Origin of the sequence: Brevundimonas vesicularis NBRC 12165 (assembly GCF_001592205.1) — a bacterium.
GTDB classification, from domain to species: domain Bacteria; phylum Pseudomonadota; class Alphaproteobacteria; order Caulobacterales; family Caulobacteraceae; genus Brevundimonas; species Brevundimonas vesicularis.
Window position 1 is genome coordinate 52,994 of record NZ_BCWM01000010.1, and the last position, 55,355, is coordinate 108,348.

54 protein-coding genes, 2 tRNA genes, 1 pseudogene and 1 riboswitch (2 of these 58 running past the window's edge) are annotated in these 55,355 nt (G+C 67.6%); of the genes and pseudogenes, 30 read left to right on the forward strand and 27 right to left on the reverse strand.

All coding sequences use genetic code 11. The features are described from left to right. The 3 genes from BVE01S_RS16560 to BVE01S_RS09535 form a co-directional block, all read right to left on the reverse strand. Positions 1–213, reverse strand: the beginning of a protein-coding gene (locus tag BVE01S_RS16560; protein WP_084375367.1) for a polysaccharide biosynthesis/export family protein. 330 nt of this gene lie to the left of the window's left edge; 213 of the gene's 543 nt are visible here — the first part of the coding sequence; it begins with the start codon at positions 211–213; its stop codon lies off the left edge, out of view. 50 nt (positions 214–263) lie between these two features. After that, entirely contained in the window at positions 264–1,595 is a 1,332-nt protein-coding gene (locus BVE01S_RS09530; protein WP_146112033.1) for an FAD/NAD(P)-binding protein, read from the reverse strand. A gap of 99 nt (positions 1,596–1,694) precedes the next feature. Next, positions 1,695–2,555 carry a WecB/TagA/CpsF family glycosyltransferase gene (locus BVE01S_RS09535; RefSeq protein ID WP_066626826.1) on the reverse strand — a complete coding sequence of 287 codons (861 nt, stop codon included), beginning with the start codon at positions 2,553–2,555 and terminating at the stop codon, positions 1,695–1,697. 224 nt (positions 2,556–2,779) lie between these two features. On the opposite strand from BVE01S_RS09535, the gene BVE01S_RS09540 reads away from it, so the two are divergent. The 8 genes from BVE01S_RS09540 (at position 2,780) to ptsN (ending at position 8,584) form a co-directional block, all read left to right on the forward strand. Continuing rightward, positions 2,780–2,866: transfer RNA gene (locus tag BVE01S_RS09540), tRNA-Leu, on the forward strand. Positions 2,867–3,011: 145 nt separating this feature from the next. After that, positions 3,012–3,626 carry a ribonuclease D gene (locus tag BVE01S_RS09545; RefSeq protein WP_045809722.1) on the forward strand — a complete coding sequence of 205 codons (615 nt, stop codon included), beginning with the start codon at positions 3,012–3,014 and terminating at the stop codon, positions 3,624–3,626. A gap of 7 nt (positions 3,627–3,633) precedes the next feature. Beyond that, positions 3,634–4,293, forward strand: coding sequence for an LPS export ABC transporter periplasmic protein LptC (gene lptC / locus BVE01S_RS09550; RefSeq protein ID WP_045809723.1), 660 nt, complete (start codon positions 3,634–3,636; stop codon positions 4,291–4,293). Further along, positions 4,290–4,784, forward strand: a complete 495-nt coding sequence (locus BVE01S_RS09555) for an LptA/OstA family protein (protein ID WP_066626827.1) — start codon at positions 4,290–4,292, stop codon at positions 4,782–4,784. Before lptC ends, BVE01S_RS09555 begins: the two co-directional genes overlap by 4 nt. Before the next feature lie 29 nt (positions 4,785–4,813). After that, positions 4,814–5,605: an LPS export ABC transporter ATP-binding protein gene (lptB, locus tag BVE01S_RS09560; RefSeq protein ID WP_174087076.1), complete on the forward strand. Its 792-nt coding sequence runs from the start codon at positions 4,814–4,816 to the stop codon at positions 5,603–5,605. Positions 5,606–5,819: 214 nt separating this feature from the next. Next, positions 5,820–7,319, forward strand: coding sequence for an RNA polymerase factor sigma-54 (gene rpoN / locus BVE01S_RS09565; protein ID WP_066626828.1), 1,500 nt, complete (start codon positions 5,820–5,822; stop codon positions 7,317–7,319). A gap of 74 nt (positions 7,320–7,393) precedes the next feature. Beyond that, the gene (hpf, locus tag BVE01S_RS09570; RefSeq protein ID WP_066626829.1) at positions 7,394–8,038 is read left to right on the forward strand and encodes a ribosome hibernation-promoting factor, HPF/YfiA family; all 645 of its coding nucleotides are present in this window, start codon (positions 7,394–7,396) and stop codon (positions 8,036–8,038) included. A gap of 78 nt (positions 8,039–8,116) precedes the next feature. Next, a complete protein-coding gene (ptsN, locus tag BVE01S_RS09575; RefSeq protein WP_066554489.1) occupies positions 8,117–8,584 on the forward strand; it encodes a PTS IIA-like nitrogen regulatory protein PtsN in 468 nt (155 codons plus the stop codon). Between the two features lie 32 nt (positions 8,585–8,616). On the opposite strand, the gene BVE01S_RS09580 is transcribed toward ptsN, so the two are convergent. From BVE01S_RS09580 to BVE01S_RS09600, 5 genes are all read right to left on the reverse strand, one after another. Beyond that, entirely contained in the window at positions 8,617–8,868 is a 252-nt protein-coding gene (locus BVE01S_RS09580; RefSeq protein WP_017506777.1) for a DUF1150 family protein, read from the reverse strand. 64 nt (positions 8,869–8,932) lie between these two features. Beyond that, the gene (locus tag BVE01S_RS09585; protein ID WP_066626831.1) at positions 8,933–9,355 is read right to left on the reverse strand and encodes an Hsp20 family protein; all 423 of its coding nucleotides are present in this window, start codon (positions 9,353–9,355) and stop codon (positions 8,933–8,935) included. A gap of 115 nt (positions 9,356–9,470) precedes the next feature. Continuing rightward, on the reverse strand, positions 9,471–10,784 hold the full coding sequence (locus BVE01S_RS09590) for an ammonium transporter (protein WP_066626832.1): 1,314 nt from the start codon (positions 10,782–10,784) through the stop codon (positions 9,471–9,473). A 29-nt stretch (positions 10,785–10,813) separates the two neighbouring features. Next, a complete protein-coding gene (gene gltB / locus BVE01S_RS09595) occupies positions 10,814–15,325 on the reverse strand; it encodes a glutamate synthase large subunit (RefSeq protein WP_066626833.1) in 4,512 nt (1,503 codons plus the stop codon). Then, the gene (locus tag BVE01S_RS09600; protein WP_066626834.1) at positions 15,322–16,749 is read right to left on the reverse strand and encodes an NAD(P)-dependent oxidoreductase; all 1,428 of its coding nucleotides are present in this window, start codon (positions 16,747–16,749) and stop codon (positions 15,322–15,324) included. The genes gltB and BVE01S_RS09600 overlap by 4 nt, the downstream gene beginning before the upstream one ends. A gap of 232 nt (positions 16,750–16,981) precedes the next feature. Between BVE01S_RS09600 and BVE01S_RS09605 the strand changes: the two genes are divergently transcribed. After that, complete coding sequence (locus tag BVE01S_RS09605) at positions 16,982–19,393, forward strand: membrane-bound PQQ-dependent dehydrogenase, glucose/quinate/shikimate family (RefSeq protein ID WP_066626840.1); 2,412 nt, start codon at positions 16,982–16,984, stop codon at positions 19,391–19,393. 177 nt (positions 19,394–19,570) lie between these two features. Here the strand turns inward: BVE01S_RS09605 and BVE01S_RS09610 are convergent, their stop codons facing one another. Next, positions 19,571–20,833: a glutamate-5-semialdehyde dehydrogenase gene (locus tag BVE01S_RS09610; RefSeq protein WP_066626842.1), complete on the reverse strand. Its 1,263-nt coding sequence runs from the start codon at positions 20,831–20,833 to the stop codon at positions 19,571–19,573. Beyond that, positions 20,830–21,987, reverse strand: coding sequence for a glutamate 5-kinase (gene proB / locus BVE01S_RS09615; protein WP_066626844.1), 1,158 nt, complete (start codon positions 21,985–21,987; stop codon positions 20,830–20,832). The genes BVE01S_RS09610 and proB overlap by 4 nt, the downstream gene beginning before the upstream one ends. A 67-nt stretch (positions 21,988–22,054) precedes the next feature. Between proB and BVE01S_RS09620 the strand changes: the two genes are divergently transcribed. The 4 genes from BVE01S_RS09620 (at position 22,055) to BVE01S_RS17170 (ending at position 27,513) form a co-directional block, all read left to right on the forward strand. After that, positions 22,055–22,834 (forward strand): ZIP family metal transporter, encoded by a 780-nt coding sequence (locus BVE01S_RS09620; protein ID WP_045809883.1) that lies wholly within the window; start codon positions 22,055–22,057, stop codon positions 22,832–22,834. A gap of 234 nt (positions 22,835–23,068) precedes the next feature. After that, entirely contained in the window at positions 23,069–25,306 is a 2,238-nt protein-coding gene (locus BVE01S_RS09625) for a glycoside hydrolase family 3 N-terminal domain-containing protein (protein ID WP_066626846.1), read from the forward strand. Positions 25,307–25,403: 97 nt separating this feature from the next. After that, positions 25,404–26,564, forward strand: coding sequence for a glutamine-hydrolyzing carbamoyl-phosphate synthase small subunit (gene carA, locus BVE01S_RS09630; protein ID WP_066626847.1), 1,161 nt, complete (start codon positions 25,404–25,406; stop codon positions 26,562–26,564). A gap of 4 nt (positions 26,565–26,568) precedes the next feature. Next, complete coding sequence (locus BVE01S_RS17170; protein WP_205678468.1) at positions 26,569–27,513, forward strand: hypothetical protein; 945 nt, start codon at positions 26,569–26,571, stop codon at positions 27,511–27,513. Between the two features lie 10 nt (positions 27,514–27,523). Here BVE01S_RS17170 and galE read toward each other — a convergent pair. The 5 genes and pseudogenes from galE to metX form a co-directional block, all read right to left on the reverse strand. Next, positions 27,524–28,513, reverse strand: a pseudogene (gene galE, locus BVE01S_RS09635) (UDP-glucose 4-epimerase GalE); the annotation flags it as partial. Positions 28,514–28,591: 78 nt separating this feature from the next. Continuing rightward, entirely contained in the window at positions 28,592–28,858 is a 267-nt protein-coding gene (locus tag BVE01S_RS09640) for a hypothetical protein (RefSeq protein WP_066554510.1), read from the reverse strand. A gap of 216 nt (positions 28,859–29,074) precedes the next feature. Continuing rightward, positions 29,075–29,149: transfer RNA gene (locus BVE01S_RS09645), tRNA-Glu, on the reverse strand. 52 nt (positions 29,150–29,201) lie between these two features. Then, positions 29,202–30,383 (reverse strand): cystathionine gamma-synthase, encoded by a 1,182-nt coding sequence (gene metB / locus BVE01S_RS09650; RefSeq protein ID WP_066626851.1) that lies wholly within the window; start codon positions 30,381–30,383, stop codon positions 29,202–29,204. Then, positions 30,380–31,432: a homoserine O-succinyltransferase MetX gene (metX, locus tag BVE01S_RS09655; RefSeq protein ID WP_066626855.1), complete on the reverse strand. Its 1,053-nt coding sequence runs from the start codon at positions 31,430–31,432 to the stop codon at positions 30,380–30,382. The genes metB and metX overlap by 4 nt, the downstream gene beginning before the upstream one ends. Before the next feature lie 75 nt (positions 31,433–31,507). Beyond that, a riboswitch (SAM riboswitch) is annotated at positions 31,508–31,624 on the reverse strand. 187 nt (positions 31,625–31,811) lie between these two features. Here metX and BVE01S_RS17030 point away from each other — a divergent pair. The 4 genes from BVE01S_RS17030 to BVE01S_RS09670 all read left to right on the forward strand — a co-directional run bounded on the left by BVE01S_RS17030 (position 31,812) and on the right by BVE01S_RS09670 (position 35,148). Beyond that, positions 31,812–31,952: a hypothetical protein gene (locus BVE01S_RS17030; protein ID WP_017505697.1), complete on the forward strand. Its 141-nt coding sequence runs from the start codon at positions 31,812–31,814 to the stop codon at positions 31,950–31,952. Positions 31,953–32,054: 102 nt separating this feature from the next. Further along, positions 32,055–33,791: an amino acid kinase family protein gene (locus tag BVE01S_RS09660; RefSeq protein WP_066626857.1), complete on the forward strand. Its 1,737-nt coding sequence runs from the start codon at positions 32,055–32,057 to the stop codon at positions 33,789–33,791. A gap of 4 nt (positions 33,792–33,795) precedes the next feature. Next, positions 33,796–34,740: a homoserine kinase gene (thrB, locus tag BVE01S_RS09665; RefSeq protein WP_066626859.1), complete on the forward strand. Its 945-nt coding sequence runs from the start codon at positions 33,796–33,798 to the stop codon at positions 34,738–34,740. A 93-nt stretch (positions 34,741–34,833) separates the two neighbouring features. Next, positions 34,834–35,148 (forward strand): CsbD family protein, encoded by a 315-nt coding sequence (locus BVE01S_RS09670; RefSeq protein ID WP_055806344.1) that lies wholly within the window; start codon positions 34,834–34,836, stop codon positions 35,146–35,148. 6 nt (positions 35,149–35,154) lie between these two features. Here the strand turns inward: BVE01S_RS09670 and thrC are convergent, their stop codons facing one another. Further along, the gene (gene thrC / locus BVE01S_RS09675) at positions 35,155–36,588 is read right to left on the reverse strand and encodes a threonine synthase (protein ID WP_244878374.1); all 1,434 of its coding nucleotides are present in this window, start codon (positions 36,586–36,588) and stop codon (positions 35,155–35,157) included. A 183-nt stretch (positions 36,589–36,771) separates the two neighbouring features. Here thrC and BVE01S_RS09680 point away from each other — a divergent pair, with 183 nt between their 5' ends. Further along, on the forward strand, positions 36,772–37,719 hold the full coding sequence (locus BVE01S_RS09680) for a retropepsin-like aspartic protease (protein WP_066626861.1): 948 nt from the start codon (positions 36,772–36,774) through the stop codon (positions 37,717–37,719). On the opposite strand, the gene BVE01S_RS09685 is transcribed toward BVE01S_RS09680, so the two are convergent. The 4 genes from BVE01S_RS09685 to BVE01S_RS09700 form a co-directional block, all read right to left on the reverse strand. Further along, entirely contained in the window at positions 37,703–38,161 is a 459-nt protein-coding gene (locus tag BVE01S_RS09685) for a hypothetical protein (protein ID WP_066626863.1), read from the reverse strand. The genes BVE01S_RS09680 and BVE01S_RS09685 overlap by 17 nt on opposite strands. 5 nt (positions 38,162–38,166) lie before the next feature. After that, positions 38,167–39,804 (reverse strand): phosphoglucomutase (alpha-D-glucose-1,6-bisphosphate-dependent), encoded by a 1,638-nt coding sequence (gene pgm, locus BVE01S_RS09690; protein WP_066626865.1) that lies wholly within the window; start codon positions 39,802–39,804, stop codon positions 38,167–38,169. A gap of 36 nt (positions 39,805–39,840) precedes the next feature. Further along, positions 39,841–40,692: a KPN_02809 family neutral zinc metallopeptidase gene (gene ypfJ / locus BVE01S_RS09695; protein WP_066626871.1), complete on the reverse strand. Its 852-nt coding sequence runs from the start codon at positions 40,690–40,692 to the stop codon at positions 39,841–39,843. Positions 40,693–40,770: 78 nt separating this feature from the next. Then, positions 40,771–41,160: a hypothetical protein gene (locus tag BVE01S_RS09700; RefSeq protein WP_066626872.1), complete on the reverse strand. Its 390-nt coding sequence runs from the start codon at positions 41,158–41,160 to the stop codon at positions 40,771–40,773. Positions 41,161–41,266: 106 nt separating this feature from the next. On the opposite strand from BVE01S_RS09700, the gene BVE01S_RS09705 reads away from it, so the two are divergent. Next, positions 41,267–41,833 (forward strand): type 1 glutamine amidotransferase domain-containing protein, encoded by a 567-nt coding sequence (locus BVE01S_RS09705; protein ID WP_066626874.1) that lies wholly within the window; start codon positions 41,267–41,269, stop codon positions 41,831–41,833. Positions 41,834–41,846: 13 nt separating this feature from the next. Here BVE01S_RS09705 and BVE01S_RS09710 read toward each other — a convergent pair whose 3' ends face one another. Beyond that, complete coding sequence (locus BVE01S_RS09710) at positions 41,847–42,497, reverse strand: class I SAM-dependent methyltransferase (protein WP_066626876.1); 651 nt, start codon at positions 42,495–42,497, stop codon at positions 41,847–41,849. Next, positions 42,494–43,468: a fatty acid desaturase family protein gene (locus BVE01S_RS09715; RefSeq protein ID WP_066626877.1), complete on the reverse strand. Its 975-nt coding sequence runs from the start codon at positions 43,466–43,468 to the stop codon at positions 42,494–42,496. Before BVE01S_RS09715 ends, BVE01S_RS09710 begins: the two co-directional genes overlap by 4 nt. A 127-nt stretch (positions 43,469–43,595) precedes the next feature. Between BVE01S_RS09715 and BVE01S_RS09720 the strand changes: the two genes are divergently transcribed. Genes BVE01S_RS09720 through BVE01S_RS09730 form a run of 3 tightly spaced genes read left to right on the forward strand, consistent with a single transcriptional unit; the run spans position 43,596 to position 45,185 of the window. Then, positions 43,596–44,003 carry a hypothetical protein gene (locus tag BVE01S_RS09720; RefSeq protein ID WP_066626878.1) on the forward strand — a complete coding sequence of 136 codons (408 nt, stop codon included), beginning with the start codon at positions 43,596–43,598 and terminating at the stop codon, positions 44,001–44,003. Next, complete coding sequence (locus BVE01S_RS09725) at positions 44,000–44,200, forward strand: helix-turn-helix transcriptional regulator (protein ID WP_066626879.1); 201 nt, start codon at positions 44,000–44,002, stop codon at positions 44,198–44,200. The genes BVE01S_RS09720 and BVE01S_RS09725 overlap by 4 nt, the downstream gene beginning before the upstream one ends. 37 nt (positions 44,201–44,237) lie before the next feature. Beyond that, complete coding sequence (locus tag BVE01S_RS09730; RefSeq protein WP_066626881.1) at positions 44,238–45,185, forward strand: alpha/beta fold hydrolase; 948 nt, start codon at positions 44,238–44,240, stop codon at positions 45,183–45,185. Between the two features lie 39 nt (positions 45,186–45,224). Here the strand turns inward: BVE01S_RS09730 and BVE01S_RS09735 are convergent, their stop codons facing one another. The 5 genes from BVE01S_RS09735 to BVE01S_RS09755 all read right to left on the reverse strand — a co-directional run bounded on the left by BVE01S_RS09735 (position 45,225) and on the right by BVE01S_RS09755 (position 48,944). Beyond that, positions 45,225–46,049 (reverse strand): DUF3298 and DUF4163 domain-containing protein, encoded by an 825-nt coding sequence (locus BVE01S_RS09735; RefSeq protein ID WP_066627005.1) that lies wholly within the window; start codon positions 46,047–46,049, stop codon positions 45,225–45,227. A gap of 22 nt (positions 46,050–46,071) precedes the next feature. Next, positions 46,072–47,103: a UbiA family prenyltransferase gene (locus tag BVE01S_RS09740; protein ID WP_066626882.1), complete on the reverse strand. Its 1,032-nt coding sequence runs from the start codon at positions 47,101–47,103 to the stop codon at positions 46,072–46,074. Positions 47,104–47,224: 121 nt separating this feature from the next. Further along, complete coding sequence (locus BVE01S_RS09745) at positions 47,225–48,007, reverse strand: GIN domain-containing protein (protein ID WP_066626883.1); 783 nt, start codon at positions 48,005–48,007, stop codon at positions 47,225–47,227. Beyond that, on the reverse strand, positions 48,004–48,603 hold the full coding sequence (locus BVE01S_RS09750; RefSeq protein ID WP_066626885.1) for a DUF1700 domain-containing protein: 600 nt from the start codon (positions 48,601–48,603) through the stop codon (positions 48,004–48,006). The genes BVE01S_RS09745 and BVE01S_RS09750 overlap by 4 nt, the downstream gene beginning before the upstream one ends. Next, complete coding sequence (locus BVE01S_RS09755; protein WP_039244893.1) at positions 48,600–48,944, reverse strand: PadR family transcriptional regulator; 345 nt, start codon at positions 48,942–48,944, stop codon at positions 48,600–48,602. Before BVE01S_RS09755 ends, BVE01S_RS09750 begins: the two co-directional genes overlap by 4 nt. 260 nt (positions 48,945–49,204) lie before the next feature. On the opposite strand from BVE01S_RS09755, the gene coxB reads away from it, so the two are divergent. From coxB to BVE01S_RS09790, 8 genes are all read left to right on the forward strand, one after another. Next, positions 49,205–50,179: a cytochrome c oxidase subunit II gene (gene coxB / locus BVE01S_RS09760; RefSeq protein WP_066626886.1), complete on the forward strand. Its 975-nt coding sequence runs from the start codon at positions 49,205–49,207 to the stop codon at positions 50,177–50,179. Positions 50,180–50,196: 17 nt separating this feature from the next. Beyond that, the gene (ctaD, locus tag BVE01S_RS09765) at positions 50,197–51,879 is read left to right on the forward strand and encodes a cytochrome c oxidase subunit I (RefSeq protein ID WP_066626887.1); all 1,683 of its coding nucleotides are present in this window, start codon (positions 50,197–50,199) and stop codon (positions 51,877–51,879) included. Between the two features lie 88 nt (positions 51,880–51,967). Further along, a complete protein-coding gene (cyoE, locus tag BVE01S_RS09770; RefSeq protein ID WP_055806296.1) occupies positions 51,968–52,933 on the forward strand; it encodes a heme o synthase in 966 nt (321 codons plus the stop codon). Positions 52,934–52,937: 4 nt separating this feature from the next. Next, on the forward strand, positions 52,938–53,108 hold the full coding sequence (locus BVE01S_RS17035) for a cytochrome c oxidase system small membrane protein (protein ID WP_017505721.1): 171 nt from the start codon (positions 52,938–52,940) through the stop codon (positions 53,106–53,108). Continuing rightward, positions 53,105–53,641 carry a cytochrome c oxidase assembly protein gene (locus tag BVE01S_RS09775; RefSeq protein ID WP_017505722.1) on the forward strand — a complete coding sequence of 179 codons (537 nt, stop codon included), beginning with the start codon at positions 53,105–53,107 and terminating at the stop codon, positions 53,639–53,641. Before BVE01S_RS17035 ends, BVE01S_RS09775 begins: the two co-directional genes overlap by 4 nt. Positions 53,642–53,655: 14 nt before the next feature. Then, positions 53,656–54,060, forward strand: a complete 405-nt coding sequence (locus tag BVE01S_RS09780) for an NUDIX domain-containing protein (protein WP_088582684.1) — start codon at positions 53,656–53,658, stop codon at positions 54,058–54,060. Between the two features lie 81 nt (positions 54,061–54,141). Beyond that, complete coding sequence (locus BVE01S_RS09785) at positions 54,142–55,050, forward strand: cytochrome c oxidase subunit 3 (protein WP_055806286.1); 909 nt, start codon at positions 54,142–54,144, stop codon at positions 55,048–55,050. Then, positions 55,047–55,355 carry the 5' portion of a DUF983 domain-containing protein gene (locus BVE01S_RS09790; RefSeq protein ID WP_066626894.1) on the forward strand. It continues 93 nt past the right edge of the window, so the window shows 309 of its 402 coding nt (coding positions 1–309); it begins with the start codon at positions 55,047–55,049; its stop codon lies beyond the right edge, outside the window. The genes BVE01S_RS09785 and BVE01S_RS09790 overlap by 4 nt, the downstream gene beginning before the upstream one ends.

A 55,355-nucleotide genomic window follows, 5' to 3' on the forward strand; every position in this document is an offset into this window, starting at 1 on the left:
AGCCTGAACCTCGCCGATCAGCGGCAGGGCGATCCGGCCGTTGGCGTCGATCACGAACTCGCCGCCCAGCGCCGCCTCGCCGAAGACGTCGATGCGCACCTTGTCGGCAGAGGCAAGCCGATAGTCCGACACGCTCTGAGGCGCAAAGGCCGTCAGGCCCAGCGACAGGATCGCGACCAGCAGGCCGATGCCTTTTCTTGCCCCCACTGTCATCGCCCCTGATCGTTTCAAGTGTGAAGGCTAAACGCTTCGGTTGTTCCGGTCTAGGGGCGGTCCGACAGGATACGGGCGGCCAGATCGCGGGCCTGGCCGCGCAGGTCGGGCACGGCCGTCATCTCCCAGAAGGCGCCGCGGGTCAGGGGGCCGATGGCGTGAAGGCCGCGCGCGGGTGCGCCCGCGCCGTCCAGCAGACCGCCCTCGTCATCGACCTGCAGGCCCAGGCCCAAGGGGTCGGGGCGACCGTAACCCTTGTCCAGGATGTCGCGGATCATCGGCTCGGTGCTCTTGGAGATCACGCCCAGGGGCCCGGTGCAGTTCACGACCAGGTCGAACCGCTCCTTGATGGCGCGCTTTTTTCCGCGTGGACGCCACGAGACCTCGATGACGTCGGTGGCCTTCAGCTCGGTCAGCTTGCCGGCCAGGATCGTCAGTTCGCCGCCGGCCAGCATGGAATGGATGTCGCGGGCCGGGCCGGGCGACAGGCGGTGACGATGCACGTCCCACAGGGGGCGCAGATGGCGCAGGAAGCGGCTGCGCTCGACCCGCGACCAGCCGCGCCAAATGTCGCGCGCGGAATGGCGCAGGCGGTCGAACACGGCGCGCCAATTGGCCTCGGCTGTCGCGGCGCGGATCTGGCGCAGGATTTCGGCCGGGCTGCCCGAAAAGGCGCCGACATAGGGCGTGGGCGGAACGGTCGCGTGGGCGCGGGGCAAAAGGCCGTGACGCGACAGGGCGGTCAGGCGGCGTCCGGGCCGGCGCAGGGTGATGGCCGCATCCACCATTGTCAGGCCCGAACCGATCAGCAGGACGTTGCGGGCGTCTCGCGCCGTCTGAGGATCGAACCTCCAGGGGTTTTCGACATAGGCAGGGGAGGCGCGCACCGCGTCCTCGACGCCGGGGGGCGAGGCGGGCTCCAGATTGCCCAGCGCCAGCACGACCTGATCGGCCGCGATCTGTCCGTCGCTGGTCAGGATACGCCAGCCGTCGTCCTGGCGATCTATGGACTGAGCCTCGGCGCCGATCAGGTTCAGTCGGTCGGGGGCGTCGTCCAGCGCCTCGTCCAGCAAGGCCTGAAGATAGTCGCCGTAGACGCCGCGAGTGATGAAGCCGTCCTGGGCGCGCCACGACGGCTGTTCGGCCAACCAGTCGGCGAGGTGACTGGGCTGGTCGGGAAAGGCGCTCATATTGTCCAGGCGGACGTTCAGCAGATGGCCGGGATTTCCGGTGTCATAGGCGGTGCCGGGACCGAAAACGCCGCGCCGTTCGATCAGGGTGACGCGCACATCGCGCGAGGCCTTCAGCAGATTGACGGCGGTCAGCAGGCCGCTGAAACCCGCGCCGACGATGGCGACATGCGGTCCATTCTGCTGCGGCACGCGCACCCCCGTTTTCTGTTTCCGTCGCTGTCGATAACACGCGGCGATCCAGAGGGATCATGGCGATAAATATCTATCTGACCAGTAGGAATAGCGTGATCAGCGGCTGCGACCCCTGGCCTGGCGGATATCGCGCACCGCCAGCGGGAGCAGCGTCCAGGGCTCGACGCAGTAGCGGACGAACAGCCGTTTCGGATCGTGCAGCAGGCGATAGGCCCATTCGATTCCGGCACGTCCCATCCAGCGCGGGGCCGCGCTTTGAACCCCCGCCTCATAGTCGAAGGCGGCGCCGACCGACAGGATGACGCAATCGGGCAGGCGCTCGAAGTTTTCGGCGATCCATAGCTCCTGGCGCGGCATTCCCATGCCGACGAACAGGATATTGGGCTGGAAGGCCGTGATCCGATCCAGGACGGCGGCGTTCTCGGACGAACCGGGGCGGGCGTTGAAGAAGCCGTGGTGGATGGCGATGTCGGCGTCCGGATAGCGGAGCTTCAGCCGGCGGGCCGCCTCGTCGCCGACGCCAGGCGCGCCGCCGACGGACAGGACGCGCCAGCCCTGACGGTTCGCCACGCTCCAGAAATGGTCGCGCCAGTCCAGATAGGTGCAGCGGTGAAAGCCCCGGCTGTGCAGGCCCAGGGCGCGCGAGAAGGCCAGAAGCGGCGTCGAATCGACCTCGATCAAATCGGCCCTGTCGTAGAAGGCGCCGAGTTCCGGTCGCTTCCGCATCAGATAAAGGCTGTGCAGATTGTGATTGGCGATCAGGCTCTTTGCCCCCTGTCGCACCGCCTGCTGAATGTGGTGCAGCACCTCCTCCGGCTTCACCAGATCCATCGATTGCCCCAGGATCGTGACCCGCTCGTGGGCGCGGCGGTTCTGGCGGAACGGCGCGCGCGGCCGGGCGCGGCGCTCCGGGACGAAGCGCTCTGGCGCAGAGGGGCTGAGAGACGGGTCCGCCATGAGGCGCTTCTAGGCGACCTTGCCTCAAGACGGGGTTAGAAAACAGGCTTAGCGCCCATTAAGGCGCCGCCGAACGCGGATCGAAAACGACGTGCGGCCAGGCTTGCCGCGCTGCGTGCGCAAGAAATCTCGCAAAGGCGAAAAATCCTTGTTGACCCCGCCCGGAGCCTCCCTTAGAGGTCCGCGCCTTCCCGATGGAAACGCCGCAAGGCGCTGCCGACGGGGCCCAGATGGCGGAATTGGTAGACGCGCTGGCTTCAGGTGCCAGTGGCTTAACGGCCGTGGAGGTTCGAGTCCTCTTCTGGGCACCATCTTTCAGAAAGCGTCGCACCGAACGGTGCGGCGCTTTCTTTGTTTTGGCCTATCGCCTCGCGCGCGCCGCCCCGCTGCTTGAGGCCCGTTCGTGGTTGAGCTTGCCCGTTTCGCGCGCCGCGTTCGCCGTGTAAGAGCCTGAGCATGACCGTTTACCTGCATGAGGGCGACCTGCCCGACGATCTGGACCTGGGGTCCGAGGTCGCCATCGATTCCGAGACCATGGGCCTGCGTTTTCGCCGCGATCCGCTGTGCGTGGTGCAGCTGTCGTCGGGCGACGGAAACGCCCATGTCGTGCGGCTGAACCGGCCCGCCTATGACTGTCCGAACCTGAAGCGGGTGCTGACCGATCCGGCGGTGACCAAGATCTTCCACTTCGGCCGGTTCGACATCGGCATGTTCCTGCTGCACCTCGGCGTCGAGACGCGACCGGTCTATTGCACCAAGATCGCCTCCAAGCTGGCGCGCACCTATACTGACCGGCACGGGCTGAAGGACGTGGTGCGCGAGACGGTGGGCGTGGACCTGTCCAAGGCGCAGCAGTCCTCGGACTGGGGCGCCGAGACGCTGAGCCAGGCGCAGCTGGACTATGCGGCGTCGGACGTCCTGTATCTGCATGCGGCCAAGGCCAAGCTGGATATGATGCTGGCGCGCGAAGGGCGAACCGATTTGGCCGCTGAATGTTTCGACTTCCTGCCGACGCGGTCGGCGCTCGACCTGGCCGGCTGGGACGAGACCGACATCTTCGCCCACAGCTGAGGCGCGCTTGACCGAACACGGCGAACAGTCCCGCATCGAGGCCGACGAGGCCAGGGTCGCCCTGGCCGGCGCCCGCTGGCGTGCGCGCTCGCGGCGGGTGAAGCTTTATCGCCGCGTCCTGCCGATCGTCATCCTGGTGCTGGCGGGCGGCGCCCTGACCTGGACCGTGTTCCGCACTGTCATGTCGGGGGTGGAGCGCAAGGCCAGCCAGAGCCAGGAAGTTCGCCTGGACGCCCCCCTGTTCCACGGTCAGGACGCGCAAGGGAGAGCCTTCACCGTCGGCGCGCAAGGCGCCGTGCGCGATCCCAATACCGGCAAGTTCAAACTGATCGGCCCGGCGCTGAAGCTGAATCTGGGCGGGCGCAAGGTCACGGAACTGACCGCCGACGGCGGCATCTACGACGAGCAGGCCAAGACGGTGACGATCGGTCCGAACGTGCGCATTTCGGACGGGGGAACGGGCTTCGTCCTGACCACGCCCGAGGCGGTGGTCGACACCTCGACCGGAAACGTCACCGGTTCAAAGGGCGTTCAGGGTTCCGGCCCTATTGGAACCATCAACGCATCGTCCTATGCGATCTACGATCAGGGACAGCGCGTCGTGTTCGACGGCGCAGGCGACAACAAGGTGAAGGGCGTTCTGACGCCCAAGGGGTCAGGCGGATGATCGTGACGAAGATTTCGAAGACGCTGGCCGTTGTCGCGGCGGCCGCCGTCGTGGGCATGCCGGCCCTGGTCGATGCCCAGGCTCAGGCGACCAATCAGCCCGTCGCCTATGGCGCGGACTCGGTCGAATACGCGCCCAACCGCATCATCCTGCGCGGCCGGGCCGAGGCGACGCAGGGCGGCAACCGCTTCCGCGCCGACAGCCTGACCCTGGTCAGCGGCGAGGGCGGCGATCTGCAACGCGCCGAGGCCAGCGGCACCGTCTATTTCGTGACGCCCGACCAGTCGATGCGCGGCGACCGCGCCGTCTACAACCTGGGCAACGGCGAGATCGTGGTGACGGGCAACGTCATCCTGACGCAGGGCAAGAACGTCCTGACCGGCTCGCGCCTGGTCTACAACATCAACACCGAGACCGCCCGCATGGACGGCGCGCCGCGCGGCGCCGCCGGAAGCCGCGTGCAGGGCGTCTTCTATCCCAACTCCAACTGAGGCCGTCTGGCCTTCACGGACCTGAGCATTTGGCGCGCAAGGAACTGTCAGCCCTGAACCTGGATGAGCGGCCGCAACCGGCCGCCGTGGCGCCCGCGCCTGCGGAAAAGGGCCTGCGGGTGATGAACCTGGCGCGGTCGTTCGGCCAGCGTCAGGTCGTGCGCGACGTGTCCCTGACGGTCCAGCGCGGCGAGGTCGCGGGCCTGCTGGGTCCCAACGGGGCCGGCAAGACGACCTGCTTTTACATGATCACCGGCCTGATCCCACCGGATTCGGGCGCGATCTGGCTGGACGGCGAGAACATCACCGGCCAGCCGATGTATCAGCGCAGCCGCATGGGCCTGGGCTATCTGGCGCAGGAAGCCTCGATCTTTCGCGGCATGACGGTCGAGCAGAACGTCAAGGCGGTGGTCGAGCTGAACTATCCGCGCGACCAGATCCGCGCCGAGACCGACCGGCTGCTGAACGAACTGCACATCGACCATCTACGCCACGCGCGGGCCACGGCGCTCTCGGGCGGCGAGCGTCGGCGGGTGGAGATCGCGCGGGCGCTGGCCGGACGGCCGTCCTTCATGCTGCTGGACGAACCCTTCGCCGGCATCGACCCCCTGGCCATCGCCGACATCCGCACCGTGATTCGCTATCTGGCCAGCCAGGGCATCGGCGTGCTGATCACCGACCACAATGTGCGCGAGACCCTGGACATCACCGACCGGGTGTCGATCATCTCGAACGGCGCGGTGCTGTTCGAAGGCACGTCCGACGAGGCGATCCACGACGCCGAAGTGCGCCGGGTGTATCTGGGCGAAAACTACATCTGACGATTAGCGGTGGAGGGGCTCAGTGAGTCCCACCGGCGCTTTCAAGACGGTGAAGAGCCGCTCCGTCACGGCGCGAAAAGCGCCGCGCCACCTCCCCATCGCTGCGCGCACAGGAGGAGACAAAAAGCGCGTTCGTCTCGCGTTAACCGGTTCGACGACATTCTGTCCCAGCAAGTTCCGGGCCACTTGGCGGCCGGGCGGGAAGATTTCGAACGTGATCGGGCAAAGGTTAGAGGTCAGGCAAGGGCAGGGGCTGGTCATCACGCCCCAGCTGCAGCAGGCGATAAAGCTGCTGCAACTGTCGAACCTCGAGCTTGAGGACTTCGTCGAGGCCGAGCTGGAACGCAATCCGCTGCTGCAACGCGAGGAGCCGGAGGGCGACACGCCCGAGCCGGTCGAGCGCGTCGAGGCGACGGCGGACGGTGAAATGTCGTTCGGCGACGGGGTCGGCCATGAGGCCGTGTCCGGCATGGATGCGGGTTCGGACGATGTCTATGGCGACGCCGCGCCGGGCGAGCGCACCAGCGACCGGATGACTGACGAAGCCCAGCCGGGGCTGTCGGACTGGTCCAGCGCCGGCAAGGGCGGCCAGATGTTCGAGGGTGAGGGCGAGCGGCCCGACGCGCACGAGCTGACCCTGTGGGAGCATCTTCAGGCCCAGGCGTCGAGCGCGGGCCTGACGCCGGCCGACCACGGCATCGCCCTGACCCTGATCGATGCGACCGACGAGGGCGGCTATCTGCGTGGGGAACTCACCGAATTCGCCGACCGGCTGGGCGTGCCGCTGGAGCGGATCGAGGCGGTGCTGAGCGTTTGTCACGGCTTTGAGCCGACCGGGATCATGGCGCGGTCGGTGCCGGAATGCCTGAAGCTGCAACTGATCGAGCGCAACCGGTTCGATCCGGCGATGGCGGCGCTGCTGGACAATCTGGACCTGCTGGCCAAGCGCGATCTGGCGGGCCTGCGCCGCGTCTGCGAGGTCGATGGCGAGGATTTGACCGACATGATCGCCGAATTGCGGGCGCTGACGCCGCGTCCGGGCGCAGGCTTCGGCGGCGAGCCGGCGCAGACGGTCGTGCCCGACGTGCATGTGAGGCCGGACCCCGCCGGCGGCTGGCGGGTCGAGCTGAACGCCGACACCCTGCCGCGCCTGTTGGTCGATAAACGCTATCACGGTCTGGTTCAGGCCGGCGCGCGATCGGATACCGAAAAGACCTTCGTCGCCGACTGCGCCGCCCAGGCCAACTGGCTGGTCAAGTCGCTGGATCAGCGGGCCAAGACCATTCTGAAGGTCTCATCCGAGATCGTGCGCCAGCAGGACGCCTTCCTGGCCTTCGGCGTCGAGTTCCTGAGACCGCTCAATCTGAAGACGGTCGCCGACGCCATCGGCATGCACGAATCCACCGTCAGCCGCGTCACCTCGAACAAATATATCGCCACGCCGCGGGGCGTGTTCGAGCTGAAATTCTTCTTCACCGCCGCCATCCAGTCGGTGGACGGGGCATCGACCCATTCGGCCGAAGCCGTCCGTCACAAGATCAAATCCATGATCGATGGCGAGGGGGTTGAAGGTGACGTTTTGTCCGACGACCGGATCGTCGAAATCCTGAAGGAAACGGGCATCGACATCGCCCGCCGCACCGTGGCCAAATATCGGGAAGCCTTGAGGATTCCGTCCTCGGTCGAGCGCCGCCGGATGATGAAGACCGGCTGACATCCACAGCCAAGCGTGACCACAAATCGGTGATCTGGATTGACACCAAATCGGGTCGGGCGCGTTCTATCAGCATGCAAGTCCAAGTCAGCGGCAAGCAAGTGGATGTCGGCGAAGCGTTAGGCTCGCGCATCTCCCAGGAACTCGAAGACGGGGTCGGAAAATACTTCGCCCGAGGCGGTGAAGACGCCGAGGTCGTGGTGTCCAAGGACGGCCACAACTTCAAGGTGGACTGTTGGGTCCGCCTCGCGTCGGGCCAGACCCTGGTGACGACCGGAATGGGCAGCGACGCCCACTCGGCCTTCACCGAGGCGCTGGATCGGCTCGAAAAGCGGGTTCGCCGCTACAAGCGCCGGCTCAAGGACCACCACATCGGACCCAAGGGTCTGTCGCCCGAGAAGACCGAAAACGCCGCCCGCGAAGTCGCACGCAGCATCGTGCTGCGTGATCCCGACAGCGTGGAAGACGATGTCTTCGGCGACACCGGCGAGAACGACGGTCCGCCGCCGGTGGGGATGGTCATCGCCGAGACCGAGCACGAAATCCGCACCATTACGGTCGGACGGGCTGTGCTGGAGCTGGACATGACGGGCTATCCGGTCGTGCTGTTCCGCAACGCGGCCCACGGCGGTCTGGCGGTCGTCTATCGTCGTCCGGACGGCAATGTGGGATGGATCGATCCCGAACGGACGGCCAAGTCCAACGGTTCGGTGAACTAAGCCTCAGTTTGACTTCGGCGCGGTTGTCTCTAAACGGGCGGCCGCGCCGTTGTCTGCTGCGTGTATCGAGGTTGTGTAATGGACATCGGTGATCTGCTCGCGCCCAAGGGCGTGGTGCTGCGCAGCGGCGCGTCGTCCAAGCGACAGGCGCTTCACGCGTTGGCCGAGGCGGCCTCGCATGCGCTGGGCATCGACGAAGCCCGTATTTTCGACGCCTTGATGGAACGCGAGACGCTGGGATCGACCGGGCTGGGGTCCGGCGTCGCGGTGCCGCACGCGCGTCTTACCGAGGTCGAGAAGGTGACGGCGGTGTTCGTGCGGCTGGATACGCCTGTGGCCTATGACGCGGTGGACGACCGGCCCGTCGATCTAATTGTCGGTCTGTTTGCCCCGCCCAAGGCGGGCGCCGAGCATCTGCGCGCATTGGCGGCGGTGTCGCGCGCGCTGCGGTCGCCCGAACTGCGAGAGCAGCTGAGACAGGCGCGCACGACCGATGCGATCCGCGCCCTGTTCGTCAAGGACGCCACGGCCGCGACGGCGGCCTGAACGGCGGCGCCTGCGCGCCGCCATCCATCAGATCAGTGAACGGAAACCGGCTCCAGCTCGTGCGCCACGGCGGCGGCGAAGGCGGTGTCGCGGTCGATCATGACCGCCAGACGCTCGCCGTCGGCGCTGTGTACGGCATAGAGCATCTGGCCGGGGTTCAGATCCACGTCCTTGATCTCGACCGCTTCTTCAAGCAGGTCCGAGGCCTTGATCTCGCGCACATAGACGAGGTCGGGGGCGCCCAGTCCGGCAAAGTCTTCCTTGGTCATCGTCATCGGCGTCATTAGGACCGCCTCCTTCATATTTGACAACGCCCGGATCGCCGGGCGGTTCGAATGGCTGTGGTTTTCAGCCGGTCGTGATCGGAATGCGTCGCACCTGGCGCTCGGCCTCGGGCCGGATCAGGTCGACGTGGAGCAGGCCGTGCTCCAGTCGGGCGCCCTCAACCTCCAGCCCGTCGGCCAGGACGAAGTTGCGAACGAAGCCGCGCGCCGCGATGCCGCGGTGCAGAAAGGCCTGTTCACCCCTGCCGGCGTCGTCGCGCTTGCCGGCGATGGTCAGCTGCCGGCCGTCCAGGGTTATGGACAGTTCGTCCGGCGCAAACCCGGCGACGGCCAGGCTGATGCGGACGCCCGCATCGCCGATCTGTTCGACATTGTAGGGCGGATAGCTTTCGGCCGCAGCCTTGGCGGCGCGGTCGATCAGGGCGCGGGTGTGGTCAAAGCCCAGCAGAAAGGGGCTGTCGAACAGGAGGGTGCGCGTCGTCGTCATCTGGGGTCCTTGCGTCAGCGACCGAGCGGTCGGTCTCCCGCAATCGGCAAGACCGTCCGTCACAGATGAAGATGGGGGCTGGCGAGGGCGGGATCAACCGGCAGCGCCTGTGGGGTCAGTGGATGGCCTCGCCGTGCTGGGTATAGTCCAGCCCCTCGACCTCTTCGTCCTTGGTGACGCGCAGGTCCGTGGTGAACTTGCAGATCATCAGGACGACGAAGGTGCCCACCGCGCTCCATGCGATGACGCCAACCAGGCCGACGGCCTGTTTCCACACGGTCGCCCCCTCCGACAGGGCGTTGACGGTTGTCGTGGCGAAGACGCCGGTCAGCAGGGCGCCGACGATGCCGCCCACACCGTGAACCCCGAAGGCGTCCAGGCTGTCATCGTATTTCAGCGCGTGCTTCAGCCAGACCGCGCCCGCATAGCAGGCCGGGCCGCCGATCAGGCCGATGAAGAAGGCGCCCTTGGGATCGACGAAACCGGCGGCGGGGGTGATGGCGACCAGACCGCCGACGACGCCCGACAACAGGCCCAGCAGGGTCGGACGCTTGCGGTCGAACCATTCGATGGTCATCCAGCCCAGGGCGGCGCTGCCGGCGGCCAGGATCGTATTGAACGCGGCGGTGGCGGCCAGCGCATCGGCTGCGCCCGCCGATCCAGCGTTGAAGCCCAGCCAGCCGACCAGCAGCAGGCCTGTGCCGATGGCGCTATAGACCAGGTTGGCGGGGGCCATGTTGTCGCGCCCGAAGCCGTGACGCGGCCCCAGCACCAGGGCGCAGACCAGGCCGGCGATACCGGCGTTGACGTGGACGACCGCGCCGCCCGCAAAGTCGAGCACGCCCAGCCCGCCCAGATAGCCCCCGCCCCAGACCTGATGACAGATCGGCGCATAGACGATCAGGTGCCACAGGCCAAAGAACAGCAGGCTGGCCGAGAACTTCATCCGCTCGGCGAAGGCGCCGGCGATCAGGGCCGGGGTGATGATGGCGAAGGTCATCTGGAAGCTGACGAACAGCAGTTCGGGCAGGCCGGGCAGCAGGCTGTGGGCCGTCCGGGCGGTGACGCCGTTGAGGAAGGCCGCCTGAACCCCGCCGATGACGCCGTTGATCGCGTCCGGCCCCTTGCCGAACGACAGGCTGTAGCCGACCAGGAACCACAGGACCGAGACGATGGCGAAGGCGGCCGCCGACTGGGCGACGACGCTGATGATGTTCTTCTTCCTGACCATGCCGCCGTAGAACAGGGCCAGACCCGGCAGGGTCATCAGCAGGACCAGGGCCGTCGACGTCAGGATCCAGGCCGTCGCCGCCGTATCGATGACCAGCGGCGCCTGATGCGCCAGCAGGGATGGGGCCGCCAGGGCCGGTGAGGCGAAAGCCGCCGCCCCGGCGACGAGCGTGACGACGAGGGGGGCGGATCGGGTCATGGCGGCTTTCTGGGGCAGGCGGTTCGATGTCAGGCGGAGGTCTTCAGGCGTTCCGTGCGGGCGACGATGTCGGTCAGGGGCACGATGCGGACGAAGCGTTTCAGGCTGTTGTCCCAATCCGTCAGCAGACGCCGCGCCAGGGGCGAGGCCGTCGCGGCCAGATGGGCCTCGATCAGGCCCTTCAGTCGATCGGCCGCCTGTGCGTCAATGTCGGTCACGCCCGCCAGGTCGCCGTTCAGGGCGCGCTCGGCATGGCCCGGCTGGTCCAGCACGAACAGCTCGCCGCCGCTCATGCCCGCCGCCAGGTTCCAGCCGACCGAACCCAGGACGACCACGCGTCCGCCGGTCATATATTCGCAGCCGTGCGCGCCCAGGCCCTCGACCACGGCCTCGGCGCCGGAGTTTCTGACCGCAAACCGCTCGCCCGCCGCGCCGGCGACGAACAGACGGCCGGAGGTCGCGCCATACAGGGTGGTGTTGCCGCAGATCAGCTGATCCTCGCGCCATTCCGGCGTGCGGATCGAGATTTCGGCGCCCGACAGCCCCTTGCCGACATAGTCGTTGGCCTCGCCCGTCAGATGCAGTTCCAGACCCTTGGCCGCAAAGGCGCCGAAGCTTTGACCCGCGATGCCTTCTAGCCGCAGCTTCAGCCGGCCCGCAGGGCCTTGCGCGCCGAAGCGGCGCACGATGGCCGAGGACAGGGCCGCGCCGACCGTGCGCTGGGTGTTGTTCAGCGGATAGGACAGCTCCAGCGTCTGGCCACGATCCAGGAAGCGGACGGCGTCCTTCAGCACGGCGGCGTCCAGGCTGTCGGCGATGGGCTTGCGGGTCGTCTTGTCGGCCCATTTGCCGGCCGCGCCCTCGTCGACCTGAACCAGCAGCGGGTTCAGATCCAGGTCGTCCAGGTGCGAGCCGCCGCGACGGACCTGACGCAGCAGATCGGTGCGGCCGATGATCTCGTCCATCGTGCGCGCGCCGATGGAGGCCAGGATTTCTCGCGTCTCCTCGGCGAGGAAGGTGAACAGGTTCACCACCTTGTCAGGCGTGCCAGTGAACTTGTCGCGCAGCCGCTCGTCCTGGGAGCAGACACCGACGGGGCAGGTATTGGAGTGGCACTGCCTCACCATCAGACAGCCCATGGCGATCAGGGCGGCGGTGCCGACGCCGTATTCCTCGGCGCCCAGCATGGCGGCGATGACCACGTCGCGGCCGGTGCGGACCCCGCCGTCGGTCCTCAGCGTGACCGAGCCGCGCAGATTGTTCAGCGTCAGCACCTGATGGGCCTCGGCCAGTCCGATTTCCCACGGCAGGCCGGCGTGCTTGATCGAGGTCTGGGGCGAGGCGCCGGTGCCGCCGTTGTGGCCGGCGATCAGGATGGCGTCGGCGTTGGCCTTGGCCACGCCCGAGGCGATGGCGCCGATGCCCGAGGCGGACACCAGCTTCACCGTCACCCGCGCATCGGGGTTGATGGCCTTCAGATCGTAGATGAGCTGGGCCAGATCCTCGATCGAATAGATGTCGTGGTGCGGGGGCGGCGAGATCAGGGTCGTGCCGGGCACGGCGTGGCGCATCCGGGCGATGAATTCCGTGACCTTGAAGCCAGGCAGCTGGCCGCCCTCGCCGGGCTTGGCGCCTTGGGCCACCTTGATCTCGATCTCGCGGCACTGGTTCAAATATTCGGCGGTGACGCCGAACCGGCCAGAGGCCACCTGTTTCACCGCCGAGTTGGCGTCGTCGCCGTTCGGACGCGGGTGATAGCGTTCGGGATCCTCGCCGCCTTCGCCCGAGACCGAGCGGGCGCCGATGCGGTTCATGGCGATGTTCAGCGTCTCGTGCGCCTCTGGCCCCAGGGCGCCCAGCGACATGGCCTGGGTCAGGAAGCGGCGGCGGATGTCCGACACGCTCTCGACCTGGTCCAGCGGAATGGGCGTGCCTTCGCGGAAGTCCAGGAGGTCGCGCAACGACAGGTCGGCCTGGGCGCGGACGACCTCGGAGAACTGTTTGAAGCGGCGATAATCGCCACGGTTGCAGGCGTCCTGCAGCAGATGGATGGTCTTGGCCTCGTGGGCGTGGGCCTCGCCGCCCGACCGGATCTTGAAGAAGCCGCCGATGGCCGGGGAAGGGACAGCCTCGCCCCAGGCGATGCGGTGCCGCTTCATCGCCGCCTGCTCCAGGCCGGCCAAGCCGATGCCGGAGATGCGCGACGGGGCGCCGGGGAAGAACTCGGCGGTCAGCGCCCGCGACAGGCCCAGCACCTCGAACTCGCAGCCGCCGCGATAGGCGGAGATGACGCTGATCCCCTTGCGGGCCAGCGTCTTCAGCAGACCCGCCTCGATGCCGGCCTTGTAGTTCAGGCAGGCGTCGCGCAGCGTCAGGCCAGGATACAGGCCCCTGTCCAGTCGCTCCTGGAACAGGTCCTGGGCCAGCCAGGCGTTGACGGTGGTGGCGCCGACCCCGACCAGGACCGCGAACCCGTGCGGGTCCAGCGTTTCGGCGGTGCGGACCACGATCGAGCAATAGGAGCGCAGGCCCGCCTTGGTCAGGCGGCCGTGGACCCCGGCCGTGGCCAGGATCATCGGCGCGGCCAGGCGATCCGCCGAGCCGGCCTGGTCGGTCAGCACGATCAGGGCGGCGCCGTCGCGGGCGGCGGCCTCGGCCTCGTCCATGATGCGGTCCAGGGCGGCGCGCAGGCCGGCGCCAGGGCGGGCGTCGTCGGTCGGCAGGGTGTAGCTGCAGTCGATGACCACGGTCGAACCGGCGCCGACCGTCTCGATCATTCGCTCGTACATGCCGTTGGTCAGGACGGGGCTGTCCAGCACGAAGACGTCCGTCTGGGCCTCTTCCTCGGCCAGGATGTTGCCCAGGTTCTTGAACCGGGTCTTCAGGCTCATGGCCCCCGCTTCACGCAGCGGGTCGATCGGCGGATTGGTGACCTGGCTGAAGTTCTGGCGGAAGTAATGCGATAGCGGGCGGGGCAGGGCCGACAGCACCGCGGGCGGGGCGTCGTCGCCCATCGAACCCACAGCCTCCTTGCCGTCACGCACCAGCGCGTCCAGCAGCAGGTCGAGGTCCTCACGGCTGTAGCCGGCGGCGATCTGGCGGCGGGTCAGGGCCTCGCCCGAGGCCGAGCGCGGCTCGGGTCCGGGGCCGATGATCGGCTCCAGATCGACCATATTGTCCAGCCACTCGGTATAGGGGTGGGCGGCGGACAGGGCGTCGATGGCCTCATGCTCGTCATAGACGCGGCCATGCTTCAGATCGACGGCGATCAGCTTGCCGGGGCCGATGTGCAGGCGGCGCTTCACCCGGCTCTCGGGGATCGGCACCAGGCCGGCTTCGGAGCCCGCCATCAGCAGGCCGTCGACGGTTTCCACGGCGCGCAGGGGCCGCAGGCCGTTCCTGTCCTTGCCCGCCACGATCCAGCGGCCGTCGGCGGCGCAGATGGCGGCCGGGCCGTCCCACGGCTCCATCACCGCGTTGCAATAGGCGTAGAAGGCCCGGTGTTCGGCGGGCATGACCACGTCGTCCTTGGCCCAGGCCTCGGGGATCAGCAGGGCCTTGGCCATCGGGGCGGGGCGACCGGCGTGGACCAGCACCTCCATGACATTGTCCAGGGCCGCGCTGTCCGATCCGCCCGGCTGAACCACCGGCTTCACCTCGCCGTCGCGGTCGCCGAAGGCCTGTGCGGCCATGCGGATTTCGTGCGACCTCATCCAGTTCAGATTGCCCTTTAGCGTGTTGATCTCGCCGTTGTGGGCCATCATGCGGAACGGCTGGGCCAGCTTCCATTCGGGGAAGGTGTTGGTTGAATAGCGCTGGTGGAAGACGGCGTAGGCCGAGACGAAGCGCGGGTCTTCCAAGTCGGGATACAGGTCGCCCAGCAGTTCGGCCCGCACCATCCCCTTGTAGGCGATGGAGCGCGCGGACAGTGTGCAGATATAGACGCCGGCCAGGTTCTCGGTCTTGACCGTCTTTTCAATGCGGCGGCGGCACAGATACAGTTCGCGCTCCAGCGCCTCGCCGTCCAGCGGTTGGCCGGCGTCGTCCAGCGGCGGGGCCAGCATGATCTGCTCGATCTCGGGCCGGGTCGCGCCGGCCTTGGTCCCGACGACAGACAGGTCGATGGGCGTCTGGCGCCAGCCATAGATCCAGAAGCCGGCGCGCAGGGCCTCGGTCTCGACAATGGCGCGGGCGCGGTCCTGGGCGCCCAGGTCGGTGCGCGGCAGGAAGACCTGGCCGACGCAGATGGGCCCAGGACGCAGGGATTGGCCGATGGAGGCCACCTGTTCGGCGAAGAAGCCTTGCGGCAGCTCGGCCATGATGCCCGCGCCGTCGCCCGACAGGCCGTCGGGATCGACCGCGCCCCGGTGGGCCACGGCCTTCAGGCTGCGGATCGCATATTCGACCACGTCGCGGCGCGGCGTGCCGTCGATGGAGCAGACCAGGCCCACGCCGCAGGCGTCCCGCTCGGAGGCGCGGTCATAGGCGTGGCCGGCTTCCAGCCGGTCACGGGTTTGTTCGTATTTGTTCAGCCAGGTCATGCCGCGACCTCCTCGGTGCGGGTCTTGAAGTAGCGGTCGATCTCGGCGGCGGCGTCCTGGCCTTCGCGGACGGCCCAGACGACGAGCGAGGCGCCGCGCACGGCGTCGCCGGCGGCGAAGACGCCGGGCAGGCTGGTGGCGAAGCTGACCGAACCCACCTTGATGGTGCCGTCGTCGCGTAGGCGCAAATCGGCCTCATGCGCCGCGAACGGCTCGGGCGAGAAGCCCAGGGCCTCTATGACGATGTCGGCCGGCACGTCGAAGTCGGCGCCGGGAACCGGCACGATGTCGCGACGCTGACCGGGCAGGCCTTCCGTCAACTGCATGCGCGCGGCGCGCACGCCCGTGACCTGGTCGCCTTGCGAGAGCAGGGCCTTGGGCGCGGCCAGCCATTCGAAGACAACGCCTTCTTCCTCGGCGTTGACGACTTCGCGGGCCGAGCCCGGCATATTCTCGCGGTCGCGGCGATACAGGCAGGTGACGCTGGCCGCGCCTTGTCGGACGGCGGTGCGGACGCAGTCCATGGCGGTGTCGCCGCCGCCGATCACGACCACTCGCTTGCCGCGCGCCTCGTGCCAGCCGTCCTGTTCGGCGTCGCCCAGATCGCGCCGGTTCTGGTGGGTCAGATAGGACAGGGCGGCGACAGTCGAGTCCGGCCCGCGACCCGGCGCGGAAAGGATGCGGGGCTGATAGACGCCCATAGCCAGCAGGACGACGTCGTGGCGCTCGCGTAGCTCGGTCAGGGTCACGTCCTTGCCGACCTCGCAGCCCAGCACGAACTGGACGCCGCCGTCGATCAATCGGTCCACGCGGCGCTGCACGACATGCTTTTCCAGCTTGAAGCCGGGGATGCCGTAGATCAGCAGCCCGCCGGCGCGGTCGTGACGGTCATAGACCGTGACCTGATAGCCCTCGCAGCGCAGGCGGTCGGCGGCGGCCAGACCGGCCGGGCCCGCGCCGACGATGCCGATCGTTTCGCCGCGTTCGGCCGCCGGGCGAATGGGTTCGACCCAGCCGTTGGCGAAGGCCTGGTCGCCCAGCCAGGCCTCGACCGAGCCGATGGTCACAGCGTCCCAGCCGGACTGGTTCAATGTGCATGACCCTTCGCACAGCCGGTCCTGCGGACAGATCCGACCGCAGATTTCGGGCATGGTCGAGGTCAGGGACGCGACGCGCCAGGCCTCGCGCGGCTCGTTCTCGGCCGACAGACGCAGCCAGTCGGGAATGTTGTTCTGAAGCGGGCAGGCGTTCTGGCAGAAGGGCACGCCGCAATCGGTGCAGCGCGACGCCTGTTTCTCGGCCGTCTCGGTGGAGGGCGGAATCGTAATCTCGCCGAAACCGCGTGCGCGCAGTTCGGCCGAGGCCTTGGACAGGCGGCGGGGTTCGACGACGAATGTCCCGCCTTGCTTCAGGGTCTTATGCATATCTCGCATATGCCGCAAACGACGCGTTAGAGGCAAATATTATTGCCGCGAGGCGTTCTCAGCAAAACAAAAAGAATAAATCATCCAAACGGACGCGTTTCTTCGTCAAAAGTTGCTGATGGCGGCCGTTTGCGCCGCAACAGGATTTTGTTCCAGGGGTGCGACAATAGGAACCGGCGCGGCCTCGAGACGTTCGAAAGACTGATTTCAACAGACCACAGAGAGTGCGCCCATGCCCCGATGGACAACCCCGACCGGCCTTGGGGGATGGCTGACGTTGCTCCTCGGGGTCCTGCTGGCCGTGATCGGTCTGGTGCTGACGGTCGGCGGCGTGCAGCTCGCGATGCTGGGCGGCTCCTGGTATTATCTGATTGCAGGCCTGGCGCTGATCGTGTCGGGCCTTCTGCTTGTCTGGCGCGATGTTCGTGGAGCCTGGCTCTATGGCGCGGTCTTCGTCGCCACGGTGATCTGGGCGCTGTGGGAGAAGGGCCTGAACGGCTGGGCCATGATCCCGCGCCTGGTCGGGCCCTTAGTGCTGATGTTCCTGGTGCTGGCGACGCTGCCGGTGCTGCGGTCGCGCGGCGGCGGCAAGACGGCGGGCTTCGGCGCGCTCGGGCTGGCGGCCCTGACGGTCGTGTTCGGCCTGGTGGTCGGTCAGATCAACGCGCCCGGCGTCGACAGCCCAGTGCCCGGCGCGCGGGGACCGTTCGGTGATCCCGCCCTGATCAAGGCCGGCATGGACTGGCCCGCCTATGGCGGATCGGACGCGGCCCAGCGCTATTCGCCGCTGAACCAGATCAACAAGACCAACGTCGGGCAGCTGGAGCGGGCCTGGACCTTCCGCACCGGCGACCTGCCCGGCGAACGGTTCGGCGCCGAGACCACGCCGCTGAAGATCGCCGACACCGTCTATCTCTGCTCGGGTCGCAACAAGATGTTCGCCCTGGACGCCAATACCGGTCGACAGAAATGGGCCTATGATCCGAAGGTGGCGGACGAACAAATCCCCTACACCGCCGCCTGCCGGGGCGTGACCTATTACGCCACACCCAACGTCGATCAGGCCCAGCCCTGCGCGACGCGCATCATCGAAGGCACGCTGGACGGCCGCATCATCGCAGTCGATGCGCGCACCGGCGTGCCTTGCCCCGCCTTCGGAACCAACGGCGCCGTCAGCATCAAGGAAGGGATGGGCAATCCCTATCCCGGCATGGTGTCGATCACCTCGCCGCCCGTCGTCGTGCGCGGCGTCATCGTCACGGGCCATCAGGTTCTGGACGGTCAGAAACGCTGGAACGCATCGGGCGTGATCCAGGGCTATGACGTCGTCACCGGTCAGCTGCGCTTCGCCTGGGACATGATGCGTCCCGACATCACCACCGCCCCGCCGGCCGGTCAGACCTATACGCCGGGCACGCCGAACATGTGGACGACGGCGACGGGCGACGAAGCCCTGGGCCTGGTCTATCTGCCGATGGGCAACTCGGCCGCCGACTACTATTCGTCGCTGCGCCGGCCCCAGGAGAACCAGTATTCCAGCGCCCTGGTCGCGCTGGACGTCACGACCGGCAAGCCACGCTGGAGCTATCAGACCGTCCGCCGCGACGTCTGGGACTATGACCTGGGTTCGCAGGTGACGCTGGTCGACATGCCGACCGCAGGGGGCGTGACGCCGGCGGTGATCCTGCCGTCCAAGCGCGGCGAAATCTTCGTGCTGGATCGCCGCACGGGCCAGCCCCTGCACGGCGTTCAGGATCGTCCGGCCCCGCGCGGCGGCGTCGAACCGGCGCAGCGCGCGGCGACCCAGCCCTATTCGCTGTTCAACACCCTGGCCAAGCCTGACCTGCGCGAAGTCGACATGTGGGGCATGTCGCTGATCGATCAGATGATCTGCCGCATCCAGTTCAAGAAGGCGTCGTATCAGGGCCAGTTCACGCCCCCGACCGCCGACCGTCGCTTCATCGAATATCCGGGCTACAACGGCGGTTCGGACTGGGGCAGCGTGGCGCTGGATCCGCGTCGCGGCGTGATCATCGCCAACTATAACGACATGCCCAACTACAACCGTCTGGTGCCGCGCGCCGAGGCGAACAAGCTGGGCTGGTTCCCCCGCGACGACCCCCGCTATCAGGAAGAAACGACCGGCGAGGGCGCCAAGGCCGAGGGCGCGGGCGATCCGCAGATGGGCGTGCCCTATGCGATCGACGTCAACGCCGGTTGGCGGATGCCCTTCACCGGCCTGCTGTGCAAGGAGCCGCCCTATGGCGGGATCCGCGCCATCGACGTGCAGAGCGGCAAGACCCTGTGGGACCGTCCGTTCGGCACGGCGCGCAAGAACGGCCCGTTCGGCATCCCCTCGATGCTGCCGCTGGAAATCGGCACGCCGAACAACGGCGGCTCGGTGGTCACGGCGGGCGGCCTGATCTTTATCGCCGCAGCGACCGACGACCTGATCCGCGCCATTGATATCGAGACGGGCAAGACCGTCTGGTCCGACGTCCTGCCCGCTGGCGGTCAGGCCAACCCGATGATCTATGAGCAGAACGGCCGCCAGTATCTGGTGATCGTCGCCGCCGGCCATCACTTCATGGAAACGCCGGAGGGCGATTACGTCATCGCCTATGCGCTGCCGCAGCGCGGCTGAGGTGACGCACCAATCTCCCTCCCCCGCGGGGGAGGGTGGTCGCGTCAGCGACCGGGTGGGGGCGGCTCGGAAACGAGCCGCCTTTTCTCGTTCAGCGGGATGTCGCCAGCCGCCCCCACCCGGCCTCGCCTTCGGCTCAGCCACCCTCCCCGAACGGGGAGGGAGAGCGTGCGCGACCTACGGCCTGATCTGGCCCTGGCCGCGCACCACATATTTGTAGGTGGTCAGCTGCTCCGCCCCAACCGGGCCGCGGGCGTGGAGGCGGTTGGTGGAGATGCCGATCTCGCCGCCGAAGCCGAACTCGCCGCCGTCGGCGAACTGGGTCGAGGCGTTGATCAGGACGATGGCGCTGTCGACCTTGGCGGCGAACCGTTCGGCAGCTTGGGCGTCGGTGGTGACGATGGCCTCGGTATGGCCCGAGCCGTAGCGGGCTATGTGGTCGGTCGCGGCGTCCAGATCGTCCACGACGCGGACGGCGAGGATCGGGGCCAGATATTCGGTGGTCCAGTCGACCTCGGTCGAGGGCGTCATGACGGGGACGAGGGCGCGGGCGTCGGCGTCGCCGCGCAGTTCGCAACCGGCGGCGATCAGATCGGCGGCGACGGGCGGCAGCAGGCGTTCGGCTGCTGCCCGGTCCACCAGCAATGTCTCGGTAGCGCCGCAGACCGAGACGCGGCGCATCTTGGCGTTCAGGACGATGGCGCGGGCGGTCTCAAGATCGGCCGCCTCGTGCAGATAGGTGTGGTTCAGGCCTTCCAGGTGGCTGAGCACGGCCGTTCGCGCCTCGGCCTGGACGCGGGCGACCAAGCTTTTGCCGCCGCGCGGCACGATGACGTCGATGGCGCCGTTCAGCCCGGTCAGCATCAGGCCCACGGCTTCGCGATCGGGGGTGTCGACCAGTTGCACCGCATCGGCGGGCAGGCCGGCCTCGGCGAGAGATTCCGCAATCAGGACGGCGATGGCCAGGGAGGACTGAAGGCAGTCCGAGCCGCAGCGCAGGATGGCGGCATTGCCCGAGCGGATGCACAGGGCGGCGGCGTCGGCGGTGACGTTAGGGCGGCTCTCGTAGATCACGCCCAGCACGCCGATCGGCGTTCGAACGCGGGCGATGTCGAGGCCATTGGCGGGGGTCCAGCGTTCGGTCTCGACGCCCAGCGGATCGGGCACGGCGGCGATGGTCGCCACCGCCTCGGCCATGCCGGCGATGCGGGCGGGGCTCAGCGAAAGCCGGTCGATCAGGGCCTCGGTCATGCCGTTCGCGCGAGCGGCCTCGACATCGCGGGCGTTGGCGGCGAGGAGCGCGGGTTGGGCGGCCGTCAGTTTTGCCGACAGGATTTCCAGCGCGCGGGTGCGGGCGGCGGCGGGGGCTTCGCGCAGGAGCACGGCTGCGGTGCGGGCGCGCTGGCCCAGATCGAGCATTCGAGTCTTCAGATCGGTCATCGGTCGTCCAGCACCATGTCGTCGCGGTGGATCAGCACCGAGGCCCCGCGATAGCCCAGCAGGGTCTCGATCTCGTCCGAGCGGCGGCCGCGAAGGCGCGCGGCCTCGTCGGCGGCGTAGGCGGCCAGACCCACGCCGACGGCGCGACCGTCCGGGTCGATCAGCCGCACGCAGTCGCCCTTCTCGAAGCCGCCGGAGACGCCCGTCACCCCGGCAGGCAGCAGGCTCTTGCCTGCCTTCAGCGCCGTGACCGCCCCGGCGTCCAGCCGCAGTTCGCCGGCGGGCGACAGGCTGCCGGCGATCCACTGCTTATAGGCGGCCATCGGCCCGTCGGGGGCGGCGATCAATGTGGCGCGCGCGCCGTCGCGGATGGCGCTGAGCGGCGACAGGGTCTGGCCCGACGCGATGATGGTGGCGCAACCCGCCGACCGTGCGATCTGGGCCGCCGCCAGCTTGGTCACCATGCCGCCGGTTCCGACGCCCGCATCCGCGTTGGCGCCCCCGCCCATGGCCAGGATGTCGGGGCTCAGCGTCTCGATCAGGGGCAGATGGGCGGCGTTTGGATCGCGGCGCGGATCGGCGGTGTAAAGACCGTCCACGTCAGACAGCAGGACCAGCAGGTCCGCTCGCGCCAGCTGGGCCGTGCGCGCCGCCAGCCGGTCGTTGTCGCCGTAACGGATTTCCTCGGTCGCCACCGTGTCGTTCTCGTTGACGATGGGGATGACGCCGTGGGTCAGCAGGGCCTCGACGGTCGCGCGGGCGTTCAGCCACCGCCGACGGCGTTCGGTGTCGTCGCGCGTCAGCAGCACCTGACCCGCGATCAGGCCGTGCGGGTCCAGCGCCCCGGACCAGGCCGCCATCAGCAGCGACTGTCCGACCGAGGCCGCCGCCTGCTTGTCCTCCAGCCGTGCGCCCAGCGCGGGCAGCCGGCCCCGGCCCAGGGCGATCGAGCCGGACGAGACGACGATGACTTCGCGCCCCTCGGCCTTCAGCGCCGCCAGATCCGAGGCGACGGCGGCCAGCCAGTCGCGCGCCGGCTGGCGCGTGGCCGCGTCGATCAGCAGGGAGGATCCGATCTTGACCACGACCCGCCGGGCGGCGCCCAGCGCCGACGCAGCGTTCGGGCCGACGGGGAGGGCGGCGCGCTGGGACATGAAGCTTTCTCTAACGCCACGGTTCGGGCTTGTCTCTTGCCGTGTCTCGCCGCAATGCAGACGGATGATGGAATCGCTTTCCCCCATCGCCGCAGGCGGTCTGGGCAGTCTGGCGGCGGGCATGATGACGGCGGTGGGTGCCGTGCCTCTGCTGTTCTTCCGCAAGGCGGGGGTGCAGACCCAAAGCGCCCTGCTCGGTTTCGCCGCCGGGGTCATGCTGGCGGCTTCCTTCTTCTCGCTGATCATTCCCGGCGTGGACGTGTTGCAGGCGGGCGGGGCCAGCCAGGCGGCGGCGGCCGGCGTCATGGGGGCGGCGGTGCTGATCGGGGCGACGGTGATCGGCCTGATGAACCGGTTCGCGCCGGTGGACATGCTGGCCATCGGACCGGCGGGATCGCGCGACCTGTCGCGGCGCATCTGGCTGTTCATCATCGCCATCACCCTGCACAACTTCCCCGAGGGGGCGGCCGTGGGCGTCAGCTTCGGCGGCGGCGACATGCATCAGGGACTGTCCACGGCGCTCGGCATCGGCATCCAGAACATGCCCGAGGGTCTGGCCGTGTCGGCGGCGATGGCGACCCTGGGATACGGCCGCTGGCCGGCGTTCGCGGCGGCGTTGGCTTCGGGCCTGGTCGAGCCGGTCGGCGGGCTGATCGGCGCCAGCGTGGTCGATCTGCTACCCGGCGCCCTGCCGTGGGGGCTGGGGCTGGCGGCCGGGGCCATGATCTATGTCGTCACCGCCGAGATCATTCCCGAGACCCGCGAGAAGTCCAAGGGCGAGGGGTCGATGATCGGCCTGATGATCGGCCTTGTGGGGATGATGTTCCTGGACATCGCCTTGGGATGAGGCGGGGCGGCGAAACGCGGCGTGACCGCGCACCTGGGCGTTACATCGATTTACATGGCAGGCGGGGGTTGAAGCCTTCGGGGCCGAGAGGCTAGGCCTCTCGCTTCGCTGCTCGATTATCCCCCGAAAGGAGCGCCAGCCTAAATGACGCGACCTCTCAAGCCTGCGGCTTCCCGTAGAAATTTCTTGTCTGGCCTGGGGCTTTTGGCCCTGATGGGCGCCGGAGTGTTCCCCATGCCTGTTTCCGCCCAAGCGTCCCGCACCGTCGCCCGTCACCGCCAGAAGATCGAGGATCTGATTGCGGCCATGACGGTCGAGGAGAAGGCGGGCCAGCTGAACCTGCTGGCCGATCCGTTCCGCTGGATGCCGACGGCGGTGAACCCGCTGGACGGCACGGGCGATCCGGCGCGCGTCACGGCCCTGATCCGCGAAGGCAAGGTCGGGTCGCTGTTCAACGGCATCGGCGCCGAGGCGGGCCGTCGCATCCAGCGCGTGGCGATGGAAGAGAGCCGGCTGAAGATCCCGCTGCTGTTCGCAGCGGACGTGATCCACGGCCTGTCGACTATCTTCCCAGTGCCTCTGGCCGAGGCGGCGGCCTTCGACACCGAACTGGCGCGGCGCACGGCGCGGGCCGCGGCGGTCGAGACGGCGGCGTCGGCGGTTCACCAGACCTACGCCCCCATGGTGGACGTGGCGCGCGACCAGCGTTGGGGCCGCAACGTCGAGGGTGCGGGCGAGGACGTTCTGCTGAACAACCTGCTGGCCGCCGCCCGCGTGCGCGGCTTCCAGGGCGAAAAGGGTCTGGACGACCGTGACGCGGTCCTGGCCACCGCCAAACACATGGCCGCCTATTCCGCTGCCGTGGGCGGGGTCGAATACAACACCACCGACATGAGCGAGCAGACGCTGCGCGGGGTCTTCCTGCCGCCGTTCAAGGCGTCGGTGGACGCCGGCGCCCTGTCGATCATGAGCGCCTTCAACGACGTCAACGGCGTGCCGGCGTCGGGCAGCCGCAAGCTGCTGACCGACATCCTGCGCGGCGAATGGGGCTTCGAGGGCTTCGTCGTCTCCGACTACACCTCCGAGCAGGAGTTGGTGGCCCACGGCTTCGCCGAGGACGGCCGCGACGCCGCCCGTCTGGCCTTCAACGCCGGGGTCGATGTGTCGATGGTGTCGGGTCTGTATCTGGAACATCTGCCCAGCCTAGTCGCCTCTGGCGAGGTGTCGATGGCGCGCATGGACGAGGCGGTGCGCCGCGTCCTGAACACCAAGGCGGCGCTGGGCCTGTTCGACGATCCCTATCGCGGCACCGATCCGGTGCGTGAAAAGGCGGTGGTCGGGTCGCGCGAACACGTCGAACTCTCGCGCGAGGCGGGCCGCAAGTCGGTCGTGCTGCTGAAGAACGACAACGGCCTGCTGCCGCTGAAGAAGAGCCAGAAGATCGCCCTGGTCGGCCCGTTCGCCGACGACGTGGACAATGTCTGGGGGCCGTGGACCATCTGGGGCGCGCCCGAGCGACGCGTTTCGCTGGAAGCCGGCTTCCGCGCGGCCATGAGCGATCCGCAGAACCTGACCCTCGCACGCGGCTCGGGCGTCGAGACGCCGCTGGACGGCGGGATCGAGCAGGCTATCGCCGCCGCCCGCGACGCCGAGGTCATTGTCCTGGCCATCGGCGAGGCGACCAATATGTCGGGCGAGGCCCAGTCGCGCACCGAGATCGTGGTGCCCGCGCCGCAGGTCGCCCTGGTCGACGCCATGGCGGCGCTGGGCAAGCCCATGGTCATCCTGCTGAGGAACGGCCGGGCGCTTGCGCTGGAAGGCAATGTGAAGAACGCCCAGGCCATCGTCGTGACCTGGTTCCTGGGCGAACAGATGGGCCATGCCGTCGCCGACGTCCTGTTCGGCGATCACGGCCCGTCGGCGCGCCTGCCGGTCAGCTTCCCGCACAAGTCGGGCCAGCAGCCCTATTCCTACGACCGCAAGACCACCGGCCGCCCGGCCAATCCCGATCTGGCGAGCGAGGAATACAAGGCCCGCTATCGCGAGACGACCAATACGGCGCTGTATCCCTTCGGCTATGGCCTGACCTATGGCGCGATCAGCTATGGGCCGGTCGAGATGGAGAGCGACAGGCTGGCCTGGGCCGGCACGCTGGATCTGGCCGTGACCGTGACCAACACCGGGTCGCATCCGGCCGAGGAGCTGGTGCAGCTCTATATCCACGACCGAGTCGCCAGCCTGACCCAGCCGGGCCGATTGCTGAAGGACTTCAAGCGCGTGTCGCTGAAGCCGGGCCAAAGCACGAAGGTGACCTTCACCCTGAACGCTCGCCAACTGGGCTTCATCGGCGCGGACGAGACCTGGCGCATCGAGCCCGGTCTGTTCGACGTCTGGCTGGCGCCGCACGCCCAGGGCGGGGCCAAGGCGACGTTCCAGCTGATCGGTCCGGCGTCGATCACCGACGGGCGGTGACGCGCGCCACGTTGACGGGGCAGGCGGCAGGGCTTAACGACGCCGCCGTTTGCCTTCGGCCTTCGTATCGGCCGGATTCGATTTTAGGAGCGCGCCCATGACGACGAAGATTCTTCCGGGCGCCACCGGCGTTCTCGCGCTCGCGGACGGCACGATCCTGCAGGGCATCGGCGTGGGCGCCGTCGGCTCGGCCTTGGGCGAGGTGGTCTTCAACACCGCCATGACCGGCTATCAGGAAATCCTGACCGACCCGTCCTACATGAGCCAGATCCTGGCCTTCACCTTCCCGCACGTCGGCAATGTGGGGACCAATGTCGAAGACATCGAGCAGATGGGCGGCGGGTCCGACACCTCGGCGCGCGGCGCCATCTTCCGCGACGTTCCGACCGATCCGGCCAACTATCGCTCGGACGCCAGTTTCGACGACTGGATGAAGCGGCGCGGCGTCGTGGGCCTGGCCGGGGTCGATACCCGCGCCCTGACCAAGATTATTCGCGACAAGGGCGCGCCCCACGCCGTCATCGCGCACGACCCGGACGGAAACTTCGACCTGGAGGCCCTGGTCGCCCAGGCCAAGGGCTGGACCGGGCTGGTCGGTCTGGACCTGGCCAAGCCTGCCTCCACCCTGCAGGCCTTCGAATGGAACGAGGGTCTGTGGGACTGGCCGGAGGGTCACCCCAAGACCGAAGGCCGCAAGGACGTGGTCGTCATCGACTATGGGGTGAAGCGCAACATCCTGCGCGCCCTGGCCTCGACCGGCGCGCGCATCACCGTGGTCCCGGCGACGACGACGGCGGAAGAGGTTCTGGCCCGCAATCCCGACGGCGTGGTCCTGTCCAACGGTCCGGGCGATCCGGCCGCGACGGGCGAATACGCCGTGCCCGAAATCCAGAAGCTGGTCGCCAGCGGCAAACCGTTGATGGGCATCTGCCTGGGCCACCAGATGCTGGCCCTGGCCTTGGGCGCCAAGACGGTGAAGATGGATCAGGGCCACCACGGCGCCAACCATCCGGTCAAGGATCTGACCACCGGCAAGGTCGAGATCGTGTCGATGAACCACGGCTTCACCGTCGATCGCGACAGCCTGCCCGACGCCGTGACCGAGACCCACGTCAGCCTGTTCGACGGCACCAACTGCGGCATCGCGGTCAAGGACAAGCCGATTTTCAGCGTCCAGCACCACCCCGAGGCCTCGCCTGGGCCGACCGACAGCCTGTATCTGTTCGACCGGTTCGCCGATCTGATGGGCGATCGCTGACGCCATGAAACAGGGGGCGGTTCGGTCGGACTATCTGGACTGGCTGGCCGAGGCGTTCGAGGTCGGTCGCCGGTTTACGCCACTGCCGGACGGCGATGTCGTGGTCGGTTATGCGACCGGATACGACGCGGCCGACATCGCGCCCTTCGTCCTGTCGCTGCGGGCCGTGTTCGATGGTCCTGTGGCCCTGGTGGTCGACGCCGAGCCGGATTTGCGCGCCTTTCTGGCCCAGCATCGGGTGACCGCCATCGATGCGCCGGTCTGGCGCGGATGGGCGCCGCATCCGGTGATGCAGCGGTTCGTGGCCTTCGCCGGTCTGCTGGGCGAGCGGCTCGGCGCGGCCCTGGCCTGCGACGTGCGCGACGTGATCTTCCAGGCGCCGCCCTTCGATCCGGCGCCGGAGGCGCTTGAGGCCTATGTCGAGGCGGAGACGCCGCTGGCCGATCACGCCTTCAACATGAAGTATCTGCGCGCCCTGTTCGGCGAGGCGCAGGCGCGGCAACTGGCCGATAAGGCCTGTCTGTGCGTCGGCACCATCGTTGGGCCGCGCGCCGACGTCTCGCGCCTGTCGCGACTGATTCTATCGCTGGCGGCGACGCCGCGATCCGAGATCGGCGGGGCGTTCGGCGCCGATCAGGCGGCCTTCAACATGGCGATCCATCAGGGTCTGACGGCGATGCGCGTGCGCCCCAACTACGGGCGCGTGGCGACCCTGGGCCTGACGCCCGGCGAAACGCTGAGGTTTGAAGGGGGCAAGGTCGTCAATCCCGACGCCAGCGTCAGCCCCATCGTCCATCAGCATGATCGCCATCCGCATCTTGAAGCGCCGGTCCATGCGCTGTGGGGTGGAGGGCTGGAGCTGCGTCGGCGGGTAAGGCCCAAGTCGGCGGGGCAGAAGTTCGAAAAGCTGACAGCCTCGCTGCGCCGCCGGATGCCCGAACTGCGCTGAGCCGGCTGTGCCAGGCCCAGGCGCTGGCGACGATGGAGGCCAGGTCCGACTGGCGTGGCGCAAAGCCCAGGGCCTGACGGGCCAAGGTGATGTCCGACACAAGATGCGACGGGTCACCCGCACGGCGCGCTCCGGCCGCGTCGGGCAGACGAAGGTCGCTGTGCGCCATGATGGCCTCAAGAACCTGCCGCACCGAATGGCCGTGACCGGCGCCCAGATTACAGGCGAAGAAGCCGCGTCGGTCGCCGAGCAACTGGGTCAGGGCGGCAAGGTGGCCCTGAGCCAGGTCGCACACGTGGACATAGTCGCGCACCGCCGTGCCGTCGGGCGTCGGATAGTCGGTCCCATGAACGGCGAAGTCGTCGATCTGGCCGCGTAGGGCCATCATGGCGCGCGGGATCAGATGGGTCTCGACCGGCCGATCCTCGCCGATCAGGCCTGACGCCGAGGCGCCGCTGGCGTTGAAATAACGCAGCGCGATCACATTTAGCTCGTGCGCGGCGCTGGCATCCGACAGGATCTGTTCGCAGCCCAGTTTGGAGCGGCCATAGGGGGTGACGGGCGCCAGCGGCGTCGCCTCGGTGATCGGATTTTCGCCGGGATCGCCATAGACGGCGCAGGTGCTCGAAAAGACCAGCCGGTTTACGCCCGCTTCCCGCATCCCGCCCAACAGGCCGAACAGACCGCCGACATTGTTGCGGTAGTAGTCCAATGGCGCGCGCACTGATTCAGGGACCACGGACGAGCCGGCGAAATGCATGATGGCACAGATGTCATGGGCGACTAGGGTGTGGCGCACCTTGTCCGCGTCCCAGACATCGCCCTCGACCAGCGGGCCCCAGCGCACGAACCGGCGCCGGCCGGTCGACAGGTTGTCATAGGTAACGGGTCGATAGCCGGCGGCCGCCAGGGCCTCGCACACATGGGCGCCGATATAGCCCGCGCCGCCCGTGACCAGGATCGCCTTTGCAGATGTCAGCGCCGATCCGACTTCGCCCATCCGCTCTTGTCGGATACCGAGGGTTGGTAAATCAACCCCAAATCACCGGCGCATGTATCCAGAGGTGTGCTGCGACCCTCAGGGGATCGGCGAGAAGCTGCGCTCTTCGCGCAGGGCGCTGGCTTTCCGGACGGCGATCGGTGCGGCATGCAGCCAGTAGTCGGCGTCTTCGAGACGCTGCTCTCTGCGGCGTTCCAGTCCGCGCATGCGGCGCAGGGCGGCGTTCTGGAGAAGGCGCGCATGCAAGGCGCGGGGCGACAGTTCGGCGATGGCGGGAGAGCCGGGGACGGCGACGGCGTCGGGGCCTTTGGGCTCCACCGCCGGGCGGGCGATGGCGATAAACATGAGGATCTCGGTGCAGGAGGGAGAGGCGCTTCTGCGCCGAGCTAACGATGGGTTAACCACAGTCCCTGTGGATAGTTCCTGACTGCGTCCGAAAAAAGTCCGTGAATCGAAAGACTTACTGCCTGTTTCCGGACAAAATGGTTACCAAAATCTTAATCCGGGGTCGGAGCGTTCGCTCAACGATGTCGGGAAAAGGCGCTGAAAAAGCGCCGCCGGTGGCAGTCCCTAGGGGAGTCGAACCCCTCTTTTCAGGTTGAAAACCTGACGTCCTAACCGATAGACGAAGGGACCGCGGCCGGGGCGGCGCATTTGCCCCGGTTCGGCTCCTCCTGCAAGCAAAAAGTTACGCGGCCGCGGCGGTTGCGGGCACGAGGGCGTCCAGCGCCGGGAACAGGTCGGCGATCAAATCCTCGACATGCTCCAGACCCACCGACAGGCGCACCAGGCCGTCGCCGATGCCGGCCGTCGCGCGCTGTTCCGGCGTCATGGCGGCGTGGGTCATGGTGGCGGGGTGGGCGATCAGGCTTTCGACGCCGCCCAGCGATTCCGCCAGGGTGAAGATCTCCAGCGTCTCGACCAGATCGCGCACGGCGTCCGTACCGCCCTGCAGTTCGAAGCTGAGCATGGCGCCGGGGCCGGCCTGCTGAGCCGCGACCAGGGCGTGGTTGGGGTGGGACTTCAGGCCCGGATAGTGGACAGCCTTGACCGCCGGGTGGGCGGCCAGCTTTTCGGCGATTTTGCCGGCCGTGGCCTGTTGCCGCTCGATGCGCGCGAACAGGGTGCGCACGCCGCGCAGGGTCAGATAGGCGTCGAAGGGCGAGCCGGTCACCCCGGTGCAGTTGGCCCACCAGGCTAGGGTCTGGTGATCCTCGGCGTCGGCCGAGATGACCGCGCCGCCGACCACGTCGGAATGGCCGTTGATGAACTTGGTCGTCGAGTGGACCACGAAGTCTGCGCCCAGCTTGATCGGGTTCTGCAAGGCCGGCGACAGGAAGGTGTTGTCGCAGACGACCTTGGCGCCCGCCGCATGGGCGCGGGTGCAGATGTCGGCGACATCGACCAGACGCAGCAGCGGATTGGACGGGGTCTCGGCCAGCACCAGTTTCGGCTTCAGGGCCAGGGCGGCCTCGAAGGCGACGGGATCGCCCTGATCGACCAGCAGCAGTTCGAAATGCCCCTTCTTCGCGCGGGCGTTCAGCAGGCGACAGGTGCCGCCGTAACAGTCGTGCGGCGCGATCAGCAGGTCGCCCGGCTCCAGCAGGGTCAGCGGCAGATCGACCGCCGCCATGCCGGTGGCGGTGATAACGCAGCCGGCGCCGCCCTCCAGCTCGGTCAAGGTCTCGGCCAGCACGTCGCGGGTCGGATTGCCCGAACGGCTGTAGTCGTACTTCCGCTTCTGATCGAAGCCGGCGAAGGAATAGTTGGACGACAGATAGAGCGGCGGCATGACCGCGCCATGGGCCGTGTCCGTGTCCACGCCCGTTCGGGCGGCGATGGTGTGCGGATTGGCGGGACGGGCGGTCATGCTTTGATATCCTTCAAGGCGGCGCGGAGGATGTCGCCGACGAAGGCGTCCTCCTTCAGAAAGGCGTCGTGGCCATAGAGCGAGGGCGCTTCGACGAAGCGCCACAGGGTCGGCAACCGCGCGGCCAGTTCGCGGATGTCGTCGATCGGCACCAGACGGTCGGAGGTGAAGCCGATCAGGGTGACGGGCGTGGTGATGGCTTCCGGGGTCACGCTATGGCGATCCAGAGAATCGGACATCGACAGCCAGCGGGCCGGGGTGGTGTGGGTGCGGTAGGCCTGGCCCCGCGCCGTCAGATAGTCGCAGACGGGATAGGCTCCGCCGACAGCCGCGGGCGCGGTGGTGTCGAAGCGGTCGTCGAACTCCTCGGCCGTGCGATAGGTGGTCATGGCCAGTTCGCGGGCCAGGGCGACGCCCTCCTCGGGACGGCCGGCGGCGACGGCGAACTGCAGGATGCGGCGTTGGATGCCGCGCCAGGCGGTGGCCTGGGGATGGGCGCGGTGGGCGGCCGACACGATGATCAGCTGCTCGGCCCAGTCGGGGAACAGTTCGGCGAAGGCCAGCCCGACCATGCCGCCGTACGAGCAGCCGACGAAGGCGGCGACGCGCTCGATCTTCAGATGGTTCAGCACCAAGGCCAGCAGGCGCGCCTGGTCTTGAGTGGTGATGGTTACAGCCTTGTCCAGGAACTCGGCGCCGGGGGCGAAATCGACGGCCATGACCTGAAGCCGGCTCAGGTCGATGGGCCCGCGCACCGAAACGGCGCCCGACCACCAACCCAGGCCGTTGGTCTCCGTCCGGTGGACGAAGCGCCCGGCCGAGATGCCGCCGGCGACCACGACGACGGGGGCGCCGATCCGGCCATGCAGGCGGCCGACGATATTGGGCTGGTTCAGTTTTTCGCCCGAGGCGAGGCGGAAGTCGGCGGGAATGGGAACGATGACATCGCGGGCGCCGCCGCGCTCACGCGTCGGTTCGCGGACAGGGGTAGAGGCTGTCGCGCGGCGACAGTCGGGGTCTTCGAGCAGGGTGGTTTCGGCCAGTGTCATCGTCGTTCCGCATCGTTCTCGCTCAGCAAGTCTCGATGCGGTGACAGAGCGTGGAGCGTCGTCTCGTCGATGCTCCACTCATCTCTCGCGACCCCGAAGGACCCCGCAGGAGTTGGCACCGTTTCGAGCTGTGAGACCCGATGGTTGCCCCAGCGTCAAAGGGCCTAATCCCTCGGCTGGTCTTGATGAGTGACTTTACGTTGATGATCGAGGCGGCGCCGGTCAAGCGAAAAATTCAACCTCATTGACGCCGTGCGCCGACTCCCAGGGGGTGAAAACGCACCATAAGCGCTTTGTCGTGAAAAAATCATCCAATGCGACTTGACAGAGCTAGGATCATCCGATCACCCTAGGCTCAGATTTCAACCGGACCTGCCCTGTGCAACAGCGCTCGCTCATCGCCGAAGTTTCGACCGTCGCCGGCCTCGCCGCGACGCGTTTCGGCATGATCCTCGGCGGAACGATTATCGGCGGTACCACCGGCACCACCACCATGCCCGAACGGGCGGGACGAGTTTAGCGCGCCAAACCCCGGCAGCCGCAGAACCCGAACCCCGCCCGGTCCGCCAGGCGGGGTTTTTTCTTTTCACCCCACCCCATCCCGACCTTTCCCGAGAACCCGATGTCCGCCCAACTCGCCGTCGTAGAAAAATCCGAAAGCCTCGACCCCAGCAGTCAGCCTGCACCAGAGGTCGTGGTGCTGAAGTTCGGCTCGTCCATCCTGCGCAGCCCGGCGGAGGCGCCGCTGGTCGCCTCGGCCGTCTATGGCCATGTGCGGGCGGGCCGAAAGGTCGTGGCGGTGGTCTCGGCCTTCGGCGGGGCGACGGACCGGCTGCTGGGCGAGGCGCGGGCGCTGGGCCTGGCGCATTCCAACGACCTGCTGCCCGGCTATGTGGCCCTGGGCGAGGAGAAGTCGGCGGCCCTGGTGGCCATCGCCTGCGACCGAATCGGCCTGGACGCCTGCGCCCTGTCGGTCCGCGAACTTGGCATCGTGGCGGAGGGCGAGCCGGAGCATTCGCGCCCGTGCGGCCTGCGCCCCGACCATCTGAAACAGGCGCTGGATCGGCACGAGGTGGTAGTTGTGCCGGGGTTCGGCGCGGTGCGGCCGGACGGCAAGGTGGCCCTGCTGGGACGGGGCGGATCGGACCTGACGGCGGTTTTCCTGGCCGCTGAGCTGGGGCTGAAGAAGGTGCGGCTGGTCAAGGACGTGGACGGCCTTTACGACCACGACCCCAACGATAAGACGGCCCCGGCCCTGCGCTATCGCCGCGCCTCTTGGGATGTGGCGCGCAAGCTGGGCGGGGCGCTGGTCCAGCATGACGCCATCGACCTCGGCGAAAGCCGCGGGGTCGAGATCGAGGTGGCGGCCCTGGACCGCGCCGACGGCACGGTCATCGGCGACAAGTCGGCGCCGCCCGGCCCGGCGCCCGCCCTGCCGCCGCTGAAGGTCGCGGTCGCCGGATGCGGCGTCGTCGGCGGCGGCGTGCTGGGCAAGCTGCTCAATGATCCCCGCTACGAAGTCGTGGGCGTGCTCGTGCGCAACCCGAAAAAGGCCCGCGACGTCGACTGTCCGGCTTCGTTGTTCACCTCCAACCCGGCGGACCTGTGGGCCAAGAAGCCCGACATCGTGCTGGAGGCCCTTTCGGAAGGCGAGGCGGGCCATGCGGTGATCCGCGCCGCGCTCGAGGTCGGCTGCGATGTCGCCAGCGCCAACAAGCAGGCGGTCAGCCGCGATCCGGGCGGCCTTCAGGCGCTGGCCGATGCGAAGGGCCGGCGCATCTTCTGGTCGGCTTCGGTCGGAGGCGGATCGCCGATGATCGAGACGGTGCGCGCCGCCCGCGCGGCAGGCGAGGTGGTCGGCTTCGAGGCGGTGCTGAACGGCACGGTCAACTTCATGCTGGAGCGGCTGGGCGACGGGGCGGCGTTCAACGAAGCCTTGGCGGACGCTCGCGCGGCGGGCTTTGCGGAGGAGGACCCGTCTTCGGATCTGGAAGGTCTGGATGCGGCGGCCAAGGTGCGGCTGCTGTGCCACGAGGCTTTCGGCCGTTCGCCCGACGGCGACGTGCCCCGCGACCACCTGACCGAGACGACCTCAGCCGCAGGCGGCGTGCGCCAGATCGGCGCCGCCCATCTGAAGGACGGGGTGATCCGCCCGTCGGTGTCGCTGAACGCCGACCATGGCGATCCGCTGTTCTCGACCCTGCGCGGCGAGGGCAATGCGTTGAAGGTCTATGGCGCCGACGGCCGCGTGTGGCGCTGCCGGGGCCGAGGCGCCGGGCGTTGGGCCACGACCGAGAGCATCATGGCGGACCTGGCCGAGATCGTGCGTGCACGGCGCGCCGATGCGGGCCTGAACTAAGCGCATGGCCGTCTTCACCCCCGTTTCTATCGCCGACGCCAAGGCCTTCCTGGCCGGCTACGACATCGGCGAGGTGGTCGAACTGACGGCCATCGCCGAGGGGGTGGAGAACACCAACTATCGACTGGACACGACGCAGGGCCGGTTCGTGCTGACCCTGTTCGAGGGGCGGACGGACGAGGCCTCGCTGCCCTTCTGCCTGGGACTGACGGCGCATCTGGCGGCGCGCGGTTTTCCTTGCCCGACGCCGATCGAGGACCGGACGGGCGGCTGGCTTGCACGGCTTAACGGCCGGGCGGCGGCGGTGATCGAATGGAAGACCGGCGCCTGGTTGCGCACGCCGTCATCGGCCGATCAGGCGGCGGCGGGCGCGGTGCTGGCGCGGCTTCATCTGACGGCGGCTGATTTTGATCTGAAACGGGTTAATCCGGTTGGGCCGGCCATGTGGCGTCGACTGGCCGATCGCTGCGCCCCGGAGGCCTCGGGCGAGGATCGACGTCTGCTCGATCAGGTGAACGCCTCGTTGGCGCGGCTGGGCGATCCCTTTACCGACAATTTGCCGGGCGGGGCGATCCATGCCGACTATTTCCCCGACAATGTGCTGTTCGGGGACGGCGCCGTGTCAGCGGTGATCGACTTCTATTTCGGCTGCACCGGCGCCTTCGCCTATGACCTGGCCATCGCCCTGTCGGCCTGGGGTTTCGACGCCGAGGGGCGACCCATGCCGGACGCCCTGACGGCCTTCCAGCGCGGCTATGAATCCGTGCGGCCGCTTGACGGCGCCGAGCGGGAGGCCTTGCCGCGTCTGGGCGAAGCGGCGGCCCTGCGGTTCACCGTGACCCGGCTGCACGACCGCATTTTCCACGATCCCGCCAATCTGGTGACGCCCAAGGATCCGGCGGTCTTCCTGCGTCGGATGGACCACTGGCGCGCGACCGAACCGGCCTGAGGCGCCTGCGCGGCTTCGTCGCTGGAACCGAAAGCTTGGCCGGGATTTTGATGGTGCAACGGCGACGTGCGCCGCTCCCCGAGGACGAAGATCATGACTGACGAAACCATCAACGGCGCCGCCTCGCAGGCGCAAGGCAAGTTCCAAAAAGGCGTCGGCAAGCTGGTCGGCGACCAGAAGCTGCAGGTCGAAGGCGCCTATAACGACGCCAAGGGCCGTTCGCTGGAAACCTTCGGCAAGGCGATGGATTCGGTCGATCGCCTGGTCGAAAAGGTCCCCGTCGACTACCGCGACAAGGCCCGCACCGTCGCCGCCGAGGCGCGCAAGCGTCCGCTGGTCACGACCCTGTCGGTTGCCGGCGTCGGCCTGCTTCTGCTGCGCGCCCTCACCGGCGGCGGTCGTCGCTGAGACGTTTTAGTGGCGGCCTGAAAAGGCCGCCACGGCGTCACGCGCCGCCTCCATCGTCCCATCGACGATCGTCAACCGCTCGGGCCTGTCGCCCAGAGCGGCGATGACGTTTGCGGGTTCGGGTTCGAAGCCCAGGACGTTCGAGACGAAATCGCCGAACTTGGACGGATGGGCGGTGGACAGGGCGACGACGGGGCCTTTTGAGCGGTCTTGCCGACGCGCGGCGGCCAGCGCCACGGCCGTGTGCGGGCACACGACGCGGCCCCAGGCCTCATAGGCGTGGGCGATCTCGGCGCGCGTCTCGTCCTCGTCGATGGAGACCGCCGAGACCCGGTCACGCAGGGCGGTGAGAAGGTCTGGATCGAAGGCGATGGCGCCGTCGCGGGCGAAGGTTTCGAACACCACGCGCGTCGCCTCAGCGTCGCGGCCCGTCGCCTCGAACACCAGCCGCTCGAAGTTGGACGGCGCCTGCACATCCATGGAGACACTGCCGCTTTCGACCGCCGGACGGCGCGAATACAGGCCGTCGTTGAGGGCGCGGGCCAGGGCGTCGTTCTGGTTTACGGCCGCGACGAAGCCGTTCGACGGCAGGCCCATCTTCGTGGCGGCGATGCCGGCGAAGGCGTCGCCGAAGTTGCCGGTCGGCACGACGAAGGTCGCGGCCTCGCCCAGCTGGGCCGTGGCGGAGACATAGTAGGGGATCTGGCCGGCCAGCCGCGCCCAGTTGATGGAGTTGACCGAAGACAGGCGGCCGCGTTCGCGCAAGGCCTCGTCGGCCAGCAGGCCCTTCACCAGACGCTGGCAGTCGTCGAAATCGCCACGGACGGCCAGGTTCAGGACATTGTCGGCCTCGACCGTCGTCATCTGTCTGCGCTGAACCGGCGAGACGCGGTCCAGCGGGTGGAGCACCACCAGATCGACCAACTTGGCGCCGGCGAACGCGCGCACGGCGGCCGCGCCGGTGTCGCCTGAGGTGGCGGTCAGTATGGTCAGACGCTCGCCCGAGGCGGCCAGGGCCTCGTCCGTCAGGCTGGCGACCAGCTGCATCGCCAGGTCCTTGAAGGCGGCGGTCGGGCCGTGGAACAGCTCCAGCACGAACAGGCCCGGCTCCAGCTCGACCAGGGGCGTGACCAGCGGATGGTCGAATCCGGCGGTCAGTCGGTCCAGCGCGCGGTCCAGCGCGCCGGCGGGCAGGGCGTCGCCGATGAAGGGGGCGATGGCTTGCAGGGCGATGGACTTGTAGTCGGCCTTTCCAGTCCAGGCCTGGGGCGACAGGCTGGGCCAGGCGGTCGGCATATAGAGGCCGCCGTCGGGGGCGATGCCGCGCATCAGGGCGTCGGCAAAATCGGTTTCGGGCGATTGGCCTCGGGTCGAGACGTAGCGGGCGCTGGAGGTGCTCATGACGCCGATGGTCGTAGCCAGACGGGGCGGCGGCGTCACCCGCTTTCTGGATGATTTTGTCGGGTTTTCGCGGACTGTGGCCCGACTATCCGCGTCGGGACGTTGCAGTGGCGGTTTAGGCGCACATTTTTGCCGCTTCAGGGGTAATGTCGTCGGTCCTGCAAGAGGGGTTGCGACATCGCCCCGCTGGCGCGGATCGCTGCGACGGTCCATGTCAGGAGCATGAGACGACGCGATCTTCTGATCCGGCTGGGGCTGGTCGCCGGCGGCGCAGGCGGGGCCTGGTGGCTGCGCGACCATGTGGTCTGGCGCGGGCCGACGGTCGCCTTCGCGGCGAACGGCTCCAGCGGCTGGCTGCCCTATGCCGAGCCGCGCGCGCCGACCCCGACGGTCGAGGTGACTGTGAACGGACAGCCGGTGCGGGCCCTGATCGATTCGGGGGCGCAGTATTCGGTCATCGACCGGTCGCTGGTTGAGCGGCTAGGCCTGACCAATGTTTTCAACATCCCGATGGTAGCTTACGGCGTCGGCGGCGACGCCCAGGTCGGACGCGGGACGACGCTGGATGTGGCGATCGGCGGCTTGCGGCTGAGCGGATTGCGCGCGGCGATTCTCGGCCTGGGGCCGCTGGCCAGCGATCAGGGATTGGGTGCGGCGCTGATCCTGGGGCAGGACGTGCTGCGCGAACTGGTGCTGGAGCTGGACACGGCGGAGCATCGGGTCCGGTTCCTGCCGCGCGAGGGCTGGACGCCGCCATCGTCGCTGAAGCCCGTGCCGGTGACACGGGCCGGCAGGGCGCTGCAGGCGGGCATCACCCTGGAAGGGGCGACGGTCAATGCGGTGATCGACACCGGCGCCTCGGCGGTGCTGGCCGTGACGCGCGAGACGGCCGAGGCCGCCGGCCTGCTGGACGGCCGCGAACGCACGCCGGGCCAGAGCATCGTCCTGGGCGGCACGGTGCGCGCCGAGACCGTCGTCGTGCGCACCCTGACCATCGGCGACGAACTGTATCGTCAGGCGACGGTCGCCATCTATGACGACGTCGCCGTGCCGGGCTTCCCTAAGGCGCTGGTCGGCATGGCCGCGTTCGAGAACCGGCGTCTTGCGCTGGACCTGGGCGGCCCCGGCCTGTTCGTCGAACGGCCGATGGAGATCACGGTCGGGGCTTGAGCACTGTGATCGGCCGAACCGCGCCAGGCCAGAGCTGGATGCGATAGCGGTCGTCGCCGTCAAGCCCGTCTTCGGACAGGGTGTTCAGTCCGCCGTGCGAAATGCGGGCCGCATAGTCGCCGGCGGGCACGGCGATCCGCTCGGCCTGATCCGGATCGTCCGTGCAGCCGAACACAATCAGCGCGCCGCTGGCCAGGCGCAGGCCGCAGTCGCGGATCTGGTCCCAGGCGTCCGCGTCGGGCGTCGGCGCTGTGGTCAGGATTTCAAGTTCGACCGGGACCAGCATGTTGCGAACCGTGCCGATCGCGATCAGGTCGGGGCCGACGGCCAGCATGGGGTCGCTGTCCGAGCTCCACAGGGCGGCGGTGTCGGTGACGTAGGTCTCGTCGCAAACGTAGAACTGGAAATAGTCCGCGAAAATCTCGAAACGGCGGACACACACCGACTTCAGCTCGCCAGAGCCGTCGCCACCACGGCCCTGGCCTCGGCCTGAACGGTCGCCAGATGGTCGGGGCCGAGGAACGATTCGGTGTAGATCTTGTAGACGTCCTCGGTGCCCGAGGGACGGGCGGCGAACCAGGCGTCGGCGGTGAGGACCTTCAGCCCGCCGATGGCCTCGCCGTTGCCGGGGGCCTTCGTCAGGATGTCGGTGATCGGCTGACCGGCCAGGGTGGTCGCGGTCACGTCCGAGGGGCTGAGCGCGGCAAGCCGGGCCTTCTCGGTGCGATTGGCCGGGGCGTCGACGCGGGCGTAGGCGGGGGCGCCGTATTGGTCGGTCAGGCCAGTGTAGAGTTGGCTGGCGCTCTGGCCGGTGCGGGCGTGGATCTCGGCGGCCAGCAGGCACAGCAGGATGCCGTCCTTGTCGGTCGTCCACACCGTGCCGTCGTGGCGCAGGAAGGAGGCCCCGGCCGATTCCTCGCCGCCGAAACCGACGGTTCCGTCCAAGAGGCCGGGCACGAAGTGTTTGAAGCCGACGGGGACTTCCAGCAGGCGGCGACCCAGGCCGGCGACGACCCGGTCGATCATCGATGACGAGACCAGGGTCTTGCCCACCGCGACGTCCGCGCCCCAGCCGGGTCGGTTCGCGAACAGATAGGCGATGGCGGCGGCCAGGAAATGGTTGGGGTTCATCAGGCCCGCGTCGGGCGTGACGATGCCGTGGCGATCCGCGTCGGCGTCGTTGCCGAAGGCGACGTCATAGGCTGAGCCGCCCTTCATCATGCCGATAAGACCGGCCATGGCGCTGGGGGATGAGCAGTCCATGCGGATCTTGCCGTCGGCGTCCAGCGGCATGAAGGCCCAGCGCGGATCGACGGCGTCATTGACGACAGCCAGGTCCAGTCGGTGGCGCTCAGCGATCTCGCCCCAATAGGCCACGGCCGCGCCGCCAAGAGGATCGGCGCCGATACGGACGCCGGCGTTGCGGATGGCGTCCAGGTCCAGCACGTTGGGCAGGTCGTCAATATAGGCGGCGAGGTAGTCAAACCGGCCCGCAGCCGCATGCGCCTGGGCGAAGGGGACGCGGCGCACCTCGGTCAGGCCGCCTTCGATCAGCTGGTTGGCGCGGGCGGCGATGGCGGATGTGGCCTCGCCCCCGGCCGGGCCGCCGGAGGTGGGATTGTATTTGATACCGCCGTCGCGGGGCGGATTGTGCGAAGGCGTGATCAGGACGCCGTCCGCCTGCCGGCTATTCGTGCGGTTGTGGGTCAGGATGGCGTGCGAAACGGCTGGCGTGGGGGTGAAGCCGTCGCGGGCGTCGATCAGCACCTCGACCCCGTTGGCGATCAGCACCTCCAGCGTCGTGCGGAAGGCGGGCTCGGACAGGCCGTGTGTGTCGCGACCGAGAAACAGGGGGCCGTCGACGCCCTGGGCCGCGCGGTATTCGGCGATCGCCTGGGCGATGGCCAGGATGTGCGCCTGATTGAAAGCGCCGTCCAGGCTGGAGCCCCGGTGGCCGGATGTGCCGAAGACGACCCGCTGCTGCGGATCGCCCATGTCTGGCCGGGTCGTCTCATAGGCGTCGAGCAGGGCGTCGAGATCGATCAGGTCTTCGGGGCGTGCGGTCGTGCCGGCGCGGTCGTGCATCGTGAGTCAATCAATCGTTCTGAGGGGGAGCGGCGATCAGGCGCCGCTGAAGGTGTCGCAGGACGCCGGGTCGCCCGATTGATAGCCGCGTTGCAGCCATTCCACCCGCTGCGCAGAAGAGCCATGGGTGAAGCTTTCGGGAGAGACGCGGCCGCCGCTGCGCCGTTGCAGGGTGTCGTCGCCGATGGCCTGGGCGGTCTTCATGCCCTCTTCGATATCGCCGGGCTCGAGCGCGACCTGACCGTTGGAGACGGCCGAGGCGTTCCGGGCCCAGACGCCGGCGTAGCAGTCGGCTTGAAGCTCCAGCGCGACCGAATACTGGTTGGCTTCAGCCTGACCCGAGGCGCGCTGCTGGGCCTGGCGAACCTGATCAGAGGTGCCGGTCAGGGTCTGGACGTGATGGCCGAACTCGTGGGCGATGACATAGGCGCGGGCGAAGTCGGCGCCTGAGGCCCCGAGCTTGTTCTCCATCTCCTGCCAGAAGCCGAGGTCCAGATAGACCGTTTTGTCGTTGGGACAATAGAAGGGCCCCATGGCCGACTGACCATAGCCGCAGCCGGTCGGCGTGCCTTGTTCGTAGATGACGACATTGGGTCGCTGATAGCCCTCAAGCTTCTGCGACCAGACATCATCAATGTTGGCGCCGATGACATCGACGAACCGGCCGGCCTGATCCTTCGGTGTCCCGACTTGACCCTGCTGCTGTTCGGCGCCGACGCCGCCGAACTGGCTGGCCAGTTGTGTCGTGGTCGAAGGATCAATGCCGAAGACCAGATAGCCGATAAGGGCCAGAACGCCGACGCCGAGACCTCCGCCGGCGATGGCTCCGCCGCCGAGACCCCGTCGATCCTCAACGCCGCCGCCTGTGCGTCCACCCTGCCAGCGCATGCCCTATCCTCCGCCCGATCCTGGTTAAGCTAGGCAGGAACGCGGGTGCAAGGGAAGGGATGCGTCAGTTCGGACGCATCATTGCGAACGGGCCAGCCAGTTGTCGATCTGGCTCATGCCCTGGGCCGTCTGCTGGCGGCGCTCGGCAGCGGACTGGCGCAAGGTCCGCTCCTGTTCGGGGCTGTAGAGCGGGCGGGGCGGCAAGGGCTGGACAGCGGTGGGTTCGCGTGCGCCTTCGATGGCGCGCAGGCGAAGCTGGGTCTCGATCTGCTGTTGACGCGCCTGGTCCGCGTTCGACTGCGCCTGAGAACGCAGACGGTCGTTCTCATAGCGGTGCTGGTCGGCGATGGCGGCGGGGACGCCGCCCGGATAGGCGCCGTAGGGTCGGCCGGCCTGCGGATAGGTCTGAGCCAAAGCAGGCGTGGCGGCAGCGGCCAACAGGGCGGTCAGGGTCAGGAGCGATCGCATGGATACGATGTGGGGGCGCGGGCCATCGCCGCCAAGCGGAGCCGCAACCCTTTGAGACGCCGTGGGTTCATCGCGCCGAACCCCTTTCACCAACGGAGCATTCCTCATGGCCCAATCCCTTTCCGGCAAGACCGTCGCCATCCTCGCGACCGACGGCGTCGAATTGATCGAACTGAATGAACCGATGAAGGCGCTGAAGGATGCGGGCGCGGTGGTCGAGATCGTGTCTCTGAAGGCCGGCGAGTTTCAGGGCTTCGACCATCTGACGCCCGGCGACAAGGTCACGGCCGACAAGGCGGTGGCGGCGGTGGACGCCTCGGCCTATTCCGCCCTGCTGTTGCCGGGCGGGGTGGCGAACCCGGACCTGCTGCGGGCGGACGAGGACGCGGTGAAGTTCGTTCGGGCCTTCTTCGACGCCGGCAAGCCGGTCGCCGCCATCTGTCACGCGCCCTGGCTGCTGATCGAGGCAGGCGTGGTCGAGGGGCGCACGATGACGTCGTTCGAAAGCATCCGCACCGACCTGAAGAACGCCGGGGCCAATGTGGTCAATGAGGCGGTGGTGGTGGATCAGGGCCTGGTGACCAGCCGCTGCCCCGACGACATTCCCGCCTTCAACGCCAAGATGATCGAGGAGTTCGCCGAAGGCCGCCACGAGGGCCAAGCCGCCGCTTAAAGGGGGCCGCCGCTTAAGGCATCGCCCAGACGGAGGACCGCTTGATCTCCTGGTCCTCCAGTTCGCGTGAGGTCGGGACGCGGTATTCGGCCAGGAAATCCAGGCCCGTGCGCGGGAAATAGGTGCGTCCCGGATCGCCGATCAGGACACGCGTCCCCTTGGCGCGGGCCTGGGCCAGCCAGGCGAGAACGGCGTCGGTCATCGGACGCTCGTAGCAGATGTCACCCGCGCAGATGACGTCCACATCCGGCGGGGCGGCGTCCAGCAGATTGGTCTGGGTGAAGTCCAGCGTCACGCCGTTCGCCGTCGCATTGGCGGCGACCGCGGCCTGGCAGAAGGGATCGATGTCGGCGCACAGGACATGGGTCGCCCCCGCCTGCATCGCCGCCACGCCGACCAGGCCCGAACCGGCGGCGAAGTCCAGCACGCGCTTGCCGACGACCTCCTGCGGATGATCCAGCAGATACCGGCTCAGAGCCTGACCGCCGGCCCAGGCAAAGGCCCAGAAGGGCGGCGGCACGCCCATTTCGCCGAGCTCTTCTTCCGTCAGCCGCCAGATCGGCGTGATCTCGTCGGCCAGCCACAAAGAAATCTCGGGCGCGTGCGGCACGGGCTGAAGCCGGGTGTTGTCACGGATGAAGGCGGCGGGATCGAGGACGGTCATTCCGGCTGGCGCGTAACAGCCTTCAGCACGCTGGCATAGCTGGGTGCGACCTCCATGGCCTCGGCTTGCGGCTTCGCATGGATGGCGCGGTGGAGGCGCGGCAGCTTCCAGCAGGGCACATGCATGAACAGGTGGTGCTCGGCGTGGAAGTTGACCCAGTAGGGCGCGATGAAGGCGCGTTCCCACAGGCTGGCCTTGGTAGTGCGAGCGGCGCGAAAGGGGTCGGCCGACGAACCCTCGACGCAGGCGTGTTCGGCGATGTTTCGCAGGCGCGTCACCATCGGAAACCATGTCGCCATCGGCAGCAGCCACAACACGAAAAAGGCCCACCAGACACCAGCGGCGATGAAGCCCGCCAGCAGGACCGCGTTGAAGGCGAGGAAGGGCAGTACGGATCGGCCCGTCACGATCGACTCGTAATCATGGGCGCTATCGCTCATTCCTTTTGTGCTATCGCCCCTTGGGCTGCTTGAGCGCGCGTGCGCTTGGGCTAGCGGCAGCAGCACCCGCTGCTTGAAGAAGGTCTGGCCCGTCAGGTCGCGGACCAGCTTGCGGCGCAGCGAGGCCGGACTGACGGGAAACGGCGCCGACAGCATCAGATCGGGATCCTCCGCCTGCTGGGCGAAGCGATGATGCGTCAGATGATAGGGGCGATAGGCCTTCAGGCTGGCGCCGATCGGCACGGCGCATAGCCAGTGGCCGAGAAAATCGTTCAGGCGGTTCGACCTCGACAGGCCGCCATGCGCCGCTTCGTGCATCAGAATGGCTAGACCCAGCTGACGTGTGCCGACGACCATAATGCACAGCGGGATCAGCCAGGGAATCAGGACGCCGGCGAGAACAGCCAGGGCGATCACCGCCCAGCAGTGGACCACTAGCAGCGGGCCGGCCCAGGCCGAGCGAATTTTAAACGGCGTCCACTCCTGGGGTGTGAACAGGGCCGACGGGGCGATGCGCGGGGCGGCGGACATGAGACGAGTCTAGCCCCTGAAGCGCGTCTGGAAAAGCGACGCAAGAATGTTGGGCGCGCCTGACAAAAAGTCAGGTTGACATGACATTCGGGCGGTGTCAGGTTGTCCTTACACAAGGAGACCCGATATGTTCACCGCCTGGAAGACCGGAACGCCTGCGCATCGACGCTACATCATTCGCACGATGGCCTTCTCCGTGCCTTACGTCGCGATCTGCGTCGCCATGATGACGACCGACGCGTTCGACGATTTGATGGGGAAACCGGCGGCCTGGGTCCTGGCGGCGGCGGTGTCGGCGCCGGTGATCGGGCAGATTTGGGCGACCCTGGCGCTGATGCGCGAAAGCGACGAGTTCGTACGCGGCGTGACGGCCAAACAGTTCATCGTCGCCGCAGGACTGGCCATGGCCGTCGCCACCTTTTGGGGCTTTGGCGAGAGTTTCGCCGGGGCGCCGCATATGCAGACCTGGTTGATCGTGCCGGTCTTCTGGGGCCTCTACGGCGTCGTTTCACCCTTCATCCGGAGCAGCCGATGAAGAACCGCCTCAAGCTTCTGCGCGTCGAACGCGGCTGGACCCAGGAACAGATGGGTCAGGCGCTGGGTGTCTCGCGTCAGGCGGTGATCGCCCTGGAGACAGAGCGGCACGATCCATCGCTGGACCTCGCTTATCGGATCGCCGCCGTATTCGCGCGGCCGGTCGAAGAGATCTTTGAAAACCCGCACGCGGGCTGACCCAAAAGTCAGAATAACCTTACAATTGGAGACTGTGATGTCGAACGTCATTCGCCCTTGCCGGGGCGTCTTTGCCCCGTCGCGCCTTGCCATCATCCTGGGCGTTGTGATCGCCTGCGCCGTGGCCAGCGATCAGGCTCGCGCCCAATCCGCGCCACCTGTGGCTTCCTCCGCCACGCACTTCGTCTCCGACCGGCTGTCGGTCGAGGTGGTGGGCCAAGGCCCCGACGTCATCCTGATCCCCGGACTGGCGTCTTCGCGTGAAGTGTGGCGAGCGACAGCGGATCGGCTGAAGGCGACGCACAGAGTGCATCTGGTCCAGCTGGCAGGGTTCGCCGGCGAACCCTGGACGCACGGCGACGGCGCCTTCGTCCAGCCCGAGGTGGATGAACTGGCGCGCTATATCCGTCAGACGCGGCTGGATCGGCCGGCGGTGATCGGCCATTCGATGGGCGGTCTGAGCGGACTTCTGCTGGCGCAGCAGCAGCCGGATCTGGTCGGGCGGGTGATGACGGTCGACTCGCTGCCCTTCTACAGCGCCATGTTCGGGCCAACCGCGACGGCCGAAAGCGCCCGACCGTTCGCGGATCAGGCGGCGGGCATGATACTGTCGGCGGACACAGCGAGCTTCCGCACCCAGCAGGAGGCGACGGCGCAGGCGCTGTCGCGAACCCCGTCGGAACAGGCGCGGATCGTGGCCTGGTCGTTGGCGACCGACCGTCACGCGATGGCTTCGGCCATGAAGGATGTGATGACCACCGATGCGCGGCCGGGGCTGGCGACCATGACGACGCTGGTGACGGCGCTTTACGCCGCCGATGCCGAAGGCGGGGCGCCGACAGCGGTGGCCGATGCGATGTGGACGCGAGAGTATGCGGCCTTGCCCGGCGTGACCCTGATCCGCGTCGATGGATCGCGCCACTTCATCATGGCCGATCAGCCGGCGCGGTTCGCCGAACTGGTTGACGCGTTTCTGGCGAAGTGAGCCTTAGAGATCCTCCCCCGCAGGCGGGGGAGGATTGGTTCAACCGTTCTTCGGCGTCACGTCGCCGGCCTTGGCCGGGGCGCCGTCGAACTGGTCGGCGTAGGCGGGATTGAGCAGGGCGCGCAACGCGCTCTGCGGCAGGGCAATCCAGTAGGGGCCGTCCGAATAGGGGCCGATCTGATAGGGTCCCATCAGGAAGGTCACGCCACCTGCCTTGCCCGGCGTCGTGCCCGGCGTCAGGACGAACGGCGTCGAGACGGCCTTGGGGCAGGTCCACATCTTGCCGTCCAGGGTCGCGGCCTCCGAACCCGGCGAGCGAGCCTGTTTGGCGGCGTTGGCGGCGGCGCACAGGGCCTTGTCGAGGACCGACAGGTCGGCGCCCGGCCGGAACAGGTCGGCGAAGCCCAGCCGCTTGTTGGTCGTCTTGTCCCAGATCACGGCGTCGAAACTGGTGTTGGGATGGGCGCCGCCGGTGAACTCGAAATCGGTGCGGGCCAGGCTGACCAGTTTGCCGGTTTCGGCGCCCGGCGCGAAGGCGATGGTCTTTTCATAAGGGTTTGGGCCGCCGCCGGCCTCGCTGAGATCGGCCTGAGCGCCTTCCTCGAACTGCTTCAGGTCGCGCACCGTGTCGGCGTAGAGGGCGGCGTGCAGGGCGGGCGTGGTCTTGATCGCCTGGGGCAGGGTCAGTTTGACGGCGGCATAGGGGGTCTTGCTGTCATAGCCGACGGGGGTGTTCGACATGGCCGGCGCGGCGGCCGGGGCCGGCGCGGCCGGCGCCTGGGCCTTGTCTTCCTTGCGCTGGCAGGCAGCCAGGGTGGCGGCGACGGCGGCGGACAACAGCAGGATTCGGGCGGTGCGCGACATGGGAAACTCCATCATCGGGGGATCACAGGGAGATTGAGCCAAGAGCGATAGCGGCCAGCAGGATCAGGCCGGCCTCGCGATTGGACTTGAACAGTTTCAGCGCCAGGGCGCCGTCGTTGCGGTCCAGTCGGATGACCTGACACGCCAGATGAACGGCGTAGATCACCAGACAGAGCCCGAACAGCGGCCCAAGTCCCGCGGCGAAGCCGGTCAGGGCGGCAAGGATTACGGTCAGGCCATAGAAGACCGCCACGCCGGGCTGCACGGCCGAGGCCAGGCGGCGGGCCGAGGACTTCACGCCGATCATGGCGTCGTCCTCGATGTCCTGAAGCGCATAGATGGTGTCGTAGCCCAGGGTCCAGAAGACGCCGCCGATCCACAGCAGGACGGCGGGAAGATAGGCCTGCCACGTCAGGGCGATCGCATGGCCGCTGTCGCTGGCCGGGGACCACAGAAAGGGCCGAAACTCGCCCGCGAGATCGGCGGGCAGCAGCAGGGCGGCCGCCGCCAAGGGCAGGGCGGCGGCGAACCCCATCAGGGCGCCCCAGTTGAAGGTAAGGCCCAGCCAGGCCTGGGGCCACCAGGTGATCCGCTTCATGAACGGATAGGCCGCGACCAGGCCCAGCGACCCGACGCCCAGCCCGATGGCGACGGTCGGCAGGGTCAGCAGGATCAAAAGGCTGATCACGCTGCACGCGACGACGAAGGCCCAGGCTTGCTTCACCGAGATGCGGCCAGACGGAATGGGGCGCTGGGCGGTGCGGGCGACCTGGGCGTCGAAATCCCGATCGACGATATCGTTGAAGGCGCACCCGGCCGCCCGCATCAGACAGGCGCCGATGCCGAAGCCGACGAACAGCCACAGGTCATAGAGACCCGGCGCCTGCCGATATTGCGCCAGGGCCAGGGCGATCCCCTGCCAGCCGGGCAGCAGCAGCAGCCAGATGCCGATGGGCCGGTCGAACCGCCCCAGCTTCAACCACGGCTTCAGCCCCTCCGGCGCATGCCGATCGACCCAGTTGGCGCCGGCGTCGGGGAGGGGAGCGAAAGTCATGCGGCTGACTTAGCGCGTAGGGCCCGAGGGGTGAAGGCGCCGCGCTCTGTTTCGGATGGTGGCGCATAGAAAAAGGGGCTGGATGATCCAGCCCCTTCTCTTTTGGTTATCAGCGCAACCGTCAGTCCTGATAGACGTCGCCGGAGCCGGAGACGGTGCTGTTCAGGTTGGCGGGGCGGGTGGCCAAGGCCACGTCGCCGGAGCCGGCGATCGCAACCTTGACGTCGCCGGTCGGGGCGATGCGGGCGTCGCCGGAGCCGGCGATGTCCACCCAGGCGTCGCGGGTCGCCAGGTCGCCCAGGGACGCATCGCCCGAGCCGGCGATGTCCAGCTTCAGCTCGTCGGTGCGACCCGAGGCGGTGACCTCGGCCGAACCGGCGATGTCGACCGTCAGCGACGGCTGGTCATAGCCGGTGATCTGCAGGTCGCCCGAGCCCTTGGCGTTGAAGCGGTTCACCTTGGGCGCGGTGATGACGACCTTCAGTTCGTCGCGCTCGGAGCGGGCGGAGAAGTTGCCGTTGCTCCAGCCGAACACGACCCGCTCGTCGCCGTCGCCCAGATCGAGGCGGCCGTCGACCAGACGGACCCGGTCGGTCAGACCCTTGGGCCCGGTGATGACGACGGTGTTGGCGTCGCCCTGGACATAGTCGACGTCAATGCTGGAATCGACGGTCAGGGTCTCGCCGCCGGTCCAAGGCAGGGTGCGGGTGGTCAGGGGGCCGAGGTCGTCGGTCCCGCCGCCCTTGACCCGCTCGAAGCGGATGGTCTCGCCGTCCTGGTCCTTGATGGTCCAGGCCCAGCCGTGGCGCTGGAGGTCATGGCCGCCGATCGCCAGCGCGCCGCCGAGGGTGACCAGGCACAGCACCAGGGCGGCGCCGGCGATGATGAACAGGGTGCGGATCATGCCGAGACTCCCGAGGTCGAGGTGGATTGAACGCTGGTCGGCTCAAGCGCCGGCTTCAGCAGGCGGTAGTGCAGGCGGGCGAACCAGACGACGCCGTTGACCAGCCAGATGGTGAAGATGGTCAACAGGGCGCCGATGAAGACGGCGCCGGCCATCAGGCCCAGACCCATCAGGATCGCCGCGAACGGCCCGCCGGGGAAGCCGGCGAAGGGACCCGCGACCATGATCACGCCGCCGCCGATGAACAGGCCGATGGCGGCGATGAAGAAGCCGAACACGGTCCCGATCACGCCCATCAGCAGGGGAAGGAGGATCAGGATGTCCAGCGCCCCCAGGCCCAGGACCGCGAAGACGGCGCCGGCGGCGGCGGAGGGGTTCTTCTCCTGATGCCAGCGCTGGATTCCGGCCTCGGCCTTGAGCTCGCGAGCCAGGCGGACCGGATCGCCGAGCGCGGAGGCCACCTCGGCCTCGGTGCGGCCGGCGGCCAGGCCGTCGTCGAAGTGGGTCTGATAGTCGGCGATGATGTCGTTGGCGGTCGTGGTGGGCAGGCCGACGAGGCCTTCCTTCAGACGATCGATGAATTCGGCGCGCGTCATTGAGCGGCTCCCTGATCGGCGTCGTTCGCCACGATGGCGTCGACGGCCTTGGTGAAGGCGGACCATTCGGCAGTCTGGGCGGCGAGGGCCCCCCGGCCCGCTTCGGTCAGTCGATAGTATTTGCGTGACGGCCCGGCGGAGGATTCGACCAGATAGGTCTCGACCTGTCCTTCGGACTGCATGCGGCGCATTAGGGGGTAGATCGTGCCTTCCCCCATATCGATCGCGTCCGACAGGCGGCTGGCGATCTCGTAGGCGTAGCTGTCCGCCCGGTTCAGAAGGGCCAGGACGCAAAGTCCCAGCACGCCCTTCTTCAGCTGTATCTCGATGGTTTCTGGCACCTCGGCTCTCCCGTTGATAACCACTGACTACGGCAAGGTATCTTGTGACGCAAGGTAGCTATCGAAACATGACAGCGATTTAATCGAGGCCGGCTGAAGGCGGCTTTGCGGCCTGAGCGCCGTTGATCGCTTGGCAAGCCGAAAGCGATCCGATAGGTGACCGAGAACGCCGGGCGTGGGAATCGCGCCAGCGTGATCTCTTGCGAGCCATTCGCAAGTATCTGCTGCATAACGGTTTTATGGGGAAGTCTCATATGGGGATGGGCAAGCGAGCCCAAGGGACGTTGAAGAAGGCCGCGACTTGCGCGTCCTCCATCGTTCTGGGCGCCGGACTGGCGATGTTCGCTGCGGCGCCGACGTGGGCGCAGGACCTGATGGGTCAGCCGACCCCGGGCGGCATCACGCTGCAACCGGCGGCGTCGCCGCTGAAGCATGATGCGCACTTCTTCCACGACGTGATCCTGATGCCGATCATCACGGCCATCACCCTGCTGGTGCTGGGCCTGCTGGCGTGGATCGTGTTCCGCTACAACAAGAAGGCCAATCCGACGCCCGCGCGCTGGAGCCACAACACCACGATCGAGATCATCTGGACCGTGCTGCCGGTGCTGATCCTGGTCTTCATCTCCCTGTTCTCGTTCCGCCTGCTGTTCGCCTATCACGACATGCCGTCGCCTGACCTGACGGTGAAGGTGACCGGCAACCAGTGGAACTGGGCCTATGAGTATCCGGACCAGGGCGTCGCGGAGTACATCTCCAACATGCTCCCGGAAGAGGAAGCCAAGGCCAAGGGCGTGCCCTATCGTCTGGCCGCGACCGAGCCGATGGTCGTGCCGGTCGGCAAGACGGTGCAGCTGGTCATCACCGCCTCGGACGTCATCCACGCCGTCGCCCTGCCGGCGTTCGGGCTGAAGACCGACGCCGTTCCCGGCCGCATCAACACCACCTGGTTCAAGGCCGAGCGCACCGGCGTCTTCTATGGCCAGTGCTCGGAACTGTGCGGCGTCGACCACGCCTTCATGCCGCTGGAGATCCGGGTCGTGACCCAGGCCCAGTTCGAACAGTGGATCGCTTCCAAGGGCGGTTCGATGACGCCCAAGGTCGCCGCGCCCGCCGCGACTCCGGCTGCTGCCGCGCCCGCCGCCGATGCCGCGACCCCGGTCGCCGCCCCCGTTGGCGCCACCGCCGACCAACCCGTTCCCGTCGCGGCGTCCGCCGCGCCGGCCGCCCAGTAAGAGGCGAACAGAGACACATGGCTGACGCTACCGTAACCCGCGACGCGACCCACATCGGTCACGCTCACGACGACTACCATCACGACCACAAGCTGGGCTTCTTCACCCGCTGGTTCCTGTCGACCAATCACAAGGACATCGGCACCCTGTATCTGATGTTCGCCATCATGGCGGGCATCGTGGGCGGCGCCCTGTCGGGCCTGATCCGCTGGGAACTGGCCGAGCCGGGCATCCAGATCTTCAAGGAAGGCTCGTCGATCCAGTTGCTGGGTCTCGTGGAGCAATCCAAGCACGGCTATAACGCCGTCGTCACGGCCCACGCCCTGATCATGATCTTCTTCATGGTCATGCCCGCCATGATCGGCGGTTTCGGCAACTGGTTCGTGCCGATCATGATCGGCGCGCCGGACATGGCCTTCCCGCGCATGAACAACATCTCGTTCTGGCTGCTGGTCGCCGCCTGGTGCCTGCTGATCCTGTCGATGTTCACCGACGGCGGACCGGGCAAAGGCTTCGGCGGGGGCTGGACGGCCTATCCGCCGCTGTCGACCACGGGCCACGTCGGCCCCGCCTTCGACCTGGCCATCTTCGCCCTGCACGTCGCGGGCGCCAGCTCGATCCTGGGCGCGATCAACTTCATCACCACCATCCTGAACATGCGCGCGCCCGGCATGACCATCCACCGGATGCCGCTGTTCGCCTGGTCGGTGCTGATCACCGCCTTCCTGCTGCTGCTGTCGCTGCCCGTGTTGGCCGGCGCCATCACCATGCTGCTGACGGACCGCAACTTCCACACCCACTTCTTCGATCCCGCCGGTGGCGGCGACCCGATCATGTACCAGCACCTGTTCTGGTTCTTCGGTCACCCGGAAGTGTACATCCTGATCCTGCCGGGCTTCGGCATCATCAGCCACATCGTCTCGACCTTCAGCCGCAAGCCGGTGTTCGGATATCTGGCCATGGCCTACGCCATGGTGGCCATCGGCTTCGTCGGCTTCATCGTGTGGGCGCACCACATGTACACGGTCGGCATGAGCATCAATCTGCGCGCCTATTTCATCGCCGCCACCATGATCATCGCGGTGCCGACGGGCGTGAAGATCTTCAGCTGGATCGCCACCATGTGGGGCGGCTCCATCAGCTTCAAGACGCCCATGCTGTGGGCGATCGGCTTCATCTTCCTGTTCACCGTCGGCGGCGTGACCGGCGTGGTCCTGTCGAACGCCGGCATCGATTACAGCCTGCACGACACCTATTACGTGGTGGCGCACTTCCACTACGTGCTGTCGCTGGGCGCCGTCTTCGCGATCTTCGCGGGCTTCTACTACTGGTTCGAGAAGATGTTCGGGGTGAAGTACAACGAGTTCCTGGGCGCGACCCACTTCTGGATCATGTTCGTGGGTGTGAACCTGGTGTTCTTCCCGCAGCACTTCCTGGGTCTGCAGGGCATGCCGCGTCGCTACATCGACTATCCGGAAGCCTTCACCCTGTGGAACCACGTCTCGTCGATCGGTTATGCGATCACGGCGGTCGGCGTGCTGGTCTTCCTGATCATGCTGGCCGAGGCGGCGATCCGTCGTCGTCCGGGCGTCGACAATCCGTGGGGCGAAGGCGCCACGACCCTGGAGTGGACCCTGTCCTCGCCGCCCCCGGCCCACCAGTTCAACGAACTGCCGGTCATCAAGGCGGAAGAGCACTAAGCCTTTCCAACGACATGAAATCGAAGGCCGCTCTTTCCGTCGGAAGGGGCGGCCTTCTTCATTTGGGTATGCTATGCGGCCCTCACAGATGACCGAAGTTCAGACCCGACCCGTTCTCTCGACCGCCCAGCCGGAGGATTTCTTCCAGCTGCTGAAGCCGCGCGTGATGTCGCTGGTGGTGTTCACCGCTGCGACCGGGCTGATCGTCGCGCCCGGATCGGTCAATCCGCTGGTCGCGGCCATCGCCATCCTGTGCATCGCCGTGGGGGCGGGGGCGGCCGGGGCGCTGAACATGGCGCTGGAAGGCGAGACCGACGCCCTGATGCGGCGCACGCGCGGCCGGCCGGTGGCGGCAGGACGTGTGCGCAAGAACGACGCCATGGCGTTCGGCGTCATCCTGAGCCTGTTTTCGGTCATGCTGCTGGGGATGAACACCAACTGGCTGGCGGCCGGCCTGCTGGCCATGACCATCGTCTATTACGCCGGCTTCTACACCCTGCTGCTGAAGCGGCGGACGCCCCAGAACATCGTCATCGGCGGCGCGGCGGGCGCCTTTCCGCCCGTGATCGGCTGGGCGGCGGCGACGGGCCATGCGCCGTGGCAGGCGTGGCTGCTGTTTCTCATCATCTTCCTGTGGACCCCGCCGCACAGCTGGGCGCTGGCGCTGTATTCGGCCGGCGACTACGCCAAGGCGGGCATTCCGATGATGCCGGTGGCCAAGGGCGCCAAGTCCACGCGGTTGCAGATCCTGCTCTACACCCTGGTCTTCGTGCCGGTCGCCATCGCCCCGGCCTTCGCGGGCCTGGGCGGGATCATCTATCTGGTCGTGTCGGTCGCGGGCGGCCTGGGCTTTCTGGGTCTGGCGGTGCGCCTTTATCGCTCGCGCGCGGGCGACGAGCCGGACAAGGCCGAGGCCGTGGGACGCGAGGCCGCATTGTATGACGTCAAGGTCCAGGCCAAACCGGCGCGGGACCTGTTCGCCTTTTCCATCCTCTATCTGATGGCGCTGTTCTCGGCGCTGCTGGTCGAGGCCCTGTCCGGTCTGGGAGCGTAAAACCATGCGTCTGACGCCTGAGGAACTTCGCGCGCGCAAGCGTCGCAATGTCTGGATCGCCTCGGCGCTGGTGGCCTTCATCGTGCTGGTGTTCGCCACCACGGTGCTGCGCCTGCAACAGAACCAGGCGGCCGAGCGCGCGCTGGCGACGGCGGTGGAGACGTCCCAACCATGAAGGCGGGCCGCAAGAATCTGATCGCCATCATCTGCGTCTTCGGCGTGATGGGCATGACCGGGGCGGCGTTCGCGGCGGTGCCGCTCTATCGGATGTTCTGTCAGGTCACGGGTTTCGGTGGCACCACGATGAAGGCCGATAAGGCCTCCGACACCGTGCTGGACGAGACGGTGATGGTGCGGTTCGACACCAATGTGCGCGGCGTGCCGATGACCTTCCGCGCCGAGCAGTCGACCCAGCGGGTGCGGATCGGCGAGACGGGCCTGGCCTATTTCGACGTGACCAACACCTCGGACAAGCCGATCCAGGTGCGCGCCAGCTACAATGTCTCGCCCGAGCAGACGGGGCCGTATTTCCAGAAGCTGCAATGTTTCTGCTTCACCGACCAGACGCTGGCGGCGGGCGAGACGCGCCAGTTCCCGGTCCAGTATTTCATCGCCCCGGAACTGGCCACGGACCGTGAGGCCAAGGGCGCGCGCGACATCACCCTGAGCTACACCTTCTACCCCTCCGTGGACGCGCCCAAGGCGTGACTTCGAAGCCGGGCGTGGACTTTCCCGGCGTCGGCTGCGGCCTGGTGATCCAGCGCGCCGACGGGCGGGTCTTGCTGTGCAAACGGCTGAAGGCGCCCGAGGCCGGGTTCTGGAACATCGTCGGCGGCAAGGTCGACCTGATGGAGCGCTCCATCGACGCCGCGCGGCGCGAGGCCGAGGAGGAGAGCGGGCTGAAGATCGGCGCGGTCGATTTCCTGTGCCTGGCCGAAGAGATCATTCTCGCCGACGGCCAGCACTGGGTGTCGCTGATCTATGTCACCCGCGACTTCACCGGCGAGCCGTCTCTGACCGAGCCGGACAAGCTGTCGGAGATCGGCTGGTTCGCGCTGGACGACCTTCCCCAGCCGCTGTCGGCCTTTTCGGCCAAGGCGTTCAGAGCCTTGAACAAGGCGGAATAGCGGCACGGCTCTGGCGTCGGGGAAAATCGAACGCTATAGCCGCTATAACAACCGACTCTGGCCGACGAAGAGACGCGATTCATGGCTGACGCCCACGCCACTCCGCAGCACGACTACCACCTGGTGGCGCCCAGCCCCTGGCCGCTGGTGTCCTCGGTCGCTGCGACCATCATGTTCATCGGCGCGGTGATCTGGATGAAGGGCCTGGCCCCGGCGGACGGCGGCCCGATCGCCGCCAACTTCCTGGCCGAAGGCAAGCCTGGCGTCTTCTTCGCCGGTCTGGCCGGCGTGCTGATCTCGGCCTTCTGCTGGTGGGCGGACGTCATCAAGGAATCCAAGGCGGGCGACCATACGCCGGTCGTGTCGCTGGGCCTGCGCTACGGCATGATCCTGTTCATCGCGTCGGAGGTGATGTTCTTCGTCGCCTTCTTCTGGATGTTCTTCGACATGGCCCTGTTCCATGAGTCGCGGGCGCTTACGCCAGAAGTCGGCACCTGGGCCGATACCGCCAAGGCCTGGTCGACCTGGCCGCCGAAGGGCGTCGAGGTCCTGTCGCCGTGGCAGCTGCCGCTGCTGAACACCGTGACCCTGCTGCTCTCGGGCTGCACCGTCACCTGGGCTCACCATGCGATCCAGGTCGGCGACCGCAAGGGTGCCAAGATCGCCCTGATCATCACCGTGGCGCTGGGCGTGCTGTTCACCTGCGTCCAGGCCTATGAGTACAACCACATCCTGCACGAGAAGCTGTTCTTCAACGAAGAGGCCGTGAACTCGGGCCTGTATGGCTCGATCTTCTTCATGGCGACGGGCTTCCACGGCTTCCACGTCCTGATCGGCACCATCTTCCTGGCGGTCTGCCTGATCCGCCTGCTGAAGGGCGACTTCACCCCGCAGAAGCATTTCGGCTTCGAGGCGGCGGCCTGGTACTGGCACTTCGTGGACGTGGTCTGGCTGTTCCTGTTCGCCTTCGTCTATGTCGTCTTCGGTTGAACCAAGACGGCCCTGAAGACATCGCAGCGGCGCGGGACGAGGAATCGTCCCGCGCCGTCGTCGTTTCCGATACGCCGGTTCGCTGGGCGCTGCGGGGGCGTTGTCCCCGGTGCGGCCAGGGCGCGTTGTTCGCAGGCTTTCTGAAGGTGGCGCCCGGCTGCACGGCCTGCGGTCTGGACTATTCCACCATCCAGACGGGCGACGGCCCCGCCAGCTTTATCATGCAGATCGCCGGCTTCATCGTCGGCTTCTCGGCCCTGTTCGTCGAAATCAAATACCATCCGCCCATGTGGCTGCATCTGATC

Excerpts from the sequence above, each read along its gene's own strand:
- BVE01S_RS09535 (WP_066626826.1), bottom strand. The coding sequence starts at position 2,555 with ATGGCGGACCCGTCTCTCAGCCCCTCTGCGCCAGAGCGCTTCGTCCCG.
- BVE01S_RS09545 (WP_045809722.1), top strand. The coding sequence starts at position 3,012 with ATGACCGTTTACCTGCATGAGGGCGACCTGCCCGACGATCTGGACCTG.
- BVE01S_RS09555 (WP_066626827.1), top strand. The coding sequence starts at position 4,290 with ATGATCGTGACGAAGATTTCGAAGACGCTGGCCGTTGTCGCGGCGGCC.
- hpf (WP_066626829.1), top strand. The coding sequence starts at position 7,394 with ATGCAAGTCCAAGTCAGCGGCAAGCAAGTGGATGTCGGCGAAGCGTTA.
- ptsN (WP_066554489.1), top strand. The coding sequence starts at position 8,117 with ATGGACATCGGTGATCTGCTCGCGCCCAAGGGCGTGGTGCTGCGCAGC.
- BVE01S_RS09580 (WP_017506777.1), bottom strand. The coding sequence starts at position 8,868 with ATGACGCCGATGACGATGACCAAGGAAGACTTTGCCGGACTGGGCGCC.
- BVE01S_RS09585 (WP_066626831.1), bottom strand. The coding sequence starts at position 9,355 with ATGACGACGACGCGCACCCTCCTGTTCGACAGCCCCTTTCTGCTGGGC.
- BVE01S_RS09590 (WP_066626832.1), bottom strand. The coding sequence starts at position 10,784 with ATGACCCGATCCGCCCCCCTCGTCGTCACGCTCGTCGCCGGGGCGGCG.
- gltB (WP_066626833.1), bottom strand. The coding sequence starts at position 15,325 with ATGACCTGGCTGAACAAATACGAACAAACCCGTGACCGGCTGGAAGCC.
- BVE01S_RS09600 (WP_066626834.1), bottom strand. The coding sequence starts at position 16,749 with ATGCATAAGACCCTGAAGCAAGGCGGGACATTCGTCGTCGAACCCCGC.
- BVE01S_RS09605 (WP_066626840.1), top strand. The coding sequence starts at position 16,982 with ATGCCCCGATGGACAACCCCGACCGGCCTTGGGGGATGGCTGACGTTG.
- BVE01S_RS09610 (WP_066626842.1), bottom strand. The coding sequence starts at position 20,833 with ATGACCGATCTGAAGACTCGAATGCTCGATCTGGGCCAGCGCGCCCGC.
- proB (WP_066626844.1), bottom strand. The coding sequence starts at position 21,987 with ATGTCCCAGCGCGCCGCCCTCCCCGTCGGCCCGAACGCTGCGTCGGCG.
- BVE01S_RS09620 (WP_045809883.1), top strand. The coding sequence starts at position 22,055 with ATGGAATCGCTTTCCCCCATCGCCGCAGGCGGTCTGGGCAGTCTGGCG.
- BVE01S_RS09625 (WP_066626846.1), top strand. The coding sequence starts at position 23,069 with ATGCCTGTTTCCGCCCAAGCGTCCCGCACCGTCGCCCGTCACCGCCAG.
- carA (WP_066626847.1), top strand. The coding sequence starts at position 25,404 with ATGACGACGAAGATTCTTCCGGGCGCCACCGGCGTTCTCGCGCTCGCG.
- BVE01S_RS17170 (WP_205678468.1), top strand. The coding sequence starts at position 26,569 with ATGAAACAGGGGGCGGTTCGGTCGGACTATCTGGACTGGCTGGCCGAG.
- BVE01S_RS09640 (WP_066554510.1), bottom strand. The coding sequence starts at position 28,858 with ATGTTTATCGCCATCGCCCGCCCGGCGGTGGAGCCCAAAGGCCCCGAC.
- metB (WP_066626851.1), bottom strand. The coding sequence starts at position 30,383 with ATGACCGCCCGTCCCGCCAATCCGCACACCATCGCCGCCCGAACGGGC.
- metX (WP_066626855.1), bottom strand. The coding sequence starts at position 31,432 with ATGACACTGGCCGAAACCACCCTGCTCGAAGACCCCGACTGTCGCCGC.
- BVE01S_RS09660 (WP_066626857.1), top strand. The coding sequence starts at position 32,055 with ATGTCCGCCCAACTCGCCGTCGTAGAAAAATCCGAAAGCCTCGACCCC.
- thrB (WP_066626859.1), top strand. The coding sequence starts at position 33,796 with ATGGCCGTCTTCACCCCCGTTTCTATCGCCGACGCCAAGGCCTTCCTG.
- BVE01S_RS09670 (WP_055806344.1), top strand. The coding sequence starts at position 34,834 with ATGACTGACGAAACCATCAACGGCGCCGCCTCGCAGGCGCAAGGCAAG.
- BVE01S_RS09680 (WP_066626861.1), top strand. The coding sequence starts at position 36,772 with ATGAGACGACGCGATCTTCTGATCCGGCTGGGGCTGGTCGCCGGCGGC.
- pgm (WP_066626865.1), bottom strand. The coding sequence starts at position 39,804 with ATGCACGACCGCGCCGGCACGACCGCACGCCCCGAAGACCTGATCGAT.
- ypfJ (WP_066626871.1), bottom strand. The coding sequence starts at position 40,692 with ATGCGCTGGCAGGGTGGACGCACAGGCGGCGGCGTTGAGGATCGACGG.
- BVE01S_RS09700 (WP_066626872.1), bottom strand. The coding sequence starts at position 41,160 with ATGCGATCGCTCCTGACCCTGACCGCCCTGTTGGCCGCTGCCGCCACG.
- BVE01S_RS09705 (WP_066626874.1), top strand. The coding sequence starts at position 41,267 with ATGGCCCAATCCCTTTCCGGCAAGACCGTCGCCATCCTCGCGACCGAC.
- BVE01S_RS09710 (WP_066626876.1), bottom strand. The coding sequence starts at position 42,497 with ATGACCGTCCTCGATCCCGCCGCCTTCATCCGTGACAACACCCGGCTT.
- BVE01S_RS09715 (WP_066626877.1), bottom strand. The coding sequence starts at position 43,468 with ATGTCCGCCGCCCCGCGCATCGCCCCGTCGGCCCTGTTCACACCCCAG.
- BVE01S_RS09720 (WP_066626878.1), top strand. The coding sequence starts at position 43,596 with ATGTTCACCGCCTGGAAGACCGGAACGCCTGCGCATCGACGCTACATC.
- BVE01S_RS09725 (WP_066626879.1), top strand. The coding sequence starts at position 44,000 with ATGAAGAACCGCCTCAAGCTTCTGCGCGTCGAACGCGGCTGGACCCAG.
- BVE01S_RS09730 (WP_066626881.1), top strand. The coding sequence starts at position 44,238 with ATGTCGAACGTCATTCGCCCTTGCCGGGGCGTCTTTGCCCCGTCGCGC.
- BVE01S_RS09735 (WP_066627005.1), bottom strand. The coding sequence starts at position 46,049 with ATGTCGCGCACCGCCCGAATCCTGCTGTTGTCCGCCGCCGTCGCCGCC.
- BVE01S_RS09740 (WP_066626882.1), bottom strand. The coding sequence starts at position 47,103 with ATGACTTTCGCTCCCCTCCCCGACGCCGGCGCCAACTGGGTCGATCGG.
- BVE01S_RS09745 (WP_066626883.1), bottom strand. The coding sequence starts at position 48,007 with ATGATCCGCACCCTGTTCATCATCGCCGGCGCCGCCCTGGTGCTGTGC.
- BVE01S_RS09750 (WP_066626885.1), bottom strand. The coding sequence starts at position 48,603 with ATGACGCGCGCCGAATTCATCGATCGTCTGAAGGAAGGCCTCGTCGGC.
- coxB (WP_066626886.1), top strand. The coding sequence starts at position 49,205 with ATGGGCAAGCGAGCCCAAGGGACGTTGAAGAAGGCCGCGACTTGCGCG.
- ctaD (WP_066626887.1), top strand. The coding sequence starts at position 50,197 with ATGGCTGACGCTACCGTAACCCGCGACGCGACCCACATCGGTCACGCT.
- cyoE (WP_055806296.1), top strand. The coding sequence starts at position 51,968 with ATGACCGAAGTTCAGACCCGACCCGTTCTCTCGACCGCCCAGCCGGAG.
- BVE01S_RS17035 (WP_017505721.1), top strand. The coding sequence starts at position 52,938 with ATGCGTCTGACGCCTGAGGAACTTCGCGCGCGCAAGCGTCGCAATGTC.
- BVE01S_RS09775 (WP_017505722.1), top strand. The coding sequence starts at position 53,105 with ATGAAGGCGGGCCGCAAGAATCTGATCGCCATCATCTGCGTCTTCGGC.
- BVE01S_RS09785 (WP_055806286.1), top strand. The coding sequence starts at position 54,142 with ATGGCTGACGCCCACGCCACTCCGCAGCACGACTACCACCTGGTGGCG.